This is a genomic window from Nocardia thailandica NBRC 100428 (genome assembly GCF_000308795.1).
GTDB classification, from domain to species: domain Bacteria; phylum Actinomycetota; class Actinomycetes; order Mycobacteriales; family Mycobacteriaceae; genus Nocardia; species Nocardia thailandica.
Window position 1 is genome coordinate 1 of record NZ_BAGK01000211.1, and the last position, 56207, is coordinate 56207.

Genomic DNA, 56207 nt, shown 5'->3' on the forward strand with positions numbered 1-56207 from the left:
GGCCATGAGCGTCAGGGCGATGGCCATGTTCCCGCCGACCGAGTCACCGGCCAGGGCGATCCGCGCCGGGTCGAGGCCCTCGCCCGCGCCGTCGGTGCTCACCCACTGCGCGACCCGATAGGACTGCTCGTTGGCCACCGGGTAGCGGACCTCGGGGGAGCGGTCGTACTCGGGGAAGACGACGGCGGCGTTCGCGCCGACGGCGAGGTCGCGCACGAGGCGGTCGTGGGTGTGCGCGTCACCGAATACCCAGCCCGCGCCGTGGGTGTAGACGATGACCGGCAGCGGGCCCGCGGCGTCCTTCGGGCGGACGAGGCGTACCCGCACCGACCCGGTGGGGCCGCCGGGGACGGTGAGCCACTTCTCGTCGACCTCGGGCTTGGCGATCGGCGCGTCCTGCACCGAGTCGACCGCCTTGCGGCCCTCCTCCGGCGTGAGCTGGTAGAGGAACGGCGGCGTGGAGGTCGCGTCGACGAAGTCCTGCGCGGCAGGCTCGAGGGAGAGGCCGTGGGGGTTGCCGGACATGATGTCCTTTCCTGGATGCGGCGGAATTGCTGTGCGGCAACCAGTGTCGGTGGCGACCGCCGCGCGGCGCCCCTCCTGAGCGGCCGTGAATACCCCTTATCCGGCCACCGCGCGGGCCGGCCGGTCAGGCGGTGAGGGACCCGGTCGAGCGGAACCGCTGCTGATACTTGCTCGGCGAGATGCCGAGCCGGGCCACGAACGCCCGGCGCAGGGCCTCGCTCGTGCCGTACCCCGCGGCCGTCGCCGCCTCGGTGACGTTGGCCCCGGCGTGCAGCATGTCGCGGGCGAGGCCGAAGCGGATGAACGCGACGTACTCGGCGGGGGAGCGTTCGACCTCGGTCCGGAACAGGCGGGTCAGGTGCCGCACGCTGACCTGGGCGTGGGCGGCCAGGCTCTCCACGGTGTGCGGGTAGGCGGGGTCCGCGCAGATCCGGTCGACGACCGCGCGCACCAGCGGGCTGCGCGGCGGCGGCCCGCTCAGCGACGCCGAGAACTGCGACTGCCCGCCCGCGCGCTGCATGTAGACCACCAGCGACTGGGCGACCCGCCGCGCGACGTCGGCGCCGTGGTCCTCCTCGACCAGCGCCAGCGCCAGATCGATCCCGGCCGCCACCCCCGCCGAGCTGTAGAGGTTGCCGTCGCGGACGAAGATGGCGTCCGGGTCGACCGACACGGCCGGATACTGCCGGGCGAGGTCGGCGGCGAACTTCCAGTGCGTGGTCGCCCGCCTGCCGTCGAGGATGCCCAGTTCCGCCAGGACGAACGCGCCGCTGCAGATCGAGGCGAGGCGCCGGGTGTTCCAGGACAGGTGCCGGGCCGCGTCGAGCAGTCGCGGCGTCACGAACCGTGCGGGCGGCAGTTCGCTGCCGGGCACGATGACGGTGTCGAAGCGGCCCGCGGCGCTCGCGGCGGCGGCGACCTGGATCCGGGCGCCGATGGAGGTGGCGACGTCGGCGCCGTCGGCCGAGACCAGCACCACCTCGTAGGCGTCCACCGACTGGTTGGCCTCCACGAAGACCTCCGCCGGCCCGGCGAAATCGAGCATCTTGACCCCGTCGAACACCAGGATGCCGATGCGGCGGCGCGGCGACGTGCCGGTGGAACCAGAGAGCATACGGACAAGTATGGTCCACCGCTTCCCTCTGCAAGCATCGGCCGCCCGCGACGGTGCCCCGTGCCCGCCCGTCATGGTAGAACCTGTTTCAGAAAAGTGGTGAGGAGCGCGTGGTGGACGTTCATCTGCAATTGGACGGGGACCCCCGGACCGCCGCGGGCCGCGCCCGGGACCTCGCCGCGATCGGCGCCGACGGCGTGTTCACCTTCGAGGGACCGCACGACGTGTTCGTCCCGCTCACCCTGGCCGCCGACAGCGGCCTCCGCCTCATGACCAATGTGGCGATCGCGGGTCCGCGCAGCCCACTGCACCTGGCGCACACGGCCTACGACCTGCACCTCTACAGCGGCGGCCGGTTCCGGCTCGGGCTCGGCTCGCAGATCCGGCCGCACATCGAGAAGCGCTACGGCGCGCCGTGGGGGCGGCCCGCCGCCCGCACCGCGGAGTCGGTCCGGGCGGTCCGGGCCATCCTGGCCGCCTGGCAGGGGCGGCGGCCCCTCGACTTCCGCGGCGAGTTCTTCACCCACACACTGATGCCGCCGACCTTCGACCCCGGTCCCCACCCGTACGGTCCGCCGCCGGTGTACATGGGCGCGCTCGGGCCGATCATGACCCGGACCGCCGCCGAGGTGGCCGACGGGCTGCTCGTCATGCCCTTCAACAGCGCGCGCCACCTCGCGACCCGGACCCTGCCCGCGGTGGCCGAGGGCCTGCGCCGGTCCGGGCGCCAGGCCCGGGATTTCGGCATCGTCGCGCAGGTGATGGTCGCCATGGGCGACACCGACGCGGCGCTGTCCGCCGCGATCGACGGCGTGGCCGCCCTGATCGCCTTCTACGGATCGACTCCGGCCTATCGCCCGGTCCTCGAGGCCGAGGGCTGGGCGGACCTGCACCCCGAGCTGAACCTCCTGTCCAAGGCGGGCCGCTTCGCCGAGATGCGGGCGCTCGTCACCGAGGACATGGTGCGCACCATCGCAGTGGCGGGCACGCCGCGGCAGTGCGCGGACCTCATCCTCGAGCGCTTCGGCGCGATCGCCGGCGAGGTGTGCTGCTATTTCCCGGGCTCCCGGCCCGGGCTCGGCGCGATCGAGGACTTGGTCGCGGCCCTGCACGGGCGGTGAGCGCGTCCGGCGGGTCAGGTCAGCCGCGCGGCCAGCCTACGCGCGTTCATGTGCCCGATGGCCTCGATGGTGACCATCGGGTTCACGCCCGAGGAGGTCGGGAAACAGGACGCGTCGGCCACCACGACATTGGGGACCTCCCAGCACGCGCCGTCGGGGTCGGTGGCCGACATGTCGGCCGAACCACCCATGCGCGCCGAGCCCATGATGTGCAGCGCGCCGAGCGAGCACTGCCCCGGCCCGTAGCCCGCGGCGCGGGCCGCCGCGGCGAAACCGTCCCGGTCGCCGTCGGTGCCCGGCGTGTAGCCGACCCCCGCCTGGTGGCCCGAGAAGATCCGGCGCGCCCCGGCGGCTTCGAGGATGTCGGCGGCGCCGACGACGCCGGTGTGCAGGTGCTCGGCGTCGCGTCTCGACAGGCGATACTTCACGATCGGCTCGCCCGCCTTGTCGACGCCGACGGTGCCGGAGTCGCGGTCGCGGGTGATGATGCCGACGGCGTTCGTCCGCGCGAAGTCCAGCATGGACGACAGGTGCGCCCCGGCGCCGCGCCAGCCGAGGAAGCCCGTCGCCAGGCCGGGATTCAGCGGGCCGGTCTCGTAGATCACGCCGTAGCCGTCGCCGTCGAGATCGGCGTGCTCCCGGCAGATCCGGGTCTGCAGGCCGCCCTCCCAGCCGCGGATCTCCTCGTCGAAGACGCCGAACACGGCGGCGGCCGGGTGCAGGCGCAGGTGCCGCCCGATGTTCTTGTTGGACAGGCCGGATCGCCGCAGCAGCGCCGGTGTTTGGATCGCGCCCGCGGCGACGACGACGGCCCGCGCCCGCACCGTCAGCTCGGCACCCTCGGCGTTGCGGGCGACGACCCGCTCGGCGCGGCCGTTGCGGACGGTGATCTCGCGGACATCGGCCCCCACGTAGAGCCGCGCGCCGTGCCCGGCGGCGTCGGCCAGCCAGGTCTTGGTCACCGACTGCTTGGCCCCGAGCCGGCAGCCGTACCCGCAGCGCCCGCACTCCACCCCCGCGTCGCAGGCGTCGGACACGTTGCGCGGCAGGGTGTCCACGGCCCAGCCGAGTTTCTCCGCGCCGCGCACGAGGACGTCGTCGCGGCGGGACGAGGAGGATCGCCGCTCGGTGACGCCGATCCGGGTCAGGACCGCGGCCAGCGATTCGCCGAACTCGTCCTCGCCGAACTGCCGTGCGCCCAGCGCGGCCCACTCCGCGCGCACCCGGTCCGGGGTCGCCAGCGAGGTGCTCCAGTTGACCACCGTCCCGCCGCCGAGGCAGCTGCCCGCGACCAGCGTCAGCTGGCCCTCGGCGGTGGCCGACGGTCCGGCGGTGTAGAGCTGCCGCAGCGCCGCCCACTCGCCCGCGCCGAAATCCTGGTCGTCGTAGTACTCGCCGCGCTCGAGCACGATCACGTCGAGCCCCGCCTCGGCCAGTACCGCCGCGGCCGCGCCGCCGCCCGCGCCCGAACCGACGACGACCACGTCGCACGACAGCTCGGTCGGCTCGGTCCAGCGCCGCACCGCGAGCGGGGGCGCGGGGGCCGTCGACAGGGGGCCGGTGGGTGCCGGATAGCCGATCCGCTCCCACAGCGGGTTGGTGCCCGTCGGCCCCGGCGTGACGTTGTAGGCCAGCAGGGTCGCCTGCTTGAGCGCCTGGAACACCGTGCGCACCGGGGCGAGCCGCGAGTCGCCCAGCCGCAACAGCGCCGCCTCGCGCCGGGCCTGGGGCAGCGCCGAGAACCGGGTGAAACCGCGCCCGGCGAGCACCCCGAAGAACGGCGAGTCCCACAGGGAGAGCAGCGTGGCCAGCTGATCGCGTTCGGCGGCGCGGGGATTGCGGCCGACCAGCTCCTCGATGGTCGCGACCGCCCCGAGGGAGGACGCGGAGGGTAGCCCCTTGCCGTCCCCGGGTACGAACGTGTCACAGATCGTCGCCAGCGCGGCACGCTGGTCGGCACTCAAACCCATGGAACCAACCTCTCGACCGCCGATTTCTATCACAGAGAGAGAATGCTCCGTAACAAATTGGTGTGCCCCGGATGGCCCGACCACTCTGTGAGCCGGGTCACTCGACGTTGACCTCAACAAATGTTGAGATTCGATGCTGGGTCGGTGACCGATCCATCTCCCACGAAGCGGGGACCCATGACACCGCAGCGCGTTTCCGCCGACGAGCCGACCACACGGCCGGACGACCCCCTGCGGGTCGCGGTCGTCATCGGCAGCGCCCGGGAGGGCCGCTTCGGCCCGACCGTCGCCGGCTGGTTCGCCGGCCGCGTCGCCGACCGCGCAGGCCTCCGTGCCGACCTCGTCGACGTCCGGGACCGTGCCCCCGGCGAGAAGCTCTCGCGCGCCGACGCTTTCGTCATCGTGACCCCCGAATACAACCACAGCTTCCCCGGCGCGCTGAAGATCCTCATCGACGACCACGTCACCGAGTGGCACGCCAAGCCGGTGGCCTTCGTCTCCTACGGCGGCATCTCCGGCGGACTCCGGGCCGTGGAACAGCTGCGCCCCGTGTTCGCCGAACTGCACGCGGTCACCGTCCGCGACACCGTCAGCTTCGCGCATCCCTGGCACCGATTCGACGACGCGGGCGGCCTGCTCGACCCCGGCGACGCCGAGGCCGCCGCCGCGACGCTGCTCGACCGCCTGACCTGGTGGGGCGCCGCGCTGCGCACCGCCCGCGCCACCCACCCCTACGGGAGGTGATCGCCGTGACCACCCGCAACCCGACGGCCGTCGTGCTCGTCCTCCTGGTCGGCACGATCATGGCCACCCTCGACCAGACCATCGTCAACGTCGCCCTCGACACGCTGTCGCTCGAATTCGGTGTCGGCCTCGGCACCATCCAGTGGGTCGCCACCGGGTACTCGCTGGCGCTGGGCGCCGTCGTCCCTGCCTCGGCGTGGCTGGTCGGGCGCGTCGGCGCCAAACGCCTGTACTCGGTGGCGCTGGCCGCCTTCGCGCTCGGCTCCGTGCTGGCGGGACTGTCCTGGAACATCGAGTCGCTCATCGCCTTTCGCGTACTGCAGGGCGCGAGCGGCGGGCTGCTGATGCCCGTCGCCATGACGATCCTGCTGCGTGCGGCCGGACCCGACCGGCTCGGCCGGGCGATGAGCACCCTCGGCCTCGCCATCCTGGTCGGCCCGCTGCTCGGGCCGGTGCTCGGCGGCTACCTCATCGACGAGGTGTCCTGGCGCGCGATGTTCTTCGTCAACCTGCCCCTCGGCGTGCTCGCGCTGGCGCTGACGGCCCGCGTCATCCCCGCCGACGCGCCCGAGCCGCCGCGCGCGCCCGACGTGCGCGGACTGCTGCTCCTGTCACCAGGGCTCGCGCTGCTCATCTACGGGGTCACCGCCGCCGGGGAGCACGCCGGGTTCGCCGCGCCGGCCGTCTGGGGTCCGATGCTGACCGGCGCGCTGCTGATCGCCGCCTTCGTCCGGCACTCGCTGATCACGCGGGCGCCCCTGGTCGACCTGCGGATCCTCGCCAACCGCACCACGGGCATCGCCGCGACCGCGCTCGCGTTGTTCGCCACCGGCTACTTCGGTTCGATGCTGCTGCTGCCCCTGTACTTCCAGATCGTGCGGGGCGACAGCGCGCTGGCGGCGGGCGCGCTCGGCATTCCCTTCGCCCTCGCCTCCGGGACGACGATGCAGGTGGCGGGCAGGCTCATCGACCGCGTCCCGCCGGGCCGCTACCTGCCGTTCTCGATCACGGTGGCGCTCACCGGTTTCACGCTCTTCGCCGTCCTCCTCGACACCGACGCCCCCTACGGTGCGCTCGCCGCGGCGATGCTCCTGATGGGCGCGGGCGGCGGCGGCACCATGATGCCGCTGCTGACCACCGCGACCCGGCCCCTGCGCCGCGAGCAGCAACCGGCGGGCTCCACCGTCCTGAACATGATCAGTACCACCGCCACCGTCCTCGGCACCGCGATCACCTCCGTCACCCTGGGCGCCCTGCTCCCCGTCGACGGCGGCCTCCAGGAACTGCACGCCCTGCCCCCGGCGGACCGCGCCGCCCTGACCCCCGCCCTGGCCGACGCGTTCCAGCACACCTATCTGATCGCCCCGCTCCTGATCGCCCTGGCCGCCGTCCCCGCCCTGCTGCTACCCCGCCGCCCGGCCCCGGAATCCCTGCCGCGGAGGACGGAGCGACTTCCGGAGCCGGCGTGACGGAGGCCCCGCCCGGAGACCTCTCCGGGCGGGGCCTCGTGGGAGACCGCGTCTCAGGCGCCGGTGTCGGCGGCGGAGGTGGACGGGACGTCCGGCGGCGTCGCCTCGACGGAGGGCTCGGTGGGGACCTTCTTCTCGCGCGCGGCGGCGGTGCGGGCCAGCAGGACCCGCATGACCGGCTCGACGACGCGCGCCGCGATGGGGCCGAGGACCGCCATGATCAGGACGTAGGTGGTGGCCAGGGCGGCGAATTCGTTCGGTACCGCGCCCGCGGCGACCGCGAGGCCCGCGATGACGATGGAGAATTCGCCGCGGGCGACCAGGGCGGTGCCCGCGCGGGCGCGGCCGAGCGGGGAGGCGCCCGCGCGTTTCGCGGCCCACCAGCCGGTGGCGACCTTGGTGGCGGTGGTGACCACGGCGAGCAGGATCGCCCAGCCGAGCACGGGCGGGATGCTGGCCGGGTCGGTGCTGAGGCCGAAGAGCACGAAGAACATGGCCGCGAACAGGTCTCGCAGGGGCTCGAGGATCTTGGTCGCGTTGTGGGCGGTCGAATCGGAGATCGCGATACCGAGCAGGAAGGCGCCGACCGCGGCCGAGACCTGCAGGGCGGAGGCGAGACCGGCGACCAGCAGCGCCGAGCCGAGCAGCTTGAGCAGGAAGACCTCCCGGTCGTCGCTGTTCACGATCGCCGAGACGTAGCGGCCGTAGCGCAGGGCGACGACCAGGACAACGGTCACCGCGGCCAGCGCGATGCCCACGGTGGTCAACCCGGCCAGGAAGCCGACGCCGGCCAGCACCGCGGTGAGCACCGGCAGGTACAGCGCCATCGCCAGGTCCTCGAACACCAGGATCGACAGGATGACCGGCGTCTCGCGGTTGCCGAGGCGGCCCAGGTCGTTGAGCACCTTGGCGACGATGCCGGAGGAGGAGATGTAGGTGACGCCGGCCATGGCGATCGCGCCGGTGGGTCCGAGGCCGAGCATGAGCGCGACGATGACACCCGGTGTCGCGTTCAGGACGAGATCGAGCATGCCCGCTGTCCAGGATTTCCGCATTCCGGTGACCAGTTCACCGGCCGTGTATTCCAGGCCGAGCAACAGCAGCAGCAGAACCACGCCGATCTCACTGGCGAGATGGATGAAATCCTCGACCTCGTGCAGTTCGATCAGGCCCCCGGTCCCGAAGACCAACCCCCCGAGCAGATACAGCGGAATAGGTGACAGGCCGATGCGCGCGGCGATGCGTCCCAGCACACCGAGCCCGAAGAAGACAGCCCCCAGCTGGATCAAGGCCAGCGTCGTCGGAGTCAGATTCATCGGCTCACCCGCCACTCAGGATCGACGCGGCGGCGTCGAGCCCGGCGCTGGTGCCCACGACGACGACCATGTCGCCCGCCTCGAACACGAGCTCCGGGCCCGGCGAGGGCAGGATCTTGCCCGCGCGCAGGACGGCGACGACGGAGGCACGGGTGCGGGTGCGCAGCTCGGTGTCGCCCAGGGGGCGCAGCACGAACGGCGAGCCGGGGACCAGCGGGATCGAGCGGGTGCTCACGCCCTCGAGGTCGCGGTGCTCCTCCCGCAGCTGCGCCACCAGCCGCGGGGCGCCGAGCAGGCCGGCCAGGGTCCGGGCCTCGTCGTCGGACAGCGGCACCTGGACGGTGGAATCGGGATCGCCCGCCGCGGTGAATATCAGATCCGTTCCGCCGTCGCGGTGGTCGATCACACCGATTCTGCGGTCCACTTTCGTCAGTGAAAAGTCTTTGCGGATACCGATTCCCGGCAGCGAAGTCACATCTACGTTCATTGCATCACCTAACCTGAGTCAGGCAATACCTTACCGGTTCTTTACTATCGCTATGGCTGCGCCGGAGAATGCCGCGTCACGTGCGGAGTCGTCACCCGGTGGCGAGAAGCCGCCGCGCTTTCTTCAAACCGTCGGGCGTGCCGACCACGACGACCAGATCGCCGGCGACGAAGGTGAAATCGGTGGTGGGGGAGGCGGTCACCTCGCCCCCGCGCACCACGGCCACGATCGAGGCCTTGGTGCGGGTGCGCAGGGCGGTGTCCGCCAGGGTGCGGCCGTCGAACGGGCCGCCGCGATCGATGGCGAACTGGCCCGTCGAGAGCCCGCCGACCTGCCCCGGCGCCTCGGCGGTCTCCACCAGCTGCGGCGCGCCGAGCAGCCCGGCGAGCACGCCGACCTCGCTGCCCGACAACGGAATCGACTCGGTGGCGTCGATGTCGTCGACCCGCGAGACGATCAGGTCGATCGTGCCGTCGCGGTGCTCGACCACCCCGATCCGGCGTCGCGCCTGCGCCAACCGGAAGTCCTTGCATACGCCGATCCCGGGTAGCGGTGTCACATCGATGTCCACTCGCTCACAGTACGACCAGTACACGTCCGTCCGTCAAGCCACCCGAGGAACCCCGGGTCACGGCCCGCGGCGCGTGAGCGACGGCACGAGGTCGCGGGCGCGGGCGATGGCATCGGGGGTGTGCTCGAACAGGTGCGCCCGCCCTCCGGCGGGCAGGGCGCCGACGGTGGCGAGCCTGCGCCGGTGCTCGGGACGCAGGCCCGACATCAGGACCACGATGTGTCGATGCTCGAGTTTGCGCACGGCGTCGCGGAGCACCAGGGCGCCGGTCGTGTCCAGCACGGTCACGTGCGACATGCGCAACACCACGACGTGGACCCCGGACACTTCGGCCAGCTCGAGCAGGAACCGGTGCGCCGCACCGAAGAACAGCGGGCCGTCGAGCCGGTAGGCGACGATGCGGTCGTGCAGCAGCCGGTGTTCCTCGCCGACGTGCGCGGTGTCCGGGTCGTCCCGCCCGAGGGGGATCTGCCGCAGCCGGGCCTCTTCGGCGACGGCCCGCAGGGCCAGCAGCACCGCGATGCCGACCCCCACCGCGACGGCGGAGACCAGGTCGAGGGCCACGGTGACCGCGAAGGTGACGATCATGATCGCGGCGTCGCCCCGGGAGGACCGGGCGATCGCCGACAGCGACGCGGTCTCCACCATGCGCACCGTGGTGGCCAGCAGCACGCCGGCCAGCGCGGCCGTCGGGATGCCCGCGACCAGCGGGGCGGCCAGGAAGACGATCGCGGCCAGCACGACGGCGTGGGTGAGCGCGGCCAGCCGCGTCCGCGCCCCGGACCGCACGTTGACCGCGGTGCGCGCGATGGCGCCGGTGGCCGGGACGCCGCCGAACAGGGGAGCGGCGATGTTGGCCAGGCCCTGCCCGAGCAGCTCCCGATCGGGATCGTGGCGGGTCCCGACGGCCATGGCATCGGCGGCGGTGGCCGACAACAGCGATTCCAGGGCGGCCAGCGCGGCGACGGCCAGCGCGGGCGCCAGCAGGCCGCCCACCGCGCCGGGATCGAGGAAATCCAGGCTGGGCGTGGGTAATCCGGCGGGGATGGCGCCGATCGTCGCGAGGTCGACGTGGGGCAGTCGCGCGGCCACCGTGGCCGCGATGACCGCGAGCAGGGCGAACGGCAGCCGGGGCGCGAAGCGGCCGCCCGCGAGGACCACCGCGGCCACCGCGGCCGCCGTCACCACGGGCGCCGGGCGCGGGTCGGCCGCGAACTGCCGCGCCGCGTCGGCGGCGGACTGCCACACCTTCTCGCCGCCGGCGTGGGCGATGCCGAGGGCCGCGGGCACCTGCTGGAGGGCGATGACCGCGGCGATGCCCGCGGTGAAGCCCTCGATCACCGGGGCGGGCATGTAGCGCACGGCGCGCCCGACCCCGGCGATCGCGAGCGCCACCAGCACGATGCCGGCCAGCAGCCCCACGGCCAGCACCCCGCTCGCGCCGTGCTGATGGACGATCGGCACCAGGACCACGGTCATGGCCCCGGTCGGTCCCGACACCTGGAAGCGGGAGCCGCCGAACACCGCCGCCACCGCCCCCGCCACGACCGCGGTCGCCAGGCCCGCGGCGGCGCCGAGACCCGAGGAGATCCCGAAGCCGAGCGCTAGCGGCAGGGCGACCAGCGCCACGACCAGCCCGGCGAGCAGGTCGGCGCCCGGCGCGGTCACCGCGGGTTTCCAGTCCTGGACGGACGGGAGCAGGGCGCGCGCGTTCACAGCGCGCGGGCGACGCGGATCTTCAAGGCGGCCAGCTGTTCCCGCAGCTGCGCGGGGAACCGGTCGTCGGCGATGGAGGCGTACCACTCGTCGATGGCGGCCGTCTCGGCGACCCACTCGTCGAGGTCGACCTCGAGCGCGGCCTTCACCCGGGCACGGGCGGTCTCGCCGAACCCGGACAGGTCGAGCGCGTCGGCGGCCGGGACGACGCCGATCGGCGTCTCGACCCCCTCGGCGCCCCCGTCGAGCCTGCCGAGCGCCCAGGCCAGCACCCGCACGTTCTCCCCGAACCCGGGCCAGAGGAACTCGCCGGCCGGGCCGCGGCGGAACCAGTTGACCTGGAAGATCTTCGGCAGCTTCGCCGGATCGGCGGTGGCGCCGAGGCGCAGCCAGTGCGCGAAGTAGTCACCGACGTGATAGCCGAGGAACGGCAGCATGGCCATCGGGTCGCGCCGGACCACCCCGACCGTACCCGCGGCGGCCGCGGTGGTCTCCGACGAGAGCACCGAGGCGGTGAAGACGCCGTGTGCCCAGTCGAAGGACTCGGCCACCAGGGGCACGGTGTTCGCGCGGCGCCCGCCGAAGAAGATCGCCGACAGCGGGACGCCCGTGGGATCGTTCCATTCCGGCGCCACCGACGGGCACTGCTCGATCGGCGTGCAGTACCGCGAATTCGGGTGCGCGGCGGGGGTTCCCGAGGCCGGCGTCCAGGGCTGATTCCGCCAGTCGACGAGCCGCGCGGGCGGGGTGTCGGTCAGGCCCTCCCACCAGACGTCGCCCTCGGGCGTGCGGGCGGTGTTGGTGAACACGGAGTGGCCCGCCTCGATGGTGGCGATCGCGTTCGGGTTCGTCCGGGCGCCGGTGCCCGGGGCGACCCCGAAGAAGCCGGCCTCGGGATTGACCGCGTACAGCCGCCCGTCGGCGCCGAAGCGCAGCCACGCGATGTCGTCACCGATGGTCTCGGCCCGCCAGCCGGGCAGCGCCGGTTCGAGCATCGCGAGGTTGGTCTTGCCGCAGGCCGAGGGGAAGGCCGCGGCGACGTAGTGGCGCGCGCCCTGGGGCGAGGTGAGCTTGAGGATGAGCATGTGCTCGGCGAGCCAGCCCTCGTCGCGGCCGAGCACCGAGGCGATCCGCAGCGCGAAGCACTTCTTCCCCAGCAGCGCGTTGCCGCCGTAGCCGGAACCGTAGGACCAGATCTCGCGCCGCTCGGGGAAGTGCGAGATGTACTTGGTGCTGTCGCACGGCCAGGCCACGTCCGCCTGACCCGGCGCCAGCGGCGCGCCGACCGAGTGCAGGCAGCGGACGAACGCGGCGTCCTCGCCCAGCGCGTCCCACACCGCGCTTCCGGAGCGGGTCATGATCTGCATGGAGGCCGCGACGTAGGCCGAGTCGGTGATCTGCACACCGTATTTCGGGTCCTCGGCGTCCAGCGGGCCCATGCAGAACGCGATGACGTACATCGTGCGCCCCGCCATGGCGCCGCGGTAGTGCTCGGTCATCACGGTGCGCATGTCGACCGGGTCGACCCAGTTGTTGGTCGGGCCCGCGTCGGCGCGGTCCTCCGAGCAGACGAAGGTCCGGTCCTCGACCCGGGCGACGTCGTCGGGATCGGAGGCGCACCAGAACGAATCGGGCTTGGCGGTGAGCGGGACGAAGGTGCCCGCCTCGACGAGCAGTCCGGTCAGCCGCTCCCATTCCGCCCGCGACCCGTCGCAGTAGACGACCTCGGCGGGCGTGGTCAGCTCGGCGACCTCGGCCACCCAGTCCGCGACAGCACTCACGACTTCCTCCTTCGAAGACAACTACATAGCTACTTTAGAAAACATGCAATCAGTGTGTGGCGGCGGGGGTACGCAGGGGGCGGGCGGGATCAGGCGGTCTGCTGCTCCAGGGCCTCGGCCTGGCCGGCGACGACGCCGGTCAGGATCGCGCGCGCGGTCGCGAGCAGGTCGGCGACCTGGGGCGAAGCCAGCTCGTAGATGACCGACAGGCCTTCGCGCCGGGCGGTGACCAGGCCCGCGCGGCGGAGGATCGCCAGCTGCTGGGACAGGTTGGCGGCCTCGATCTCGATCTCGCCCAGCATCTCCGATACGGCGTGCTCGTGCTCGTTGAGCAGTTCGAGCACGCGGATGCGGACCGGGTGGCCGAGGGTTTTGAAGAAGTCGGCCTTCATCTGATACAGCGGGCGCTGCGCTCCGGACAGGGGCATGGGTTCCTCCTTCCCGGCGGCGCCGAGGCGACGGTGGCGCGTTCCGTGATTGCAGAGTTTAGCAAACAGCGAAAGCGCCGCCGGGCAAGGAGGCCTCCGCGCCCCGGCAGGCGCCGTATCCGTCACGGGCCGCGCGGTATCCGTTGCGGCTCAGTGCGTTCCGGCCCGCAGCGCGGCGATGCGCAGGTCGAGGTAGTCGGCCATCATGGTGCGTGCGTCGCCGCCAAGCAGGGCCAGGCGCTTGGTGTGGGCGAGCAGCAGCAGGCCGGAGATGTGGGCGAGGACGTCCGCCGTGGCGACCCGCGCCTGCTCGTCCGAGGCGCCCAGCGCGGCGGCCGCGGAGAGGATCGGGTTCAGGCACTCCAGCAGCGCGGCGTTGAGGTCGGCGTTGAGGTCCGCGGTCAGGCCGTGCGGGCGGATGCCGCCGCGGAACAGGTAGAAGCCCAGATCGAGGTCGCCGGGATTGCCGTCGTAGAAGTCGAAGAACGCCAGTCCGGCGGCCCGGAACCGGTCGGCGGGTTCGCGCAGGTGCCGCACGTCCTCGATCGCGGCGGCCAGGCGGTCCAGCGCCTCCGACAGCAGCGCGGCGTAGATGTGTTCCTTGCTGGGGAAGTAGCCGTAGAGCGCGCCCGGGGTGTACCCGGCGGCGGTGGCGATCGCCCGGATGCTCGCCGCCTCGACGCCGTTCTGCTCGAAGATCGTGCGGGCCGCGCGCAGGATGATCGCCCGCTTGGCCTCGGTGATCTCGTCGCGGCGCCCGGCCCGGCTCGATTCGCCCACGGCATCCCCCTTCCCTCTGGTCGGAGATGACGCTACATTCTGAACATTGTTCAGCATAGTGAACGTCGTTTAGGAGATGTCGTGACCGACTCCCCGGAATCGCTGGAACCCACGGTCGTGCGCCTGCGCGGCACGGACGGGCTCACCCTGGTCGCCGACAGCTTCGGCCCGCCCGACGGTCCCCTGGTGGTGATGCTGCACGGCGGCGGCCAGAACCGGCACTCGTGGAAGCGCACCGGCGCCGCCCTGGCGGCCACCGGGATGCGCGTGGTCGCCCTCGACGCGCGCGGGCACGGCGACAGCGACTGGGCGCCGGACGCGAACTACCGGCGCGAGGCCCTGGTCGGCGACCTGCTCGCGGTGCTCGACCAGCTCGGCGCCACTCCGGACGCGGGCGCGGTCGTCGTCGGCGCGAGCCTGGGCGGCATCACCGCGCTGCTGGCCACCACGGAGCCCGGCGGCGCGGCCATCCGCGCACTCGTCCTGGTCGACATCGTGCCCCGCCCGGAGACCGCCGGTGTCGAGCGGGTGCTGGAGTTCCTCGGCAAGCATCGCGACGGTTTCGACAGCCTCGACGAGGTCGCCGACGCGGTGGCCGCCTATCTGCCGCACCGCGCGCGCCCCGACAACGCCGACGGGCTGCTGCGGAATCTGCGCAGGCGCGACGGCCGCTGGTACTGGCACTGGGACCCCGATCTGCTCAGCGGCCCCGCCGACGATCCCACGGCGCGCGCCGAGGAGCTCGAGGCCGCGCTCGAGGCGCTGACCATCCCGGTCCTGCTGGTCCGCGGCGGCAAGTCCGATGTCGTCAGCGACGAGGGCGCGGCCGCCTTCCTCGCCCTGGCGCCGCACGCCCGGCTCGCCGAGATCGACTCCGCGGCGCACACCGCGGCGAGCGACGACAACGACGCCTTCACCGACGCCGTCGCGGGATTCGTCGCCACCGCCTGAGCGGGGCTCAGGACGACAGCGCCGCCGGGCGCAGTGAGTCGGCGGCCTCGCGGGCGGCGTCGGCCGCGTCCGCGGGCGGCATGCCCTGCGCGATCAGGCAGGCGCGGGCGGCGGCCTCGGCGGCGTGCTCGTCGGGCCAGTCGCCGTCCGCGTGCGCCTGGAGCATGGCGATCACCATCTCGGGCAGTACCCGGGCCAGGATCGGCGTCGGCAGGTGATCGCTGAACACCCCCTGTCGCTTGCCCGCCTCGATGAGCTTCTCGGCGACCTCGCGCACCGGGGCGAGGCGCTCGATGACGCGCGGTCGGATGTCGTCGCCCATGAGCCGGAACAGCAGGCAGAACTCGTCGCCGACGGCCCAGAGCCTGATCGTCGTCGCCGCGGAGGCCACGGCGGGCGGCCGCGTGAGATCGACCTCGGTGAGCGCCGATTCGATCTGGACGAACGCCTGATCCAGGATGCCCTCCACCAGGGCCTCGCGGGTGGGGAAGTGTCCGTAGAGCGTCCGGCGCACGATGCCCGCCGCGGCGGCGATGTCCTCCATGCTCGCGCCGGGGTTGCGCAGCAGTTCCACCCCGGCCTGCTCGAGGATGCGGCGGCGGTTGGCCAGCGCGCGCGGTCCGGCCGGAGGCGTCGTTGCCTCGTTCATGTGAGTCCCTTCACGTCACACCCCGCAGATATTGCACAGCCTTGTGCATCTATCTATTCTACACATCAGCGTGCAATTGCACGAAGGTGTGCAAATTGGATGCCGCACCTGTTCACCTGCGATTTTCGACCTCCGTGAGGGAGAAGCGATGACCACTCGAGCTCTGTACCTGGACGCGGCCGCCGTACGTACCCGCCCCCGGACCCCCGCCTTCCGCACCACCGTCGCCGTCTCCGCGGCGAGCGTGCTGTTCGGCGTCGTGGCGGCGGTCCTGCCCGCCACCTCCTTCGACGTCGGGACCGGCCTCGCGGCCGCCCTGCTCGTCCTCTTCGCCGCCGGCTTCCTCGTCAACGGCGTGCTGGCGCTCGTACGCACCCGCAGGCCCGAGGAACTCGTGCCCGCGACGCTGACCGCCCTGCTGGCCGACGGCGTCCTCGCCGCAGCCGGCGTCGTGCTGCTGCTGGCGGCCTGGGGCCAGTTCAGCGCGGGCGCGGGCGCGGTCGTGCTGGCCGGGATCGCCGTCGCGACCGTGTCGGCGACGGTGCTCGCGTTCACCCTGCCCGCCGACTGAACTGAACGCACGACGCCCCCCGGGATCCGTGATCCCGGGGGGCGTCGTCGTGCGCGGGCGTCAGGGCTTCAGGATCACCGGCAGGTGGCGGTGCCCGTTGGAGATGAAGCTGGGCACGGTGCCCAGCTCGGCGTCGTCGGCCAGACGCATCTCCGGGAAGCGGGCGAACAGCGCGGGCAGCGCGATCGCCGCCTCGAGGCGCGCGAGCGGGGCGCCGAGGCAGTGGTGCACGCCGTAGCCGAAGGCCAAGTGCTCCTTGGACTCCCGGTGCAGATCGAACTCGCCCGCGGTGTCGCCGTGCAGGCCGGGGTCGCGGTTGGCCGCGGCGTAGGAGGCAAGGATCGGGTCACCCGCGGCGATGCGCACGCCGCCGACCTCGAGGTCCTCCACCGCGAAACGCAGCGGCAGATGCGCCACCGGCGCCTCGAAACGCAGTGTCTCCTCGACCATCTCGTTCCACGGCACGGCGCCCGACGCCACCTCGGCGCGGACCTCGGGCCGGGTGAGCAGCAGGTGGATCGCCTGATCGAGCAGGTTCACCGTGGTCTCGTGACCGGCGCTGATCACCAGCAGCAGGGTGTCGATGAGTTCCTGCTCGGCCAGCTGGGCGCCGTCCTCCTCGTCGCGGTAGGAGATCAGCAGGCTGGTCATGTCGTCGCCCGGCTGCTCGCGCCGCACCGCGACGAGTTCGCCCAGGATCCGGTACATCTCCATGTAGTTGGCCTGCGACTGCTCGGGCGTGAGCGAGGTGTCGAAGATGCCGTCGACGCAGGTGCGCAGGCCCGGGTTCAGCGACTCCGGCACGCCCATGAGCTCCGAGATCACCTGGATCGGTAGCGGGTAGGCGTACTCCTCCCGCAGATCCACCGGCTCCCCCGCGGGCCGCGCGGCCAGGCCGTCGAGCAGCCCGGTCGCGATGGCCTCCACCGACGCCCGCATCGCCTCGGTCCGCCGGTGGGTGAACGCGGGCGCGACCAGCTTGCGCAGGCGGCGATGGTCGGCGCCGTAGGCGGTGAACATGTTGTTCACCGCGACCCAGAGGAAAAGTGGCCAGTCCTGCGGGATCTCACCGTTGGCGAACGCGGGCCAATGCTGGCGGGCGTCCTTGGACACCCGGGCATCGACCAGCAACTTCTTCAGCAGGTCGGCATCGGTCACCGACCACGCGCGCACTCCGCCGGGCAGCTCAACCAGGGTGACCGGTCCGCCTTCGCGGATCCGCGCGGACTCGCCGTGGATGTCGGCGCCGGCCGGGTCGAGAACAACAGGCTGGATGCCCATGGGTAACTCCTTAGAACACAAACAACGGTGGTGATTTGGGGAAGGTGACCGGAAGGGACACCAGAGCTCGGTGGAAGGGCCCGGGCCGCCAGGACAGCTGCTCGGCAGGAACCGCCAGTTGCATCTCGGGCAGTGCGTCGAGCAGCTGGTCGATCGCGTCCTGCGCGATCAGGTAGGCCGCGGACTTCGCGGGGCAGGAGTGCGGGCCGGCGCTCCACGCCAGATGCGAACGGTTGTCAGTGTATTCGCCGGCATCGATCGCCGGGTCGTTGTTGCACGCGGACATACTGATCACCACCGGCTGATTGGCGGGCAGCCACACGTCGTCGATGAGGATCGGCTGGCGCGGGTAGGACACGCAGTAGTTGGCCATCGGCGGGTCGGTGAAGAGCACCTCGTCGAGGGCGTCGCGCGTGGACAGGCTGCCGCCCAGCAGATTTCCCGCGAAGCGCGCGTCGGTGAGCATCAGCAGCAGGGTGTTGGCGATCAGGTTCTGTTCGGGCTCGATGCCCGCGCCGTAGAGGGTGACCAGCTGGTGGATCATCTCCACGTCGTCGAGGCCGGCCGGGTGGCGGATCAGGCGCGAGGTGATGTCGTCGGCGGGCTCGTTCCGCTTGCGGGTCGACAGCTCCAGCAGCGCGTCGGTGAGCATGGCGTTGCCCTTGTCCGCGTTGACGCCCTCGAAGATCGCGGCCATGCCGGTGGCGACCTGCTGGCCGATATCGGCCGGGCAGCCGAGCATCTCGTTGAGCACGGCGAAAGCGAGCGGGAAGGCGTACTGGCTGATCAGGTCGGCCGCGCCGTCCTCGCAGAAGGCGTTGATCAGCGGGACCGCGACGCGCTCGATGGTGGCGTGCATCGCGTGCAGGTCGACCTCGGTGATGGCCGCGAGATTGGCCTGCCGATACCGCGCGTGCTCGATCCCGCTGCTGCGCAGCGCGTTCGGCCGCCATTCCAGCATGGGCAGGATCGGGCACTCGCCGGGGACGTTGCGCTGCCAGGAGCGCGGGTCGGCGGGGAAATGCTCGGGATCGTTGAGGATCCGCAGCGCGGTGTAGTAACCGATGACCAGCGTCGCGGGCACGCCGGGCGACAGTTCGACCGGCACGAGCGGGCCGAACTCGTGCCGCATCCGCGCGTAGGCGCCGTGCGGGTCGGCGGCGAACTCCTCGGTGTAGAGGGGCACGCGCGGACCGTCGAGGTCGCGCAGCGGGGAGTTGATCACGTGACGGCCGGTGGTCGTGGGCGGGTACGGCTGTGCGGTCAAGGTAGGGGCTCCAGTGGACAGTGTGGATCGGCGAAAAGGTGTGCGCGAGCGGTACCGACGCTCGCCTGCGGGCACCGTTGCCCGCTCAGCCCGACAGGGCGCGCAGCCCGGTGAGGACCTCCTCGAGCAGGGCGAGCTGCGGCACCTCACGGGCCGGGGCGGGGGAGGACAGGTGGCCGCTGTCGAGCAGGTCGGCGACGACGATCTTGGCGACCGAGGGCGGCAGGTCCAGATGCGCGGCGACCTCGGCGACCGACAGCACGCCGCTGCCGCGGCAGATCGACAGCACCCGGCGCGCGTCCGGTCCGAGTTCCGGGCCGGCGGGCAGCGCCGCGGTGACCAGCATGATCAGGTCGACGGCGCGGCTGGGCCGGTGTCTGCCGCCGGTGCGCACGTAGGCGCGCACCAGGTCGGTGTCACGACGCGGCGGGCGGGTCATGACCGTCCGTGGTCGAACCTCTGCCCCGACAGGCTGCCGAGCTCGTGGCCGACCCGCCGGGCCAGCTCGTTCATCCGGTGCGCGACCAGGGCGACGTCGACCTCGGTGGTCGCCGACAGCCCGAGCAGCGCGCCGCGGCCCGCGGCGGTCACGAAGATCATGCCGTGGTCGTATTCGGTGATGTTCTGCAGCAGGTCGGTGCCGGGCCCGCCACAGAACTCGCCGAGCGCCTTGCCGAGGGAGCGCAGCCCGGAGGCCGCGGCGGCGAAGCGCTCGGCGTCGTCGCGAACGATGCTGCGGGAGTGGGCGATCCGGAGTCCGTCCTCGGACAGCAGGACCACGAAGCGCACGCCGGGTAGCTCGAGCTCCTCGAGGAGCCAGCCTAGTTTGTTGCCGCTGTCGGCCTGGATGCCGGCGGGAGTACTCATCGTCGGGTCGTCCCTTCGGTGTGGTCGGCGGCCGCGCGGCCGCTGCGGGAACCGCTGTGCCACGCGGCGGCGATGTCGGTCCGTACGGGCACCGGTTCGTCGTCGGTGGTCGACGCGGGTGGAACGGCGGGCGCGACGGCACGGCGCCGTCGCCGGGGCAGCCCGCTGCCGGTGAGCTCGTGGATCACCGCGGACCCGGACTCGGGTTCGGGCGCCGCGCCGACGGGCACCGGCTCCCGGGCCGGGGACGGTGGTTCCGGCGCGGGCGTGGGCGCAGGCGCGGCGGGCGCCTCGTCCGGGGTGTCCAGCGGCGCGAGCAGGGCGTCGGGCAGGAACACCATGGCGCGCATGCCGCCGTAGGCGTTGGGCCCGTCGATGAAGACGGTGAAGCCGTAGCGGCGGGCCAGCGCCGCGGCGCCGGGGAAACCGACCTTGGGGGAGGGGCCGAGCTGGTGGATGTCGATCTCGCGCTCGCCCGCGAGGATCTGGCGCGCCTCCTCCATCTGCTCCTGGCTCATCCGCACGCCGGCGTCGTCGACGATCACCGTGACGCCGTGATGGCCCTCCTGGAAGGTGATGTCCACGAACGAGGTCGGCGGTGAGTAGCGCAGGGCGTTGTCGAGCAGGGAGGCGAGGGTGTGCACGACCGGTTCGACCACGCGGCTGACCACGACCCGGTCGGACTGGGCGGCCCGCACCCGCTGGTAGTCGCGGACCCGGCCCACCGCGCCGCCGACCACGTCGGTGAGCGTCTGCGCGGGCCACCGCCTGCCGGGCAGGCCGCCGCAGACGATCACATAGGACTGGGCCTGGCGGATCATCTGCTGCACCGTGTGGTCGATGCGGGTGAGGGTCGCGTAGACCTCCTCGTCGCGGTGCTCGCGCAGGGCGACGCTGACGACCTGGCTGATGTCGGCGCCCAGGCTCACCACCGAGGTGCCGAAGGAGCGCACCGCGCCGCTGGTCGTGTCGCGGGCCAGCGAGGAGATCTCTTCCCGCGCGGCGCGATCGGCGGCGTGCACGGCGTCGTAGGTGCGCCGCTCGGCCTCCTCGGCGACCAGATCGGCCGTGTCGGCGCGGATGGTCAGCAGGCTGTCGGCGCAGCTGTCGGCGAGGTGGCCCAGCGCGACCGCGACCCGCGAGTGCTCGAGGCCCGACGGCACCTCGACCAGGGGGGCGACGCGCTCGCCGCGGCGCACGGTGTCGGTGATCGCGGGCAGCGTGTGCGCGGCGAAATAGTCGAGGGCCTCGGCGCTCTCGTCGAGACGGGTGGCCAGCGCGTCGGCGCGGGCGCGTTCGCGGCGCACGGAGTGCGCGGCGACGAACGCCACCGAGAGCACCAGGACGGCGGCGAGTATCCAGCAGGTCAGTGCGGCGGTATCCAAGTTCCTCTGTTCCTCGTGGTCGACGGGACCGAGCTCAGCCTCGTTCTCCGCCGCTCGTCACGGCCCCAGCGCGAACCCACACATCGCAACCACCAGATCTTCCGTCAGTCCACACACAGACTTCCGGTCGGTGACGCATGACCGGAACCGAACTGTCGCCGGTTCCCCCGCCCGGGCGGCCCACCGCACGCCGCACCCGGTGATAGGGGCAGATGATCGATCGATAAGCCGTGCCGATCGCCACCACCGACCCCCGGCGACCCGGATACCCTAGCAACATTTCCGGATGGGTGGACCGTATCCGGTTGAACCAGACAGCCTTTCGGAACCCTCTCCAGGGCCTGCCGAGTAGGTCGCCGCGGAGCCCTATCGGGCCGGTTTCGTGAGGTCGGGCGCCGTCGGGGAACGCGCACGCGCGCGGCACCCGTGCCGGGGTGCCGCCAGGACGCCCGCGCCGATCCCGCATCGAGGCGATCATCACGTTTGGGCGACGCGCTCGGTGGGAATGGCGTGAACCCACCACGGGGAAGGCGGCTTTCACCGGTCCGGCAGCGGCGAGCGGACCCGGTTGACCAGCCACCGCCCGCCCTCGCGTTCGAGGGACAGGGTCACCGTCAGCCTGCCCTGCCGTGGCGTCCCGCCGGTGCCCGCGCCGGCGATCGTCTGATCGATGACGACGATGGCGGTCGCGCTGTCGCGGTCGCCCTCGCCGACGGCACACTCGACGGCGCCCGCGCGGGAGACGACCCGGCCCTGGGTCAGCACGTCGCGCAGGTCGCGGCTGGTCGCGTCGAACTCGGTGCGCCAGTCGCCGGTCGCCCGGTCGAGGACCGCCGCGAAATACGCGTCGAGGCGGTCGGCGTCGTAATCGGCCAGCACGGCGCCGTAGGCGCAGGCGGCCGAGCGGGCCTCCTCGCGGGCGCCGCGATCGGCGTCCAGGTCGCGGTAGCGCAGACCGAACCAGGTCGCGGTGCCCGCGGCGGCGACGGCGGCCGCCGCGGTCAGCGCCGCGGCGCGACGGGCACGCGACGGCCGCGCGGCGGCGGGTGCGTGGCCGGGCTCGGTGTCGGAAGTGGTGGTGGGCACGGGTCGTCCTTCGCTGGTCAGTTCGGTGGGAGCGGGTCGGACAGGGCATCGGGGTCGGCACCGGGCGGTGGCGCGGTCGCGGCGCCCGCACCCGCGGGGCGGGGCGCGGCGGCGCTGCCCCGCACCTGCAGGCCGGGATCGGAGGTGACGCAGTAGTTGTAGAGGCGCACCCGGCCGTCGGTGACCGTGCTCGGCGCGACCGGAATGGTCTCGTACTCGCAGGTCGGGCGCGGCCAGATGTCCATCAACGTGAAAAAGGCGTTGTCGTGCAGGGGGATGCCCATCGCGGCGGTGCCGGTGACCACCGCGGGGAACAGCGCGCGCAGCGCCTCGGTGCGCAACCGGGCCGACCGCAGCACCGCGCCCAGATCGGTCACCAGCGCCGTGACCGGGTCGGCCGTCTCGGTCACCACGCCCTCGAGCGTGCGCAACCGCGCGGGGCCGGTGGTGAGCAGGCCGCGGATCTCGGCGTCGGCGTCGCCGAACGCGGTGAACAGCGCGCCGGACCCGCGCACCAGGGTGGCGAGGTCGGGCTGGGCGTGCGCGGTGGTCGCGGCGATGACCCGCAGGTGCTCCAGCAGGCCGAGCGTCTGCGGCAAGAGGGCGGTCAGCCCGGCGGTGGCCTGGCTGAGTCCGGCGATGACCGCGCGCAGCTGCCCCGGCCCGTCGGCGAGGGCCCGGTCCAGCTCGCCGATGATCGCGTCGAGGCGACGGGGGTTCAGCCCCGAGACGAGAGCTCCGGTGTCGACAAGGAACTCGTTGATCGTGACCGGCGTGCTGGTGCGGTCGGCCTCGACGACCGAGCCCTCGCGCAGGAACGGGGGCGCCTCGGTGTCGGGCCGGAAGTCCAGGTACTGTTCCCCGGCCGCGGACAGGCGCGCCACCGCGACCGCGCCGTCGGCGGGAATGCGCACCCCGTCGTCGATCTCGGCCACCGCGACCACCCCGGTCGCGGTGACCTCGACCGCCCGCACCGTGCCGACCCGCACGCCGCGGAAGGTCACGTCCTGGCGGGCCAGCAGGCCGCCGGAGTCGGCGAGCCGCACCCGGACGACGTAACCGCCGCGCAGCGGATCGATCCCGGCGACCCCGACGGCCAGGTAGCCGCCGCCGATCGGCAGCAGCGCGACCAGCGCGGCGGTCCCGATCCCCACCACGTGCGCGCGGGCGAACGCGCCGCACCGCACGGCGACGGTCGCGGCGCGGGCGGTCAGGACGTCGGCCAGGTCCAGGCCCCGCCCGGCCAGGCGGGTGGCCCGTTCGGCGAACCGCGTCATCGCTGCCCTCCCCGGAGCCGGGCCAGCACCCGCAGCAGGATCTCGGCCAGGCTGCCGGTGAAGGCGCGCGCGTCGCCCCCGTCGGGCAGCTCGCCGACGTCCGGATCCGTGAGGGCGCCGACGCTCAGATACGAGATGGTCGCGCCGACCGCGAGCGTGGTGCCCCGCGTCGTGGCGACGAGCCCCGGTTCGACGGCGCGCAGCGCGTCCAGCGCCCCGGACAGGTCGTCACCCATCCGGGTGAAGCCGTCCATCAGCTGCTGGACGCTGTCGAACAGATGCGTGAAGCGCGGGCCGGTGGTGGTGGCGAAGTCGCCGAGGGCGGCGGTGGCCGTGGCGACCCGGGTGGTCAGTTCGGTGATGGCCCGGTTGTTCTCGGCGATCACCCCGATCAGCGGCGGGAAGGTCTCCGCGGCCCGGCCCAGGTCGTCCCTGCTGCGGGCCAGCGTGCCCGCCAGGCCGTCGAGCCCGTGCAGCAGGCCGTCGATCTGCCCCGTGCGGGCGGTGAGCGCGGACAGCGTCGCGGTCAGCTCGGTGATCAGGTGGGCCAGCACCGGCCCCCGGCCGCCGACGATCGCGTCGAGTTCGCGCGTGATCCGGGCGACCTGCTCGAGGGCGCCGCCGCCGAGCAGCATCGACAGCGACATCATCAGGTCCTCGACCGAGGCGCCCGCGGAGGTGTGCTCGCGGTCGATGAGGTCGCCGTCGCCGAGCATCGGTGTGCCCGGCGCGGTCTCGGGGAGCACGACGGCCACGAACAGGTCGCCCAGCGGCGCGGGCTGGCGCAGCTCGGCCCTCGTGCCGCGCGGGAGCGCGACGGCCCGGCGGATGTCGAGGTCGACCTCGGCGAGGAAGGCGGTGGTGTCGATGCCTGCGACGACCCCGATGTCGGTGCCGCCGATGCGGACCCGCGCCTGCTCGGGCAGGTTGAGCGCGTTGTCGAAGACGGCGCGGAGCCGGTAGGTCGGCCCGTCCACGCCGGGCCGGGGCAGCGGCACCGTGTCCACGGTGACCGCGCAGCCCGACAGCGCCGTGACGGCCGTGACGGCCGCGGTGACGAGCAGCGCGCCCACGCGTCGCCGCGTCATCGCAGCAGTCCCAGCAGCGCGCCCAGGACCCCGAGATCGGGTCCGAGATCGGTGATCCGGCCGGTCCGGCAGCCGTCGGCGCGCAGCTGCACGCGCTCGCAGAACACCGCGAGCGCCTCGCCGTCGAGCAGGGACTTGTCGGTGAGCAGGTGCAGCCGCGCGGTGCGGGTGCCGGGATCGACGGCCGCGGCGAAATTCTCGAAGAACAGCGGAGCGACGTCGACGATCTCGGTGAGTTCCCCGCCGTGGCCGCGCATCTGGGCGAGGACGGTGGTCAGGCGGGTGAGGGCGGCGATGAGCGGTTGCCGGTTCTCCGCGACCAGGGCGGAGACGTCGGTGACGAAGCCGTCGAGCTGGGCCAGCACGGCGCGCAGGCCCGGGGCCTGCTCCCGCATCAGGGTGACCAGCTCGGTCAGCCGGGCGCTGAAATCACGGACCGTGCGGTCGTTCTCGGCGAACACGGCGGTGAGGTCGTTGAGCCGGACGATCGCGTCGGAGATCTGGTCCTTGTTGCCCAGTGTGGTCCGGAAGGCGGTGGCCAGGGCGCCCAGGGTCGCCCGGATCCGGTCGCCGTTGCCGTCGAGGACGGGGAAGAGCACCCGGCTGGACAGGGGCCCGGCCGTGGCGTCACCGGCCAGGGTCCTGCCGAGTTCGTCGAAGGTGCGCAGGATGCGGTCGAGCTCGACGGGGGTGCGGGTGCGGGCGAGGGGCAGGTGCGCCCCGTCGGCGAGGACCGGGCCGTCCCCGGCGTGGCCGGGATACAGCTCGATGTGCCGGTTGGTGATGAACTGCGGGGAGACCAGCGCGGCGACGGCCTCGGCGGACACCGCCGTGCCGGGATCGAGGGTCATGGCCACCTCGACGAAGCGGCCCTTGGGCGTCACGGCGTCGACCGACCCCACCGGCACCCCGAGGACGGCGACCTCGTTGCCCGGATACAGGCCCGCCGCGCTCGCGAAATCGGCGGTCAGGTGGATCCGGCCGCCGAGCAGCCGGTCGGGGAGCGAGGAGATCTGGCGGGGGAGGGTGCAGCCCGCCAGGAACAGGGCCGCGGCCAGCAGCGCGCCCAGGCGCGCGCCGGTGGTCATCGCGCGCACCCCGCGACGACCTGGGCGGTGCACAGCCAGTTGTCGGGGAACAGGCCCCACGGCAGATAGACCTCGCCGTAGGGGCCGTTGCCGAAGGCGTTGTTCAGCTGGCGCAGCGCGACCGGCATGCTCTGGTAGAGCCGGTCGAGATTCTCCCGGTTACGGGTCAGCCCCTGGGTCATGGTGTCGAGGTCGCGGATCAGCGGCGCGAGCCGGCCGTCGTTGTCGACGCCCATGTCGCGCAGGCTCTTCGAGACCGTGGCGATGTCGTCGAGCAGCCCGCGCAGCAGGGTCTGGCGCTGGGCGACCGCGTCGCCGACGGCCTGTCCCCGGGTGATCAGCAGCAGGATGCCGTTGCGGTTGTCGTCGACGAGACGGGCCACGGCGTCGATGTTCTTCAGCAGCGCGTCGACCTCGGCGTGCCGGTCGGCGATCACCCCGGCCAGGACCCCGACCGAGTCGAGGGCCTGCGCGGTGAGCGCGGGGGAGTCGCCCAGCTGGTGGGCGACGGTGTCCAGGGCGGTGCGCAGGCCCGCGGTGTCGAGGCGCTCCACGCGCTCGAAGGCGTTGGTGTAGGCCGGGTCGTCGACGACCTTGGCCAGGTTGTAGGGCACCCGGGTGCGGTCGAGGCCGATGAGCGCGCCGGGCAGGCCGCCGCCGTCGCCCGGATCGAGCTCGACGTGCATCTTGCCCAGGATGGTCGACATCTCGACCGCGGCGGTCGCGTCGGGGCCGAGGCGCACGTCGTCCCGCACCGCGAGGGTGGCCACGACGCGGTCGCCGGCCAGCCGGATGCCCGTGACGGAACCGACCTCGATCCCGGCCACGTCGACGGTGTCGCCTGCGCGCAGCCCGGCGGTCTGGGCGAATTCCGCGCGGACCGTGCGATGCCCGAGATCCAGGCTCGCGGCCACGCTCGCCCCGGCCAGCAGGAGCAGGACGGCCGCACCCGCGGCCAGGCCGAGCCAGAACTGCCGGTTGCGGCGGTAGCCGGGGATCGCCGCCCACATCTCCGACAGCGTCGGCATGTCGAAGCGGGTGGGCAAGGCGTTCGCCCGGATGAGGCGTTCGTGGAACGGGGAAGTCATCGGCACACCTCCGAGTGCGCGTCGCCGCCGGTCGCCGCGACGGTCCCCGGGGGGAGGAGGACTCCCCACAGCGACACGTCGAGACCGCAGATGTAGGACGTGATGTAGGTGCCGTTGCCGCTGACCCGGGCCAGCCCGGTCAGCAGCACGGGCAGGGCGATCGCGGCGTGGTCGAGCCGCGATCCGCTGTCGAGCAACAGCCGGACCCCGGCGCTCGCCGAGGCCTGGGCGAGGGCAAGGCCGGGGGCTACGTCGCCGAGCAGGCCGGTCAGCGCCGCGGTTGACCCGGCCGCCTGCCCGACCGCGGACTTCAGCACCTCGCCCTGGTCGTAGAGCCCGGTGACCAGGGTGCGGGTCTGGGTCAGCAGCGTCTCCAGCTCGGTGCCGCGACGGGCGAGGCCGTCGACGACGCTCGCCAGGTTCGTGACGACCCGGCCGAGGATCTCGTCGCGGTCGCGGAACGTGCCCGCCAGCGCGGCGGCCTGGGTCACCAGCGCGCTGAGGGAGACCCCGTCGCCCTGGAGCGCCTGGATCAGGGTGCTGGACAGCGAGTTGACCTCGGCGGGTTCGAGGACCCGGAACAGGGGCTCGAAGCCCGACAGCACCGTGGACACGTCGAAGGACGGCTCGGTGCGGTCCAGCGGGATCGTGCCGCCCGGTGGGAGCGGTTCGCCCGCACCGTCTCCCGGGGCGAGCGCCACGTAGCGCTGCCCGATGAGGTTCTGGTAGCGGATGAGCGCCTCGGTGGCCGTGGTCAGATGCTGCCTGGCGCGGATGCGCAGCACCACGCGGGCGTGGCGGCCGTCGAGGGCGATGTCGTCCACCCGGCCGACGCGGACCCCGGCCACCCGGACGTCGTCACCCTCGCGCAACCCGAGCACGTCGGTGAAGGTCGCGGTGTAGGTGGCCGTGTCGCCGGGGACCGACCGCCGCAGCGTGGAGTAGATCGTCGCGGTCGCGCCGAGGGAGAGTGCGACGAAGAGGGCGAGACCCGCGGCGGCTCGGCGTGTTCCGGTCATGTCAGCGTCCTCCGAGGGTGGGCGGGGTGGGCGTGGTGAGCGTGGTCGTCACGGTGGCGTCCGCCAGCACCGGGCCGAGCAGCAGCAGCTGGGCCGTGGTCGGGCGGGAGCCGAGGAGCGCCTCGATCGCGGCGGCGCCGGTGTGCGCGCCCGGCGTCGTGCCGGTCCGCGCCGCGGGGGCGGTGATGCCGGGGATCGCCGGAAGACCGGGGATCTCCGGGAGACCGGGGATCGCGGAGGGTGCGGGCGGGTCCGCCGCGCCCGCCCGGCCGGGCGCGGACGACGGCGGGACGTCCTGCGTCATGCCGACGGCGGGCGCCGTCGCGCAGCTGGGGCCGGTCAGGGCGCCGTAGCGCGGGCAATCGGCGGCGGTGTAGGTGCGGAACGGGGTGACGCTGACGTCGACGTTCCACTGCATCTGCCGGCTCGGTCCCCAGGCGAACACGGTGGCCAACCGGCCCAGCGCCGCCTCGAGATTCGCGACGGCGGTGGCAGGCGCCGACGGGTCCGCGGCCAGCGCGCCGAAGACGTCGTCGAGGCCGGGCACGATCTCCTCGGCCGCGTCCGGGTTGCGGGCGAACAGCTCGTTCACCGCGCCGACCGCGCCGTCGGCCCCGGCGATCAGCGCGATCAGCTCGGCGCGGTGTTCGGTCAGGGTCCGGGCCGAGGTGATCGAAGAGGTGAGCGCCCCGACGAGGTCGGGGGCGGACTGGTTCACCGCGGCGGCGGCCGCGCCGAGATCGCCCAGCAGCGTGCCGATCCCGGGGAGGGCGCGGACCTCGGTGGTCCACGTGTCGAGGCGTTCGAGGGTGGAGCCGGGCAGCCGCGCGGCGGGGTCGAGGGCGTCGGCGAGCGTGCCGAGCACCCGGGCCAGCCGCAGCGGCTGCACCGCGTCGAGGACGGTCCGCAGGGTGGTGAGCGTCGCCTGGAGCTGGGCGGTACCCCCGCCGGTGTCCTCGGCCACGACCGCGCCGCGGCGCAGTCCCGTCGCGGCGGGACCGTGGTCGACCAGTTCGAGGGCGGTGACGCCGAAGAGGTTGGCCGGGACGACGCGCGCCGTGACCGACGACGGGATCGCCTCGGCGAGTGCGGGATCCAGTTCCAGGCGCACCACCTGGCGGTCTCCCTTGGCGGCGATGTCGACACCCGCGACCGCGCCGACGACCACGCCGCGGAACTTCACGTCCGCGCGCGGCGGCATGCCGTCGCCGGTGCTGGTCAGCGCGGCGGTGACGTCGACGGTGTCGGCGAACGCGCCGGTGTAGCGCAGCCCGAGCAGATACATCCCGGCGGCGACCGCGGCGGTCAGCACGATGCCCGCCCCGCACAGGGTGCTCGCGCGTGGCCCGCGGCCACGGGGATCGATGATCATGGCGTGACTCCTCATCCGGAGATCCGGATACCGGGGTCGATGCCCCAGATGGACAGGGTGAGAACGAGATTGACGAAGACGACGACGATGATGGTCACCTTGATCGCGCGGCCCGCGGCCACGCCGACGCCCTCCGGCCCCCCGGCGGCGACGTAGCCGTAGTAGCACTGGATGAAGGTCGCGAGCATGACGAAGACGACCACCTTGGCGATCGAGTAGCCGATGTCGAACGGGTCGAGGAACTGGCGGAAGTAGTGGTCGTAGGTGCCCAGCGAGGTACCGCCGAGGAACAGCACCGACAGCCGGGTGGCGGCGTAGGCGACGGCGAGGCCGACGCTGTAGAGCGGGACGATGGCCAGGGCGGCGGCCAGCACGCGGGTGGTGATCAGGTAGGGCAGCGGCCGGATCGCGAGGGACTCGAGCGCGTCGATCTCCTCCGAGATCCGCATCGCGCCGAGCTGGGCGGTGAACCGGCAGCCCGCCTGCGCGCCGAAGGCGATGGTCGCCAGCAGCGGCGCGAGTTCCCGCGTGGTGGCGAAGCCGGAGATCGCGCCGGTGAGCGGGCCCATGGTGAGCAGGTCGAGCGCGGTGTGGGCCTCCATGCCGACGGTGATCCCGCCGAACCCGCACAGGATCATGATCACTCCGATGGTGCCGCCGCCGACCACCGGCGAGCCGTTTCCCCAGGTGACGTCGACGACCAGGCGCGCGACCTCGGCGCGATAGTGCCGCAGCGCGAAGGGGATCGCGGCGAGGGCCTGCCCCAGCACCATCGCCTGGTGGCCCAGCCGGGTGAACGCGTCGGCGGGCGCGCGCAGGCTCCGCAGTGGTCGCAGCGCCCGTGGCGTATGGGTCGCCATCACAGGGCCTTCGCGGGCAGCACGGTGTTGTAGATCTGCGTGATGAGGATGTTCGCGCCGAACAGGACGATGGCCGAGTTCACCACCGCCGAGTTCACCGCCGTGGCCACCCCCGCCGGGCCGCCGCGCGCGTGTAACCCGGTGTCGCAGGCGATGATCGCGGCCAGCGCGCCGAACACCGCCGCCTTGAGCATGGCGACGACGAGATCGGCCGCGACCGCGAACGAGGCGAAGGTGCGGATGTAGGAGCCCGGCGTCCCGGACTGGAGGTAGACGTTGAACGCGTAGCCGGTCGCGAAGCCGACGAACACCACGAGGCCGCACAGCAGGGTGCTGATCAGCACCGCCGCCGCCAGGCGCGGCGCGACCAGGCGGCGCACCGGATCGACGCCCATGACGGTCATGGCGTCGATCTCCTCGCGGATGGTGCGCGAGCCGAGGTCGGCGCAGATCGAGGAGCCGACGGCGCCGGCGATCATCAGCGAGGTGACCAGCGGGGCGCCCTGGCGGATGATGCCGAGCCCGTTGACCGCGCCGATGAACGTGGTCGCGCCGACCTGGCTGACGAGCGAGCCGATCTGGATCGACACGACCACGGCGATGGGTACCGCGACCAGCAGCGTCGGGCTGGCGGCGACGCCTGCCATGAAGGAGCACTGGCGGGTGAACTCCTGCCACGGGAACCGCCGCCTGCGCAGCGCCCTGCCGAGTTCGGTGGTCGCGCGGCCGGTCATCAGGACCTGCCTGCCCGCGGTCTCGACCGCGCGCTGCGGGTGGTCGCGCCAGAGGCGGGCGGCGAAGTCGACGACCCGGCGCCGGTCGGAGCGGGGCGGTGGCGCGCCCGCCGGTGGTCCGGTCGTGGGCGACGACATCGCGGTCATCTGGAGATCCCCTCGCGTGAACGGCGCCCATGGCGGACGCCGTGCCGATAAATCTACGTGCGCGTAGTTGTATTTCTACGCACGCGTAGTTTCGAGCTGCGACGGTAGCAGGGGTGCTCGCACCCGCGCCGGGCATTTGAGAGGATTCGCAGGTGAGTGTCGAGAAGGAGTCCCCGGGAGTCTGGCGTGTCTCGCCCTCGGCGGGTGGTCGCAAGACCGGCAGGCGCAACGGTCCGCGGCTGCCGCTGGACGAGCGCCGGGAGCAACTGCTCGACGCCGCGTTCGACGTCGTGGCCGCCGAGGGGCTGGCCGGGCTGACCATGCAGGCCGTCGCCAAGCGGGCCGGCGTGGCCAAGCCGGTGCTGTACGCGGTGTACCGCACCGCGCCGGAGCTGGTGGCCGCGCTGCTGCAGCGCGAGCACGCGCGCGGTATGGGCCAGGTGTTCGACTCGCTGCCCGCCGACCTGGGCGGGTCGGATCCCGACGCCGAGTACGCCGCGTCGGTGATGGCGTTCCTGCGTGCGGTGCAACGGGATCCGGTGCGGTGGCGGCTCATCCTCACCCACGCGGACGGGGCGCCCGTCGACTACAAGGAGCTGCTGTACGCCGCGAGGGAGAACATCGCCGGGCGGCTGATCGAGCTGCTGGACGCGGGCATCGCGCTGCGTGGCGGGCCGGAGAACGCCGACGTCGAGCTCATCGGCTACGTGATGCTCGGCTTCGTCGAGGTGCTGGCGCGCCTGGTCATCGGTGACCCCGAGCGCTTCCCGCCCGAGCGGCTGGAGACGACCGTGCGGGCCCTGGTCCGGACGCTACCCAAGAATTCCGGGGCCGCGCCCGCCTGACCGTCCCCGCTCGCCGCGCCCTTGACGAGGGGGGATCGGCGTCACATACTTTTCTACGCACGCGTAGAAATAGAACTACGCTCAAGTAGATTCAGGGGAGCGGTCATGGGCGTGATACGGGACTGGCTGGCGGTACCGGAGGCCGAACCGGCGGAGGACTACGGCTTCTTCGGCCCGGACTCGGTGGCCTGGCGGGTGTGGAGCTATCCCACCGGGCTGACCATCGGATTCCAGCGCGCGGTGGTCATCGAGGAACTCGACCCGGCGCTCATCGCGGCGGTCGACCGGACCCAGGCCATCTACACGCGGCCGCGGACCCGCTACGACCGGACCCTGCGCTACTTCGCCATGGTGATGTTCGGTGACAGCCGCTCGACGACCAAGGCCGCCGACGTGCTGGTCAAGATCCACTCCAAGGCCGTCGGCGTCGACGAGGTCACCGGCGTGCAGTACGACGCGAACGACCCGCACTCGCAGCTGTGGATCCACCTCACCGCCTGGCACTCGATCCTGCTGGCCTACGAGAAGTTCGGGCCGGGACGGTTGAGCGCCGCCGACGAGGCCCGGTACTGGGAGGAGTGCGCGCGCGCCGCCGAACTGCAGACCTGCGATCCCGCCGACGTGCCCCGCAGCCGCGAGGGCGTGCGCGCCTACTTCGAGGCGATGCGCCCCCAGCTGCTCGGGTCCGACATCGCGAAGAAGGCGATGCGGCACCTGCTGCGCGCCGAGGTGATGCTGCCGCCGATGCCGTGGCCGCTGAAGCCGTTCTTCTTCGTGGTCACCGCGTTCCTGCGCCGCGGCACCCTGGCCACCATGCCGCGCTGGATGCGCCGGATGGCGGGACTGCCCACCAATCCTCTGCTCGACCTGCTGGTGACACCCCCGCTGAGCGCGGCCTTCACGGTGGTGAGTTTCAGCGCCCGGCTCGAACTGATCCTGCTGCGGCTGATCTCGCCGACCACCGTCGCCGTCGTCGCGCCGGTACTGCTCGGCGTCGCGCCGGTGCACGCCGAGACCACCACGCCCCGCCGGGCGCAGGCCCGCTTCGGTTACGCCCCGCCCCCGCAGGCCCATCGCGAGTTCCGGCAGCGCCAGCTCGACCGGGTGCTGCGCCAGGGGCAGGCGCCCAGCGACGAGGGCATCGTCGAATCACTGCCCATCCTCGGCGAAACCGCCTGAGCGGCAGGGTGAACCGCATGATCGCACGGATCCTGGACCGCGGGCTGAGCCTGCGTCAGCTCGCGCACCTCGCCGTCGTCGCGGCGGCCGTCCTCGGCGTGCCCTATCTGGCCGTCGGCCTGCTGTGGTCGGCCACCCACGGCGATCACCTCGCCGAGGCACACGGCGCGGACAAGGCGTTCTCCGTCGTGGGGGAGGTCGTCGCCTGGCCGGTGCTGGTCGTGGCCGATCTCGACCTGCGCTGACCGGCCCCTGTCGGGCCGAGCTCGTGACGTGCGTCACAGCGTGTCAGGTTCCGGGCGGGCCCGGTGTCCAGTCTTCGAACCATCCGAGGTGAGGAGACATCATGAACGACACCATCGACGTCGTGATCGTCGGCGGCGGCTACGCCGGGGTCATGGCCGCCAACCGGCTGACGGCCCGGCCCGGCACCAGGATCACCCTGATCAACCCGCGGCCGGTCTTCGTCCCGCGCCTGCGCCTGCACCAGCTGGTGGCAGGCACCCACGACGCGCGGGTCGGCTACGAGGAGATCCTCGCCGACGGCGTCGCGCTGATCACCGACAGCGTCACCCGCATCGACGCCGGCGCCCGCCGGGTCGAGCGGGCGGGCGGGGCCGACCTCGGCTACGACTACCTGGTGTACGCGGCCGGTAGCGCCGCCGCCGCGCCGCGGGTACCCGGCGCCGCCGAGTTCGCCTACCCGGTCGCCACCTTCGAGGCCGCGCACCGGCTGCGGGAGGTCCTCGACGGCACGCCCCGCACGGCGCCGGTGACCGTCGTCGGCGGCGGCCCCACCGGCGTCGAGACCGCCGCCGAACTGGCCGAACGTGGGCGCGCGGTCACCCTGGTGACCGGCGGGGCGCTGCTGCCCTACCTGCACCGGCGGGCCCGCCGCACCGCGGGCCGCTACCTGGCGGAACTCGGTGTCACGGTCCTCGACGGTCCGGGCACCCGGGTCACCGCCGTCGCCCGCGCGGCCGTGACCCTGGCCGACGGACGCGAGGTGCCCACCGAGATCACCGTGTGGACGGCCGGTTTCGGCGTGGCGGACCTCGCGGCGCGCAGCGGGCTGCGCACCGACGCCGAGGGCCGCCTGCTCACCGACGAGACCCTCACCGCGCTCGACGACGACCGCATCGTCGCCGCGGGCGACGCCGCGGCGCCCTCGGATCTGCCGTTCCGCATGAGCGCCTACGCGGCGGGTTGCCTGGGGGCGCACGCCGCCGACACGGTCCTGCGCCGGATCGCGGGCGAGGCGCCCGCGCCGATCGACCTCGCCTTCCCCGCGATGTGCGTCAGCTTCGGGCGCGGCGCGGGCATCTTCCAGCTCGGCCGCAAGAACGACACCGCCCTGCCGCTGTACTTCAGCGGATTCGCGGGCCGCAGGCTCAAGGAGTTCGCCTGCGCGTCGAGCGTCGCGCACCTCGCGAAGGAGGCGCGCGAACCCGGCGCGCACCGGTGGCCCGGCGACGGCGCGCACCGGCCCGCGCTGCTGGCGGCCCGCCGGGACGAATCGGCGCTGCCGGTACGGTGAGCCGCGGCGGGCGAGAGGAGACGGCGACGATGGCGGAGGCACCCGGTGCCGGGGACCGCGCGGGTCGCGACGGCGCGACGGTCGAGGCGACGGAAACCTTTCTGGCGCATCGCAAGCTGTTGTTCGCCGTCGCCTACGAGATGCTCGGCTCGGTGGCCGACGCCGACGACGTGCTGCAGGAGACCTGGCTGCGCTGGAGCGAGGTCGACGCCGCAGGCGTCGGCGAGCCCCGCGCCTACCTGGTCCGCATCGCCACCCGCCAGGCCCTCAACCGGTTGCGGTCGGTGCGTCGTCGCCGCGAGGCGTATGTCGGCCCCTGGCTGCCCGAACCGCTGGTCACCGCGCCGGACGTGGCCGAGGACGCCGAACTGGCCGAGAGCGTCTCGATGGCGCTGATGCTGGTGCTGGAAACGCTGACACCCGTGGAGCGGGCGGTGTTCGTGCTGCACGAGGCCTTCGGCTTCGGGTACGGCGAGATCGCGGCGGCCGTGGACCGGACCCCGGCGGCCGTGCACCAGATCGCCCATCGCGCGCGCCGCCACGTCGAGGCGCGGCGGCCGCGCGGCACGGTCACCGCCGCCGAGGCCGAGGCCGTCGTCGCCGCGTTCCGGCGCGCGCTCGAGACCGCGGACCTGCGCGGGCTCCTCGACGTGCTGGCGCCGGATGTGGTCGCCCTCAGCGACGGGGGCGGGATCAAGCAGGCGAGCCCGCGGCCGATCGTCGGCGCGGACCGCGTGGCGCGCTTCATCGTCGGCGGTCTCACCAGGCACGCCGTGGTCGTCGAGGTCGACCGCGTCGCCCTCAACGGCGGGCCCGCGCTGGCGCTGCGCATCGACGGCGCGCTCGACGGGGTGATGGCGGTCCGGGTCGAGGGCGCCCGCATCGCCGACGTGTACTACGTCCGCAACCCGAGGAAGCTGGCGCACCTGGCGACGCGGGAACCGTTCACCGCGGGCTGAACGCCGGAATGGACGCGGGCCCGGTGGGCAGCACCGGGCCCGCGTCGCGGGGAACTGGTTCTCCGGAGATCCGGATCAGGGCAGAGGGACCCAGGTGCCGAAGAACCAGAAGCCGTGCTGCGGGGTGTCGCGATCGCGGTGCTCGCCCCTCGGCTGGTCGGGGCGGTGCTGCTGCTCGGATTCGGGCCGCGGCTGGTCGTGACCGCCCGGGTCGGCGCTCGCGACGCCCGCCGCCGCGCCGACGACACCGAGGGCGAGCGTGCCCGCGACGGCGGTCTTCGCCAGGGTGGACTTCATCCTCATGCGGAACCTCCTTCGGTTCGGTCCCGGAACCGGGACCGCGGCCGGCGCCGTGCCGAACCGTGGCCCCGATACTGGTTCCCGAAGCTGGGGGACCGGTGCGCCGGAGCTGGGAGTTCGCTGGGGGCGGTCGCTCAGTCCCGGATGCCGAACTCGGCGCGGTAGTGCTCGGCGAGGGCGGGGAAGTAGGTGTCGAAGTCGACGGCCGCCGGATCCCCGCCGGCCTCGGCGGCGACCAGGCGGTCGAGGTAGTAGTCCCAGCCCGGTCCGACGCCCTCGGCCATGGCCGGGTCGGGGACGTTCTGGGCGAAGACCAGCGTCGTCAGGCCGTCGCTCTCCGACAGGTCGAGGCGCAACTGCCAGTGCTCGGGGTTCTCGCCGTCGTAGGGCGTGGACGTGGTGACCCGCAGCAGTCGCGGCGCGTCGCATTCGTCGATGCGGAACAGCTCGGCCGGGGTCTCGCCCTCGAACAGCATCTGGAACTTCACCTCGCCGGTGGCCGGGTCGCCGGTCCAGGTGCCGAGCCAGCGGGCGAGCCGCCGGGGCTCGGTCACCGCGGCCCACACATCCTCGATCGGGGCGCGGAAGGTACGGGTCCATTCGCAGTAGGTGCCGTCGGCGTACTCGCGGCGGTGGCCGGTGGCGGTGGGGGTGCTCATGCGGTGTCCTCCTTGTCGATGTCCACGCCCGTGGCGCGGCGTTCGCGGGTGGTGCGGCGGACCTCGAGATCGAGGCCGTCGAGCGCGTGCTCGGGGATCGGCGGGCGGGCCGGGCGCACCCGGTCCAGGTAGTCGAGCAGCGGGACGAGCCCGGCCGGCTCGATCGTGTAATGCCGTTCGCGCCCGTGGTTCTCGGCGCGGACCAGGCCCGCCTCGGTGAGCAACCGCAGGTGCTTGCTGATCGCCGGCCTGCTGATCGGATGTTCGGCGGCGAGGTCGACGACGCGGGCCGCCCCGCCGGTCAGCCGCGCCAGCAGGTCGCGGCGTACGGGGTCGGCCAGCGCTTCGAACACGTCCACTCCTAATTGGTAACCGATGGGTTACCAATAGTCAAGAACGCCGCTTCCGGGTAAGACGCCGCCGTCCGGCGACACGAACAGGTATGACCGTTCCACCCGCCCTGGGGTCCGACCCCGAAATCCGCGGCTGGCGCAGGCGCCGGCTCCTCGCCGCGGGGTTCTCCGGCCCCCTGGCGGACGCCGTCCTCGCCCAACCGGGTTTCGATCTGCACGAACTGCTCCAGCTCGTCGACCGGGGCTGCCCACCCCGGCTCGCCGTCGGGATCCTGGCGCCGCTGCCCGGCCGGGAGGCGATACGGTGAGCACCGTGCGTCCCACGATCCCGGACGTGGTCCGTCCCGAACCCGACGAACAGTGGTGGACCGACCTGACCGACGACGGTCCGGCGGGCAGGCACGCCGTGGGCCGCCTGCGCGAGCTGCTCGTGCGGGCCTGCCGCCACCAGGTCTGGCGGCTGCGCGACGCGCTGCCCGGCGCGGGCGCGGGCGAACTCGAGGACCTCGCGCAGCAGTGCGCGAACGATGCCGTGGTCGCGGTCCTGCGTCAGCTGCCGACCTTCCAGGGGCGCAGCCGGTTCACCACCTGGGCCTACAAGTTCGGCGTGCACCACGCCGGCGTCGCGGTGCGCAGGCAGGCGTGGCGGCACCGCGAGGTCCCGCTCCCGGACACGCTGAGCGCCGTGGCCGACCGCGCGCCCGGCCCCGAATCCGTGGTCGGCGCGGGCGAACTGGCGCGCGCCGTGGCGGCCGCCGTCGACACCGCGCTCACCGCGCACCAGCGGCGCATCCTGCTCGCCCTCGTCGTCGAGCAGGTGCCGATCGACGTCCTCGCCGACCGGCTGGGCAGCACACGCAACGCCCTCTACAAGACCCTGCACGACGCCCGCGCCCGGTTGCGCGGCGCCCTCATCGACAGCGGGCAGCTCGAGGCCCGCCACCGGAGCCTGCCATGACCGAGCCGACACCGGCGCTCAGCGCCGAGACCATCGCCGGGCTGCTGGCCGACACCAGCCCGTACCTGTCCTGCGACGACTGCTTCGACCGTCTCGACGCCTACGTCGAACGGCGGCTCGCCGACCCCGGCCACGACGATCCGGCCCTGCGCGTGCACCTGGCCGGGTGCGGTGCCTGCGCCGAGGAGGCCGCGGCGCTGCGCGACCTGCTGATCGAGGACGCCTGGTAAGACCGCCGCCGGTCCGGACACCAACAGTGTGAGCCGGTGCGATCCGCCATCGGCTCCCCCCCGCCGAAGGAGACAGCGATGACCGTCCGGACCGCAACGCCCACCGAACCGACCCTCGACGATCCGGGCTACCAGGCCTTCTGGGCGCTGCGGCTCGGATTCGGCGTCCTGCCCGTCCTGTTCGGGCTCGACAAATTCGCCCACGTCCTGACCGACGACTGGACCCGCTACCTGGCCGGCTTCCTCGGCGATCTCGCCCCCGGCGGTGCGGACACGGCGATGCACCTCGTCGGTGTCGTCGAGATCGTCGCGGGCATCGCCGTTCTCGTGTTCCCACGCGTCGGCGCGCCGCTGGTGGCGGCGTGGCTGGCCGGCATCGTGGTCGACCTGCTGATCGTCGGCGGGTACGGCGACATCGCGCTGCGCGACGTCGGGCTGCTGGCCGCGGCGCTCGTGCTGACCCGCCTGGCCTGGGCCTACCCCGCCGGCGTGCCGCGCCGGTCCTGACCGGAGGCGGGCGGGGCGTCGCGGTCCCGCCCGTCACCCGGTCAGGCCGTGGCCTGCAGGTAGGCGTCGACGATCTCGGCCGAGACCCGGCCTCTGCTGGACACGTCGATCCCTTGTGTGCGTGCCCATTCCCGGATCTGCCGCACGTTGCGTGGCGCCGGCGACCGGCCCGCGGCCTGCTTGGCGCCCGTGGAGGCCGTCCGGCCGACCTTGCGGGCCTTGGCGATCCACGGCGCGAACGCCTCCCGCAGCGCGGCGGCGTTGGCCGCGGACAGATCGATCTCGTAGCTCGCGCCGTCGAGGGCGAAGGTGACGGTTTCCGCGGCGACGGAGATGCCGTCGCAGTCGTCGATCAGTTCGATTGTGACCTTGCGCGCCATGGGATTTCACCTTCGGTAGCGAGACGATGACGATCCGAGAGCCTAGGCGCACGGATCGGGGCGGGTCGGCCGCAAAGTGGTGTTTCTGGCGGCGGTGGGGCAGCACCGCGGCGGGTTCGGGCCGGGGCGAGCCCCGTCCCCCGCTCAGCGCCCGGACAGCGCGCGCGGCAAGAGGTCCCAGACGTGGCCGTTCTCGTTCACCGTCGCCACCGTGCGGCGCCCCGTGCGGGAGAACAGGATCCGGGTGATCGAGCAGTAGTCGATCGGGAAGGTCAGCGGGCGCGCGAGGGCGAGCATCTCCTGCAGCAGGACGTTCACCACCCCACCGTGCGCGAACGCGACGACCGTGTCGGCCGGGTCTGCGGTCGCGACGAGGTCGTCCACCGCCGCGAGGACCCGGGCCACGAACGACGGCCCGTCGATCTGCTCGGGCAGATGCCCGGCCTTGATCCGCTCGTAGGCGTCGCGGAACTCGGTCGCGGCATCCTCGATGGGGATGTAGGCGGGCAGGTCGCGATCGTATTCGGCCAGATCCTCGACGATGTCGACGGGCAGGCCGAGCTTGGCGGCGGTCGGGGCCGCGGTCTCTCGCGCGCGCCGCTGCGGGCTGCTGACCAGGCGGGCGATCCGGTGCTGAGCCAGGGCGGCTGGTACCCGCTCGGCCTGCTCCAGTCCCGTCGGGGACAGGGCGGGATCGGCCGGGCTGTCGGAGGCCGCGATCCGGACCGGCTGCGCGTGGCGGACGAGAATCAGCTGCATGACCTCACTCTGCCACCCGGTCCGCGACGGGTGACGCCCCGGCACCGCCGCGGCCCGGGCGCCGCCCGGGATCAGGCCGGGGCGACGAACCGCCCGAGCTGGGGGACCGCCTCGCCCGGGTGCCGGGCCTGGAACCCGTCGCCGAGCGCCTCCAGCTTCCATTCCGCGCCGACCCGGAACACGGTGGCCATGGCCAGCGCGGTGAACGGCATCCCGCCGGCCAGCGAGTAGCGGGCGAGCTCGGCGTCGGTGGTGGCGTCGACCAGGCGGCAGAAGGCGTTCGCGATCTGCTCGAAGGACTGGCCCTGATAGGAGGTGACCACGAACAGCAGCGTGCCGACGTGGGCGGGCACGCGGGTGAGGTCGACCAGGATCACCTCGTCGTCGCCGTCGCCCTCGCCGGTGAGGTTGTCGCCCTGGTGGCGGATCGAGCCGTCCCGCGAGGCCAGCTGCCCGTAGTAGACGACGTCGACGAGGGTCTGATCGGCGAACATCGCCACCCAGGCATCGAGGTCGATGTCGGGGGTGCGGCGCCCGAAGAAGCCGCGCGTGCGGACCGGGTCCCAGCCGAGGCCCATGCGGATGTAGGTCAGGGGCACCCCGCCGTCCTTGCGGAGGGTGACCCGCTGACCCTTGGCGAGGCTGACCGGCCGACCCTTCGCGAGCGTCACCTCCGCAGGCCGGGGCGGCGGGACAGGCGCGGGCGGCGCCGGCGGCACGGTCCGGACGGGCGGCGCGGTGGAGACGGGCGGCGCGGTCCGGACGGGCGGCGCGGTCGGGACTGGTGGCGCGGTCGGGACGGGCGGCGGCGCGGTCGGGACCGGTGGCGTGGATGGCGCGGGTGGCGAAGTCGGGACGGGCGGCGCGGTCGGGACGGGCGGCGCGGGCGGCGGCGGTGAGGGCCGGGCGTCGTCCACCGACACCCCGTGATCGGTGACCAGGTCGGCGAAACCGCCGGCGTAGCCCTGCCCGACGGCCCGGATCTTCCAGGCGCCCGCCCGGCGGTAGAACTCGACCGCGATCACCACCGACTCGCTCGACAGGGCATCGATCCGGTAGTCGAACAGGGGATTTCCCGCCGCGTCGGCGACCCGCACGACCGGCGCGGGTCCGGCGCCGAACGGCCGCGTGGGGTCGTCGAGGGTGAGCACCACCCGCACCTGCGCGATGTCGGCGGGCACGTGGGCGAAGGACACCGCGACGGGCCCCGGGGCGCCCGGCAGCAGCCGGACACCGGGACCGCTCGGCTGGTTGTAGAACACGAAATCCGCGTCGGAGCGGACCTTTCCGTGTTCGGTGACCAACAGCGCCGACACGTCGACCGCGGCGGCGACCTGCGCGGTCACCGTCACCTCGGGTACCGGCACCGGGGCGTTCTGTCCCTTGACCAGACTCGCGGACATCCCGGCTCCCCCCTCACACGACAACTGCGTCCCACTCTAGGAGACGCGCGCGGCGCTCAGGTGAATTCCGCGCACCAGGTGAGGTCCGCGGGCCACGGCGCCGCGACCGCCTCCGCGCCGGGGACGAGGACAAGACCCGCGGGCCGCCTGCCCACGCGGGCCTCGATGACGTAGGCGACGACCTCCCCCGAGACGAGGTCGCGGTCGATGCCGGTGACCGGCCCGGTCAGCTCCAGGAGCGTGCCCCACTCGACTCCGTCGGCACCGCGGTGCGAGGTGGTCCAGCAGATGTCGTCTCCGATCGAGAACTCCGGCATCAGCACACTCTAGGGACCGCCGGGCCGGGCGCCGGGGCGCCGCGCCGCGCTCACCCGGCTCCGGGACGGTCGGGGACGGGCAGGCGGGGGACCGAGGCGACCAGCCTGCGGGTGTAGTCGTGCCGGGGCGCGCGCAGGACCTCGTCGGCGGCGCCGGATTCCACGACGCGGCCGTCCTTCATCACCAGCACCCGGTCCGCGACATGGTGGACCACCCCGAGATCGTGCGAGATGAGCAGCAGGGCGGTACCGAACTCGGCCTGCAGGTCGGCGAGCAGGTCGAGGATCTGGGCCTGCACCGACACGTCGAGGGCGGAGACCGGTTCGTCGGCGACCAGCAGCGCGGGTTCGGGCGCCAGGGCCCGGGCGATGGCGACGCGCTGACGTTGCCCGCCGGACAGGGTGCGCGGATGCCGGTCGAGCAACCCGGCGGGCAGGCCGACCGCGTCGAGGATCTCGCGCACCCGGCGGGCCCGCGCCGCGCCGTGGACGCCGACGGTGTCCAGGCTCTCCCCGATGACCCGGGCCACCGTGTAGCGCGGGTCGAACGAGCTCAGGGGATCCTGGGCGATCCACTGCGCCACCCGCCGCAGCGGCCGCGCCCGGCGGTCGGAGTACTCGCTCCACGGGTGCCCGTCGACGATCACCCGTCCCGACGTCGGCGCGACGAGGCGCAGCGCCAGCCGCGCGGTCGTGGTCTTGCCCGAGCCGGATTCGCCGACGATGCCCAGCGTCTCGCCCGCGAACAGGTCGAAGTCGACCCCGTCGACCACCGTGCGCGCGTCGGCGCCGACGCCGTAGGTCTTACGCAGTTCGCGCACCGACAGCACGACGCGGGTCTCGTCGACGGTCCGCGCGGGCAGCGCGGGCCGGTGACCCGACCCGTCCGCGGCGACCGAGAGCCGGGCGCCCCGGGAGGCGGCCGACGGGATCGCCGCGAGCAGCGTGCGCGTGTAGGGGTGGGTCGGCGCGGCCAGGACGCGCCCCGTCGGGCCCTGCTCGACCACCTCCCCGTCGCGCAGGACGAGGACCCGGTCGGCCACCTCGGCGACCACCGCGAGGTCGTGGCTGATCAGCAGCAGGGCCGTGCCCGCCGCCTTGCGTTCGCGCAGCAGCTCCAGGATCTGTTGCTGCACGGTCACATCCAGCGCCGTGGTCGGCTCGTCGGCGATGATCAGTCGCGGGTCGCCCGCGAGCGCCGTCGCGATGAGCACCCGCTGGCGCAGGCCGCCGGACAGTTCGTGCGGGTACTGCCGCAGGCGCCTGCCCGGCTCGGGCACACCGACGTCGGTGAGCAGGCCGAGGCTGCGTTCGGTGAGCGCGCGGCCGCGCAGGCCGGTGCGGGCGCGTTGCGCCCGGGCCAGCTGCGCGCCCACCGAACACAGCGGGTCGAGCGAGACCAGGGCGTCCTGCAGGACGAAACCGACGTCGTGGCCCCGGATCCGGCGCCAGTGCCGCTCCCGGTGTCCGCGCGCGTCCTGCCCGAAGACCTCGAACCGGTCCGCGCGCACGGTCGCGCCGGGGCCGGTCAGGCCGGCCAGCGCCCGCGCGGTCACCGACTTGCCCGATCCGGATTCCCCGACGAGCGCCACCGCCTCGCCCGGTTCGATCCGCAGATCGATGCCGCGCACCACCTCGCGGGCCCCGGTGCCGGAGAAGCCGATCCGGAGATTCGTGACGTCGATCAGGCTCATCCGACCGGCCTTCCGTCGTAGTACCGCTGCCAGCGCCTGCCCAGCGCGCTCACCGCGACGACCGTGGCGGTGACCGCCACGCCCGGCAGCACGGCGATCCACCAGGCGTTGCGCAGATAGTTGCGTCCCTCGGCGAGCATCGCGCCCCATTCCGGTTCCGGCGGTTGCGGTCCCATCCCCAGGAAGCTGAGTCCCGCGGCGCCGAGCACGGCCGTGCCCAGCCCGATGGTGGCCAGGATGGGAACCTGGGCCACCGCGTGCGGCAGTACGTGCCGCCCGACCAGGCGGGCCCGGGAGAGCCCGAAGGTGCGGGCCTGCTCGACGTAGCCGGATTCCTGCACGACCAGGGTCTGCGCCCGCACGACGCGGGCGAACCGGGGGATCGAGGCGACGCCGAGCGCGCAGACCAGATTGGTGGTGCCGGGCCCGGTGAACGAGATCAGCACCAGCGCCAGCAGCAGGTCGGGGAACGCCGAGACCACGTCGAGGAACCGGGTGACCACCTCGTCGACGGGGCCGCGCGCCAACCCGGACAGCACCCCGAGTGCGGTCCCCGCCACCACCGCGATGGCGACCGAGCAGACGCCGATCGACAGCGAGTAGCGGGCGCCGTGCACCACGCGGGTGAACACGTCGCGCCCCAGATGATCGGTGCCGAACCAGTGCCGCGGGCTGGGCGGCAGCTGGGCGGCGAGCGGGTCGGCGGCCAGCGGATCGGCGCCGGCCAGGACCGCCGGGGAGATCACCGCGACCGCGACGAGGACGACGACCGGCGCCGCGAGGGCCACTCCCGGTGACGGCGCGGAGACCCGCGCGGTGGACAGCGCCCGGCCCACCCGGGTGTCGAGGGCGATCATCGCGCCCCGTCCCGGGCCGCGCGCCGCAGTCGTGGATCCAGCCAGAGGTACAGCAGGTCGACCGCGGTGCTGATCACCACGTAGACGAAGGCCGACAGGATCGCCACGGCCAGCACCACCGGAAGGTCCTGGGCGAGGACGGCGTCCACCGTGACCCGGCCGAGCCCCGGCCGGCCGAACACCTCCTCGATGATCACCGCGCCGCCGAGCAGCCCGCCGACCAACCAGCCGGTGAGGGTGACCGCGGGCAGCGCCGCGTGCCGCAGCCCGTGCCGCAGCCGCAGCTCGGTCTCGCCGACCGACCAGGACCGCACCGTCACCGCGAACGGCTCGTCCAGCGCCCGCTCCAGCCCGTCGCGCAGGACCTGGGACACGACCGCGCCGAGCGAGAGGCCGAGCGCCAGCGCGGGGAGCACCAGCGCCGCCGGTCCCTTGTTCGCCGCCACCGGGAAGAGCCGCCAGCCGAAACTGAACGCCGACAGCAGCACGATGCCCAGCCAGAACGCCGGCGTCGAGACCAGGGTCAGCTCGACGGCGCCCGCCACCGCCCTGGCCCGGGGGCGGCCCGCCGTGAGGGTCGCGACCGTCACGGCGAACGCGAGCGCCACCAGCAGCGCGGCGCCGGTCAGCGCCAGCGTCGGCCCGGCCTGCGAGCCGACGACCTCCGACACCGGCCGCTGCAGCACATAGGAGCGCCCGAAATCCCCGTGCGCCACCTGCCACAGGTAGCGCCCGTACTGGACCACCGCCGGGCTGTCGAGCCCCCACTCGGCGCGGATGGCCGCCTCGACCTCGGGGGTGCGCGGCTGTTCCCCGATCAGCACGTCGACCGTGTCGCCGGGCGCCAGCCGCACGCCGAGGAACGACAGGGTCGCCGCACCCCACAACACCACGAGGCCCGAGACGATCCGCAGCGCGGCGCGGCGGGCCGTGGCCGCCCGGCGTCCGGTGACCGCCTCGGCGGCCGACGGCACCGCGGGTACGACGGCCGGACCGGCGGTCACAGGGCACCCTCCGGCCCGGCGCTCCCGGGATCAGCCACGGTCGACCCAGACGTCGTAGGCGTTCTCGGGCAGCTGCTTGTAGGGGCGGAAGCCCGCACCGTGCACGTGCGCGCCCGCCGCGATCTGGTTCTCGGGGATGTAGAGCGGGAGCGCGTAGGCCTTGTCGACCAGGGCGAAACGCTGTAGCTGCGCGTACTGCTTCGCTCGCGCCGCGATGTCGGTCGTCGCGGCGGCGGCCTGCAACCAGCTCGACAGCTCCGGGTCGCCCGCGCGGCTGTAGTTCAGCGTGCCCTTGGACGAGGCCGGGTACCAGTGGTTCTCGATGTCGATGCCGCCGGTGATGGTGTCGCTGTTGGCGATCGAGCCGAAGGTGTTGTTCTTGCGCAGCTCGGCGTAGGTGCCCAGGTCGACGTAGGACAGCTTCAGATCGATCCCGGCGTTCTGCTTGACCTGTGCCTGCACCGCCTGCAACAGCACTTCGCGCTGGTCGCGCACGGTCGACTGGGCCTGCACCAGATCGATGGTCAGCCGCTTGCCGTCCCTGGTGCGGAATCCGTCGGAATCCCGCGCGGTCCAGCCGGCCTCGTCCAGCAGCCGGTTGGCCGTCGCCTTGTCGGCGCCGTAGGCGCGCTCGATGCTCTTGTCGTAGAACGGGGTGTCGACGGTGGAGGTGATGCCCCAGCCGCGGGTGCGCTGCCCGCGGTAGATGGAGGCCAGGATCGCGTCCACGTCGACCGCGCTGTTCAGCGCCCGTCGCACCCTCTCGTCGGTGGCCGGGCCGAAGGTGGCGTTCCAGTACAGCGAGTACGGGCTGCCGTTGTTGAGCGCGTGCACGTAGGTGTAGTCGGGGTTGCCGTCGAACAGCGTGGCGTCGTTGCCGGAGACGCCCTCGATGAGGTCGACCTGGCCGGAGGTGAGGGCGCCGGTGCGCACCGAGGACTCGGGCAGGAACCGGTAGGTGACCTCGTCCAGGTAGGCAGGTCCCTGGTGGGCGGCGTTCGCCGGCGCCCAGTCGTAGTCCGGGTTCTTGCGGAAGTGCAGCTCCTGTCCCTTGACGTAGCGGTCGAGGATGAACGGCCCGGTGCCCGCGATCTCGGGCCCGCCGGACTTGAGCTGCGGCTTGTCGAAGGCGGCGGGGGAGATGATGTCGAATCCGGAGGCGAAGTCCAGGAACGGCGCGTACGGGTTCTTCAGGGTGAAGACCACCGTGCGGTCGTCCCGGGCCGCCACCGAGGCGAGGTTGGACAGCGGGCCCGAGGAGAACCCGCCGGAGTAGGACAGGTCCTGCATGGTGGTGAAGTTGCGGGCCACCCCGGCGGCGGTGAGCGGGGTGCCGTCGGTGAACTTCACGCCCTCGCGCAGGGTGAAGGTGTAGGTGAGCCCGTCGGGGGAGATCTCGTGTCCGGTGGCGAGCCACGGCACGTAGCCGCCGTCGGCGGTGCGCGCCAGCAGGGTCTCGTAGGTGTTGCGCAACAGCATCTTGGTGTTGCTCTGGCCGTTGAGGTGCGGGTTGAGGGTGGTCGGCTCGGTCTCCACGCCCCAGGTCAGCGATCCGCCGGTGCGTGGCGGGCCGGATTCGCCCGCGGCGGGGTCGGTTCCGCCGCACGCGGAGACCAGGACGGCCGTGGCCGCTATCAGAGCTGTCGCAAGTCGGCGAGTCCGCATCACAGCGCGGCGCCCCTCTCCTCGATGAGAAACAGTGATTCGTCCGTGGTGACCACCGCGCCTTCGGCGGCGGTCACCGTGACCACTCCGGCGTGGGTCGCCGCGAGTTCGTGTTCGAGCTTCATGGCCTCCACCACGCCGAGCAGCTGGCCCTGCTCGACCTGCTCGCCCGACGAGACGTGCAGGCGCACCAGCGTTCCCGGCATGGGCGATCGGATGGCCGGGCCCGCCGCGGCCGCGCCGCTGCCCCGGTACTCGGCGCGGGCGACCTCCCGGACGACGCCGTCGACCCGGCACGTCCAGCCCGCGCCGCTGCGCCGCACCGACACCGGCGCCGCGTCCACCGTGACGACGTCGCCGTCGCCCCGCACGACCGGAACCGCCTCCGCGGCGTCGCCGGGCCGCAGCAGCACCGTGTCGCCGTCGTAGCCGCGCACCCGGACCGTGAACGGGCGGCCGTCCACGGTCAGGTCGAGCCCGCCCAGTTCACCCGCGTCCGGGTCGAGCCAGGCACGGTCGCCCGGCGCCGCCCCCGGCGACCATGGTGTGGCCCGGTCGGGGGCGGTGAGCGTGGCCGCGACGGCCAGGGCCGCGCGCCGGTCGGGGTCGCCGAACTCGGCGACCGGGTCGAGCAGATCCAGATAGGTCGTGTCGTGCGCGGCCCCGGCGACCGTCGGCGCCGCCAGCACGCGCGCGGCGAAGCCCAGATTGGTCGAGATGCCCGTCCAGCGCAGCTCGTTCGCGGCCCGGCGCGCGGCCTCGAGTGCGGCGGCCCGGTCCGGCCCGTGGGTCACCAGCTTGGCCACCATCGGATCGAAACCGCCGGTGACCCGCAGGGTGCGGGTGAAGGCCCGCTCGACCCGCACCGCGGGCCAGCGGGTGACCTCCCACTCGCCCGGGCACGGCAGGAAGGACCGGAACGGGTCCTCGGCGTACACCCGCACCTGCACCGCGGCGCCGGCGGCGGTGATGTCGTCCTGGGCGGCGGGCAACGGTTCGCCCGCCGCGACCCGGAGCTGCCACTCGACCAGGTCGACGCCGGTGATCTCCTCGGTGACGGTGTGCTCGACCTGCAGCCGGGTGTTCATCTCGATGAAGAAGTACTCCTCGCCCGCCAGCAGGAACTCGAAGGTGCCCGCCCCGACGTACTGCAACGCGCGGGTGCCCTGCACGGCGGCGGCCAGCATCGCCGCGCGCACGGGCGCCGGGATGCGCGGTGCGGGCGCCTCCTCGATGACCTTCTGGTGGCGCCGCTGCAGCGAGCAGTCGCGGTCGAAGAGATGGACGGCGCCGCCGAATTCGTCCCCGAAGACCTGCACCTCGATGTGCCGGGCCCGCTCGGCGTAGCGCTCCAGGTGCAGGCGCCCGTCGGCGAAGGCCGCGCTCGCGGTGCGCGACGCCGAGGCCAGCGCCTCGCGCAGCCCGGCGGCCGAGCGCAGCACCGACATCCCCTTGCCGCCACCGCCGCCCGCCGGCTTGACGATCAGCGGATAGCCGATGTCCGCCGCGGCCTCGGCCAGCGCGTCGATGTCCTCGCTCGCCCGCTCGGTCCCCGGCAGGACCGGGACCCCGGCCGCGGCCATCACGCGTCGGGCCGCGGACTTGTCGGCCATGGTCTCGATCACCCGGGAGCTCGGCCCGACGAACACGAGCCCGGCCGCGCGCACCGCCTGCGCGAAGCCGGCGTGCTCGGACAGGAAGCCGTAGCCGGGATGCACGGCGTCGCAGCCGGTCTCGACCGCCGCGCGCACCAGCGCGGCCGCGTCCAGATGTCCGCCCGCCCGCAGGGCGACCGTGGCCGCCGCGCCCGCGTGGTAGGTCAGGTCCCGGTCCTCGTCGACGCTCACCGTCACGTACTCGACGCCGAGCCGGTCGCAGGTGCGCGCGATCCGGGCGGCGACCTCGCCCCGGTTCGCGATGAGCAGCCGGGCGATCACAGGCGGAACACTCCGAAGCTCGCGGCCGCCGGTTCGGGCCGGTCCCAGCGTTCGTGGGCCAGCGACAGGCACTGCGCCAGCCACGAGCGCGTGTCCTCGGGCTCGACCACCGCGTCGATCCACATGCGGGCGGCGATGTAGGCGGGCAGCGACTGGCGTTCGAAGCTGTCGATGATCGGCTGCTTGATCGCCGCCTCGGTGGCGGCATCGAGCTCCTTGCCCTCGCGGCGGAGCCGGTCGCGCTTGAGGATGGCCATCACCGCGGCGGCCTGTTCGCCGCCGACCCCGGTGGAGCGGGCGTTGGGCCACATGGCCATGAACTGCCCGCCCATCGACCGCCCCGACATGGCGAAGTTCGCGGCGCCGAAGCTGCCACCGATCACCAGCGAGATCTTCGGCACCGTCGCGCAGGAGACCGCGTTGACCATCTTGGCGCCGTGCTTGGCGATCCCGGCGCGCTCGTACTCCTCGCCGACCATGAACCCGCTCACGTTGTGCACGAACAGCAGCGGGATCCGCCGCTGGTTGCAGATCTGGATGAACATGGTCGCCTTGAGCGCGCTGTCGGGGAAGATGACGCCCTGGTTGGCGATCACGCCGACCTCGTATCCGGCGATCCGCGCCGTCGCGCAGACGATGGTGATCCCGTAGTCGCGGCGGTACTCCACCCAGGAACCGGCGTCGACCACGCGGCGCAGGACGGCCCGGACGTCCATCTCCTTCTTGGTGCTGGCCGGGATGAGATCCGGCAGGCCCGCGGGATCGTCGGCGGGTTCGACCGGCTCGAACGCCGGCGGCCGCACCCGGTCACCCGGTGTGCGCGAGACGATGTCGCGCACGATGGCCAGCGCCTCCTGCTCGTCGGCGGCGAGGTGGTCGGCCACCGCCGTGCGCCGCACGTGCAGGTCGGCGCCGCCGAGTGTCTGCGCGTCGACAACCACGCCGGTCGCGGCCTCCACCAGCTGCGGGCCGCCGAGGAAGACGGTGCTCAGGTCCTGCACCATCACCGTCTCGTCGCTCATCGCCGGGATGTAGGCGCCGCCCGCGGTGCAGATGCCGAGCACCGCCGAGATCTGCGGCAGGCCCATGGCCGACATCTCGGCGATGTTGCGGAACATCTTCCCGAGGTGTTCCTCGTCGGGGAAGATGTCCTCCTGCAACGGCAGGAAGATGCCGCCCGAGTCGGCCAGGTAGATGCAGGGCAGCCGGTACTCCCTGGCGAGTTTCTGGCCGCGCAGCTGCTTCTTGACGGTCAGCGGGTAGTAGGTGCCGCCCTTGACGTGCGGATCGTTGGCGAAGATCATGCACGGCCTGCCGTGTACGGTGCCGATGCCGACGACCAGCGCGGCGGCGGGCAGGTCGGTGTCGTACACCTCGTGCGCGGCCAGCCGCCCGATCTCGAGGAAGGGCGTGCCCGGATCGAGGATCCGGTCGACCCGGTCGCGCACGGCCAGTTTCGCATCGCCCGCGCGCCGCCGCGGCGCGACGATCTCGGCGGAGTGTTCGCGCAGCAGCGCGCGCTGGGCTTCGAAGCCGAGGGTGTTCTCGACGGTGACGGTCATGCGGGCTGCTCCGCTCCCCGCCGGTGCGCGGCCAGGCTCGCGGTGAGCGTGTCGGCGAAGCGGTGGATGGTCTCGGGTGCCAGATCGGCGCGCAGCATGAGCCGCAGCCCGGCGCTGCCGCGCCGGATGATCGGGAAGAAGATCGGGGAGGTGTAGAAGCCGGCCTCCAGCATGTCGCGCGCCACCGCCACGGTGACGTCCTCGCGGCCGATGTCGACGAACCGGATCGGCAGCCCGTCACCGCTCAGGTCGGTCTCGACCAGGGAGTCGAAAAGGTCGACCCGCGCCCGCAGCGCCCGCTGCAGGGTGTCGACGGTGCCGTCGTCGTGCAGGTCGCACGCGGCGACGATCGCGCCGAGCCCGGCGGTGTTGGTGCGCTGCGACCACATCAGCGGCCCGCTCGTGCGCAGCAGGGTCGGCGTGCGGGAGTGGTCGCCGGGCGGACCGTAGAAGATGACCCCGCCGCTCGCGCCGAAACCCTTGTTGAGCGAGGCGATCACCAGCGTGCGGTCCCGCCAGCCCGGCGTGGCGTCGAGCACGTAGCCGCGCCCGCCCGCGCCGACGGTCGAGATGCCGTGCGCCTCGTCGAAATACAGGAAAAGGCCGTAGCGGTCCTGCAGCCGGTGCAGCTCGGCGAGGGGTGCCCCGCCGCCGGTGCTGTACACCCCGTCGGCCACGTAGGCGACCGTGTCGTGGGTGCGGCACAACTCCTCGAGGGCCTCGACGTCGTTGTGCCCGATGGTGACCAGCTCGGTCTCCTCGGCCACCAGCGGTTTCATGGCGTTGAGGCAGAAGTGCGCGTTCTTGTCGAACACGACGAGCGGCGGTGTGCCGTCGGTGAGTTCGCCCGAGGCCAGCAGCGGCAGGGTGGCCCACGCGGCCGCCGCGCAGGAGGACACCGTCACCGCCTGGGCGCCGAAGGTGGCGGTCAGGCGCTGCTCGGCCTCCTCGAGCAGCGCGAGCCGGATCCGCATGCGCGAGATGGAGGAATTGACGGTGGCGGTCTCGTCCAGGCCGCGGTGCGCCCCGGCCAGGATGCGCGGGTCGCTGTCGAGGCCGAGGTAGGAGTAGGAGGAGAAGTTGACGATGGACCGGCCGTCGCGGTCGTGCACGATGCCGTCGCGCATGTCCGTGGCGACGATGTCGACGAGGCCGTGGGCGGTGCTGTCGTCCCAGAACGTGTTGCTCGTGTGCAGCTGCCGGCGGATGTCGGCGAATCGGTGTGTGACCATTCGGGCATTCCTTCGTGAGCGGTGGAGCGTCGATCAGGAGTTCTGCGTCAGGTACGGGTGCGGGATTCGGGCAGGGCGACGAGCGCCACGTTGGCGGCGGCGAGCAGGGTGAGCACGAGCGACCAGGGGAGCAGCCCGTGCAGGGCCGGGCCGGCCAGGGAGGCGATGCCCGCCAGGCCCTGCTGGACCAGCGCGCACCACGACACGGCGATCGCGGCGCCCGCGGTGAGATGGCTGACCGCGTGCGCGGCACTGTTGGGGAACAGGGTCGCCTGGCCGAAGGTGGTCGCGACGTACCCCGCGAGGAAGAGGGCGAGCGCGAGCAGCCCCGGCAGGTCGACCACCCAGACGGCGGTGACGAGCGCGCAGCCGGCGAGCATGATCCCCGCGCCGCGGCGCATCATCCCGCGCGCGCCCAGCCGCAGCACCGCGCGGCGCACGTAGGTCGCGCCGGACAGGTAGGCCGCGCCGTAGAGCACGCCGAAGAGCCCGAAGACCCACGGAGGCAGGGCGAATCGGTCGGTGAAGATGAACGCCGACTTCTGCTGGATCATCACCACGATCGCGAAGCCGACGCCGCCCGCGACCGCGCTGCCGACGAAGACCCGGTCGGTGAACAGGCGCCGCGCCACCCCGCGCCCGCCCGCGGAGGGCGGGGGAACGGGCAGCGAGATCCGCAGCGCGCAGGCGACCGGGATCGCGGCGAGCACGGCCAGCACGACGAATCCGTAGCGCCACCCGACCGTGGAGGTGACGATGCCGCCGATCACCTGCCCGCCGCCGAGCGCCACCACGAACGCCATCGACAGCAGTGCGAGCTGGCGCGCCAGGTCGGCGCCGGTGAACAGGTCCTTGACCATCATCCGGCCGATGACCGCGATCCCGCCCGCGCCGATCGCCTGGATCACCCGCAGCACGAGCAGCTGCGGCGTGTCGGTGACGAGGGCGAGTCCCGCGCTGGCGAGCACGAAGCATCCCCCGGCGGCGACGAACGCGGGCACCCGCCCGAAGCGTTCGGCCGCGCGCCCCCAGGCGACGACCGGCAGGGCGGCGAAGACCACGAAGACCGCCACCGAGAGCTGGAGCACGCCGTCGCTCGCGCCGATGTCGGCGCCGAGATCGGGCATGCCGGGAAGGTAGATCGTGGTGGCCATCTGGGCCACCGTCACCGCCCCGCAGGCGGTGGCCACCACGGCCCGCTGTGACGTCCGCGTGGTCGCGACGCCGGTGTCCTCACGCGCGAACAAGTGCCGCCCCCTCGTGCCGTACGGAAAACCGTTGCGGGACTCAGATATACGGCGTCGATCGGGGGGCGGCCAGGGTTGTGCTCGGCGTGATTCCCGGTGTCCGTCGCCGGGGTCGCTCCGCGCGGAGGCCGGAGACGGCGAGGAACGGAGACCGCGACATGACGCGCCGGTGCCCCGGCGCGTGCCCGGGTCAGGCCAGGGCGAGGAAGAGTTTCTCCAGTTCGTCCTGGGTCATGGGGGTCTGTTCGGCGCCGGTGCCGGTGAGGCATTCGCGCAGGCCGGTGGCGACGATCTTGAAGCCGGCGCGATCGAGTGCCTTGGAGACGGCGGCGAGCTGGGTGACCACGTCCTTGCAGTCGCGGCCGTCCTCGATCATGGCGATGACGCCGGCCAGCTGGCCCTGGGCGCGGCGCAGCCGGTTGAGTACCTGGGCGATCGCCTCATCGTCGCCGACCATGCTGTGTGTCCTTTCCGTCCGCCCCCGTCCCGTCAATATACCCGGAGGGGTATGTGGGTGCCGGGGGCGGACCGCGGTGTTCAGTGGGAGAAGCGGATGTCCGGGAGCGCGCGGCGCAGCCAGGCGGGACTCCACCAGGCGGCCCGGCCGGTGAGCCGCAGCGCGACCGGGAGCAGAACCAGCCGGACCAGGGCGGCGTCGAGCAGGACCGCGACGCCGAGGATGATCCCCATCTCCTTGGGCGGCAGCGGCTCGGCCAGCGCGAAGGTGAAGAACACCGCCACCATGACCGCCGCCGCGGCGAAGATCACCCGGCCGGAGTGGGCCAGACCGTCGATCTGCGCGGTGACCGGGTCGCCGGTGCGCTCGTAGTGCTCCTTCGCGGTGGCCAGCAGGAACACCGTGTAGTCCATGGCGATGGCGAAGATCATGGCGAAGAAGAACACCGGTCCCCAGCCGTCGAGGAAGCCCTGCGGGGTGAAGCCGAGCAGCCCGGCGCCGTGCCCGTCCTGGAAGATCAGCTTCGCGACGCCGAAGGCGGCCGCGGTCGACAGCAGGCTGACCACCGTGCCGATCAGCGCGATCACCGGCGCCCGCAACGCGACCAGCAGCAGCAGGAAACCCAGCACCAGGATCACCGCGACCACGACGGGCAGGTAGGCGTCGAGCGTGCGCTGGAGATCGAGGTTCTCCGCGGCCGCCCCACCGACCAGCGCGTCGGCGGGCAGCGCCGCCCGCAGCTCGTCGAGGATCCCGGCCATCCCGGCCGCGGACGGGTCGACGGCGGGCAGGGCCTTGACCAGCACCAGTCCGCTGTCGTCGGTGGCGGCGACCGGGGGGAACACCGCCGCGACATCGGCCACCGATCCGGCCACCCGCGTGACGGCTTCGGCCTCGGCGGCGGGCGCGACGATCGACAGCGTGCCCGGCGCGCCCGCGCCCAGCTCCGCCGCGATCAGCTCGTAGCCCTGGCGCACGGGCGCCTCGGCCGGGACCACCGCGATCGAGGGCATGGCCGTCGACAGCCCGGTGACCGGGAGGGCGAGGGCGACCAGAACGGTCAGCGCGCCCGCCGCGAAGGGCCACGGATGGTCGTGGAGCAGCCTGCCCCAGCGGGCGAACCGGGGCGAGCGGTGCTCGCGGTGCCGGGCGAAGGGCAGTGCGGCGGCGTCGATCCGGGCGCCGAGCGCGCCGAGGGCGGCGGGCAGCAGCGTCAGGGTCGCCGCCAGGACGAACACCACCGCGGTCATGATGCCCACCGCCATCGTCCGGACGGCGGGCGCGGGGACGAGCAGCACCGCCGACAGGCTCACCAGCACGGTCAGGCCCGACAGCAGCACCGCCTTGCCCGCGGTGCCCAGCGTCTCGGCGACCGCCGCCCGCGGCGTGGCGGCGCGGGCGAGCGCGTCACGGAACCGGGCCACGAGGAAGAGGGCGTAGTCGATGCCGAGCGCCAGCGCGAACATCATCGCGAAGTTCATGGCCCACACCGAGATCGGGGTCACCTGGTTCAGCAGCACCAGCCCGCCCGCGGAGGCGACGAGCCCCGCGATGGTGAGCAGCAGCGGCAGGCCCGCCGCGACCAGGGAACCGAAGGCCAGCACCATGATCGCCAGCGTCAGCGGCCAGGAGAACAACTCCGCTCGGATCATCGCTTCGTGATTGGCCTCGTTGAAGTCGCTCCACAGCGCGGACGCGCCGGTCGGATACACCGCGATCCCGTCGCCGGACAACCCGGTCAGCGCGGCCTTGTGCTGGTCGACGGCGCGGACCATGTCGTCGGGGGAGGCGGCGGCGCCCGCGACGACGATGCCGGTGTGGCCGTCGGGTGCGACGGTGAATCCCGGGCGGGGCGCGAGCACCCGGCCGAACCGGTCGTCGCCGGCGAAGACGGCGGTGACCCGCTCGATCACCTGCCGCACGGCCGGGTCGTCCAGCGTGCGGTCCTCGGCGTGGATCACGACCTGCACCGCGGCCGAGGAGTCGCCGCCGAAGTGTTCCTGGGCCAGCTCGCGGACCCGGACCGACTCCGAGCCGTCGGCCTGCCAGCCCGCGCCCGCCAGGGAGGAGAACACGCTCGGCGCGGCGGCGCCGAGCGCGACGAGGACCAGGACCCACACGCCCACGATCGCGCGGGCGTGCCCGGCCGCGAACGCTCCCCATCGGGCCAGGGCGCCGAGGGGCCGTTCGACCGCCGCCCCGCGCGCCGGATCGTCGAGGTTCGTGCTCATGAGGTGCCTTCCGGTATATACCCCCAGGGGTATTGCTGAACGGACGCGACGATACCCCAGGGGGTATTTTCCGGCAAACGGCGGGCAGCCGGGAGCGGCTCGTCGACGGCGGGCCCGCTCCCCGACGGCCGCCGGGGCGGGCCTCCTCGGGCCGTGTTCCGGCGCCGCCTCGCCTCGGCGACCGGCGCGGGATGGGGGCGGCGCGCCACGCCGGGGACGCGGCGCGGGCGCGCGCTCACGCGGCGGCCGCCCCTCCGCGAACCCACAGCCCGGTGACGTCGTCGCGGGGCCGTGCTCGCAAGGCGGCGGCCCCGGGATGTCCCCGCTGTCGGGTCACTGCGGATGTGCTGTGGACCCCCGGGACCGCCGGATCGGGGCCGGTTCCGGGAGGCTTCCGGCGGAAGTCCTCGCGCGTGAGGGCCGAAGGCCCTGATGGCAAGGGACCAAGGTCCTCGGTTCCGTCGAGTTGCGAGAAGTGTGCTGTGTGCGAAATAGTCTGCGCGAGTGTGGGTCCGGTGTCGCGGGTGACCGTCGGGTACGGTTCCGTCCGGAAACGGTCGTTGGAGACCGAGCCGGGCGATGTGTCATCCTCGGCGCAGGCCCGTGCACCCGGACAGTGAGCTCGCGGATGGGATCGAGGTAGGCGTTGACGACGAGCGAGGCGGACCCCGGACATATCCCGCCGGTCACCTTCACCGTGACCGGCGGTGCCGACCTGCCGCGCGCGCAGGCCTTCGAGCAGTGGGAGGCGGTGCTGAGCGAGTGCTACTTCCCGCTGGCCGCCCAACCCGACGACAGCCCGGGCTTCCACGGAAGCATCGAACGCGGGAAGCTCGGCGGGGTGTGGCTGTCCACCGTGGACACCTCCCGGCAGTCGGTCCTGCGCACCCGCTCCGGGATCGCCCACACCGACGACGAGTACCTCATCGCCAGCGTCTACACCGAGGGACGCGCGCGGCTGCACCAGGACGATCGCGTCGCGGAGCTCACCCCGGGCGACATGGTGTTCTACGAGTCCACCCGCCCGTACCGGTGGGACATCGACGGGCCCGGCGCGCAGGTCATCGTGCAGGTGCCCACCGCGCTGCTGCGCGCCGAGCTCGGGGTCTCGCACGTGTCGCTGCCCACCGCGACGACCGTGCGGCCCGACACCGCCGCGGGCGTGGTGGCGCGCTTCTTCCTC

Annotated in this window: 57 protein-coding genes (1 of these 57 running past the window's edge); 15 read left to right on the top strand and 42 right to left on the bottom strand. The window is 73.1% G+C overall.

All coding sequences use genetic code 11. The annotated features are described in order from the left end of the window. Together ON36_RS23665 and ON36_RS23670 are read right to left on the bottom strand one after the other, a co-directional pair. On the bottom strand, window positions 1-525 hold a 525-nt coding region (locus ON36_RS23665; protein WP_043657813.1), incomplete at its 3' end, for an alpha/beta hydrolase. A gap of 124 nt (window positions 526-649) precedes the next feature. Continuing rightward, a complete protein-coding gene (locus ON36_RS23670) occupies window positions 650-1639 on the bottom strand; it encodes a GlxA family transcriptional regulator (RefSeq protein WP_043657816.1) in 990 nt (329 codons plus the stop codon). Between the two features lie 113 nt (window positions 1640-1752). Here ON36_RS23670 and ON36_RS23675 point away from each other — a divergent pair, with 113 nt between their 5' ends. After that, a complete protein-coding gene (locus ON36_RS23675; protein WP_043657915.1) occupies window positions 1753-2760 on the top strand; it encodes a TIGR03617 family F420-dependent LLM class oxidoreductase in 1008 nt (335 codons plus the stop codon). Window positions 2761-2774: 14 nt separating this feature from the next. Here ON36_RS23675 and ON36_RS23680 read toward each other — a convergent pair whose 3' ends face one another. Continuing rightward, a complete protein-coding gene (locus tag ON36_RS23680) occupies window positions 2775-4730 on the bottom strand; it encodes a GMC family oxidoreductase (protein WP_043657819.1) in 1956 nt (651 codons plus the stop codon). Window positions 4731-4907: 177 nt separating this feature from the next. Between ON36_RS23680 and ON36_RS23685 the strand changes: the two genes are divergently transcribed. Both ON36_RS23685 and ON36_RS23690 read left to right on the top strand, forming a co-directional pair. Next, window positions 4908-5474 (top strand): NADPH-dependent FMN reductase, encoded by a 567-nt coding sequence (locus tag ON36_RS23685; protein ID WP_043657822.1) that lies wholly within the window; start codon window positions 4908-4910, stop codon window positions 5472-5474. A 5-nt stretch (window positions 5475-5479) separates the two neighbouring features. Continuing rightward, window positions 5480-6943: a DHA2 family efflux MFS transporter permease subunit gene (locus ON36_RS23690; RefSeq protein WP_245558179.1), complete on the top strand. Its 1464-nt coding sequence runs from the start codon at window positions 5480-5482 to the stop codon at window positions 6941-6943. 53 nt (window positions 6944-6996) lie between these two features. Here the strand turns inward: ON36_RS23690 and ON36_RS23695 are convergent, their stop codons facing one another. The 7 genes from ON36_RS23695 to ON36_RS23725 all read right to left on the bottom strand — a co-directional run bounded on the left by ON36_RS23695 (window position 6997) and on the right by ON36_RS23725 (window position 14022). Next, complete coding sequence (locus tag ON36_RS23695) at window positions 6997-8253, bottom strand: cation:proton antiporter (RefSeq protein ID WP_169334732.1); 1257 nt, start codon at window positions 8251-8253, stop codon at window positions 6997-6999. Between the two features lie 10 nt (window positions 8254-8263). Then, window positions 8264-8746: a cation:proton antiporter regulatory subunit gene (locus tag ON36_RS23700; protein ID WP_043657828.1), complete on the bottom strand. Its 483-nt coding sequence runs from the start codon at window positions 8744-8746 to the stop codon at window positions 8264-8266. A gap of 91 nt (window positions 8747-8837) precedes the next feature. Beyond that, window positions 8838-9317, bottom strand: coding sequence for a cation:proton antiporter regulatory subunit (locus tag ON36_RS23705; RefSeq protein ID WP_043657830.1), 480 nt, complete (start codon window positions 9315-9317; stop codon window positions 8838-8840). Between the two features lie 57 nt (window positions 9318-9374). Next, a complete protein-coding gene (locus tag ON36_RS23710) occupies window positions 9375-11033 on the bottom strand; it encodes a SulP family inorganic anion transporter (RefSeq protein ID WP_169334730.1) in 1659 nt (552 codons plus the stop codon). Next, on the bottom strand, window positions 11030-12814 hold the full coding sequence (locus ON36_RS23715) for a phosphoenolpyruvate carboxykinase (GTP) (RefSeq protein ID WP_245558180.1): 1785 nt from the start codon (window positions 12812-12814) through the stop codon (window positions 11030-11032). The genes ON36_RS23710 and ON36_RS23715 overlap by 4 nt, the downstream gene beginning before the upstream one ends. A gap of 89 nt (window positions 12815-12903) precedes the next feature. Then, a complete protein-coding gene (locus tag ON36_RS23720) occupies window positions 12904-13242 on the bottom strand; it encodes an ArsR/SmtB family transcription factor (protein WP_043657835.1) in 339 nt (112 codons plus the stop codon). 150 nt (window positions 13243-13392) lie between these two features. Then, window positions 13393-14022 carry a TetR/AcrR family transcriptional regulator gene (locus tag ON36_RS23725; protein WP_043657837.1) on the bottom strand — a complete coding sequence of 210 codons (630 nt, stop codon included), beginning with the start codon at window positions 14020-14022 and terminating at the stop codon, window positions 13393-13395. 81 nt (window positions 14023-14103) lie between these two features. On the opposite strand from ON36_RS23725, the gene ON36_RS23730 reads away from it, so the two are divergent. Next, a complete protein-coding gene (locus ON36_RS23730; protein ID WP_052314286.1) occupies window positions 14104-14973 on the top strand; it encodes an alpha/beta fold hydrolase in 870 nt (289 codons plus the stop codon). A gap of 7 nt (window positions 14974-14980) precedes the next feature. Here the strand turns inward: ON36_RS23730 and ON36_RS23735 are convergent, their stop codons facing one another. Beyond that, on the bottom strand, window positions 14981-15622 hold the full coding sequence (locus ON36_RS23735) for a TetR/AcrR family transcriptional regulator (RefSeq protein ID WP_043657840.1): 642 nt from the start codon (window positions 15620-15622) through the stop codon (window positions 14981-14983). A gap of 148 nt (window positions 15623-15770) precedes the next feature. On the opposite strand from ON36_RS23735, the gene ON36_RS23740 reads away from it, so the two are divergent. Then, window positions 15771-16193 (top strand): hypothetical protein, encoded by a 423-nt coding sequence (locus ON36_RS23740; protein ID WP_043657842.1) that lies wholly within the window; start codon window positions 15771-15773, stop codon window positions 16191-16193. A gap of 60 nt (window positions 16194-16253) precedes the next feature. On the opposite strand, the gene ON36_RS23745 is transcribed toward ON36_RS23740, so the two are convergent. The 14 genes from ON36_RS23745 to ON36_RS23810 form a co-directional block, all read right to left on the bottom strand. After that, complete coding sequence (locus tag ON36_RS23745; protein WP_043657845.1) at window positions 16254-17474, bottom strand: cytochrome P450 family protein; 1221 nt, start codon at window positions 17472-17474, stop codon at window positions 16254-16256. A gap of 10 nt (window positions 17475-17484) precedes the next feature. Continuing rightward, window positions 17485-18741: a cytochrome P450 gene (locus tag ON36_RS23750; protein WP_052314287.1), complete on the bottom strand. Its 1257-nt coding sequence runs from the start codon at window positions 18739-18741 to the stop codon at window positions 17485-17487. 85 nt (window positions 18742-18826) lie between these two features. Beyond that, window positions 18827-19180, bottom strand: coding sequence for a DUF742 domain-containing protein (locus ON36_RS23755; RefSeq protein WP_085999686.1), 354 nt, complete (start codon window positions 19178-19180; stop codon window positions 18827-18829). Beyond that, entirely contained in the window at window positions 19177-19608 is a 432-nt protein-coding gene (locus ON36_RS23760) for a roadblock/LC7 domain-containing protein (protein ID WP_043657848.1), read from the bottom strand. The genes ON36_RS23755 and ON36_RS23760 overlap by 4 nt, the downstream gene beginning before the upstream one ends. Continuing rightward, a complete protein-coding gene (locus ON36_RS23765; RefSeq protein WP_043657850.1) occupies window positions 19605-20993 on the bottom strand; it encodes an ATP-binding protein in 1389 nt (462 codons plus the stop codon). Before ON36_RS23765 ends, ON36_RS23760 begins: the two co-directional genes overlap by 4 nt. Before the next feature lie 537 nt (window positions 20994-21530). Then, window positions 21531-22079 carry an Rv1363c family protein gene (locus ON36_RS23770; protein WP_052314288.1) on the bottom strand — a complete coding sequence of 183 codons (549 nt, stop codon included), beginning with the start codon at window positions 22077-22079 and terminating at the stop codon, window positions 21531-21533. 17 nt (window positions 22080-22096) lie between these two features. Next, a complete protein-coding gene (locus tag ON36_RS23775; protein WP_083885343.1) occupies window positions 22097-23356 on the bottom strand; it encodes an MlaD family protein in 1260 nt (419 codons plus the stop codon). Beyond that, complete coding sequence (locus tag ON36_RS23780) at window positions 23353-24444, bottom strand: MCE family protein (RefSeq protein WP_043657853.1); 1092 nt, start codon at window positions 24442-24444, stop codon at window positions 23353-23355. The genes ON36_RS23775 and ON36_RS23780 overlap by 4 nt, the downstream gene beginning before the upstream one ends. Further along, window positions 24441-25532, bottom strand: a complete 1092-nt coding sequence (locus ON36_RS23785) for an MCE family protein (protein WP_043657931.1) — start codon at window positions 25530-25532, stop codon at window positions 24441-24443. The genes ON36_RS23780 and ON36_RS23785 overlap by 4 nt, the downstream gene beginning before the upstream one ends. Further along, complete coding sequence (locus ON36_RS23790) at window positions 25529-26620, bottom strand: MlaD family protein (RefSeq protein WP_245558181.1); 1092 nt, start codon at window positions 26618-26620, stop codon at window positions 25529-25531. Before ON36_RS23790 ends, ON36_RS23785 begins: the two co-directional genes overlap by 4 nt. Then, window positions 26617-27639 (bottom strand): MCE family protein, encoded by a 1023-nt coding sequence (locus ON36_RS23795; protein ID WP_043657856.1) that lies wholly within the window; start codon window positions 27637-27639, stop codon window positions 26617-26619. The genes ON36_RS23790 and ON36_RS23795 overlap by 4 nt, the downstream gene beginning before the upstream one ends. Before the next feature lies 1 nt (window position 27640). Continuing rightward, window positions 27641-29011 carry an MCE family protein gene (locus ON36_RS23800; RefSeq protein ID WP_043657858.1) on the bottom strand — a complete coding sequence of 457 codons (1371 nt, stop codon included), beginning with the start codon at window positions 29009-29011 and terminating at the stop codon, window positions 27641-27643. A gap of 11 nt (window positions 29012-29022) precedes the next feature. After that, entirely contained in the window at window positions 29023-29871 is an 849-nt protein-coding gene (locus ON36_RS23805) for an ABC transporter permease (RefSeq protein WP_043657860.1), read from the bottom strand. Next, window positions 29871-30752 (bottom strand): MlaE family ABC transporter permease, encoded by an 882-nt coding sequence (locus tag ON36_RS23810; protein ID WP_052314289.1) that lies wholly within the window; start codon window positions 30750-30752, stop codon window positions 29871-29873. Before ON36_RS23810 ends, ON36_RS23805 begins: the two co-directional genes overlap by 1 nt. A 152-nt stretch (window positions 30753-30904) precedes the next feature. On the opposite strand from ON36_RS23810, the gene ON36_RS23815 reads away from it, so the two are divergent. From ON36_RS23815 to ON36_RS23835, 5 genes are all read left to right on the top strand, one after another. After that, window positions 30905-31597 (top strand): TetR/AcrR family transcriptional regulator, encoded by a 693-nt coding sequence (locus ON36_RS23815; RefSeq protein ID WP_083885345.1) that lies wholly within the window; start codon window positions 30905-30907, stop codon window positions 31595-31597. A 105-nt stretch (window positions 31598-31702) separates the two neighbouring features. Continuing rightward, window positions 31703-32776, top strand: a complete 1074-nt coding sequence (locus ON36_RS23820) for an oxygenase MpaB family protein (protein ID WP_043657862.1) — start codon at window positions 31703-31705, stop codon at window positions 32774-32776. Between the two features lie 17 nt (window positions 32777-32793). Further along, on the top strand, window positions 32794-33021 hold the full coding sequence (locus tag ON36_RS23825; RefSeq protein WP_043657864.1) for a hypothetical protein: 228 nt from the start codon (window positions 32794-32796) through the stop codon (window positions 33019-33021). A gap of 101 nt (window positions 33022-33122) precedes the next feature. Beyond that, window positions 33123-34313, top strand: coding sequence for an NAD(P)/FAD-dependent oxidoreductase (locus tag ON36_RS23830; RefSeq protein ID WP_043657866.1), 1191 nt, complete (start codon window positions 33123-33125; stop codon window positions 34311-34313). 29 nt (window positions 34314-34342) lie between these two features. Next, complete coding sequence (locus tag ON36_RS23835; protein WP_043657868.1) at window positions 34343-35272, top strand: RNA polymerase sigma-70 factor; 930 nt, start codon at window positions 34343-34345, stop codon at window positions 35270-35272. Between the two features lie 75 nt (window positions 35273-35347). Here ON36_RS23835 and ON36_RS23840 read toward each other — a convergent pair whose 3' ends face one another. From ON36_RS23840 to ON36_RS23850, 3 genes are all read right to left on the bottom strand, one after another. Next, window positions 35348-35575, bottom strand: a complete 228-nt coding sequence (locus tag ON36_RS23840; RefSeq protein WP_306306913.1) for a hypothetical protein — start codon at window positions 35573-35575, stop codon at window positions 35348-35350. Between the two features lie 131 nt (window positions 35576-35706). Continuing rightward, window positions 35707-36231: an SRPBCC family protein gene (locus tag ON36_RS23845; protein ID WP_043657874.1), complete on the bottom strand. Its 525-nt coding sequence runs from the start codon at window positions 36229-36231 to the stop codon at window positions 35707-35709. Next, window positions 36228-36590, bottom strand: coding sequence for an ArsR/SmtB family transcription factor (locus ON36_RS23850; RefSeq protein ID WP_043657877.1), 363 nt, complete (start codon window positions 36588-36590; stop codon window positions 36228-36230). The genes ON36_RS23845 and ON36_RS23850 overlap by 4 nt, the downstream gene beginning before the upstream one ends. Window positions 36591-36673: 83 nt before the next feature. Here ON36_RS23850 and ON36_RS23855 point away from each other — a divergent pair, with 83 nt between their 5' ends. From ON36_RS23855 to ON36_RS23870, 4 genes are all read left to right on the top strand, one after another. After that, entirely contained in the window at window positions 36674-36892 is a 219-nt protein-coding gene (locus tag ON36_RS23855) for a hypothetical protein (RefSeq protein ID WP_043657879.1), read from the top strand. 5 nt (window positions 36893-36897) lie between these two features. Next, entirely contained in the window at window positions 36898-37542 is a 645-nt protein-coding gene (locus ON36_RS23860; RefSeq protein ID WP_245558182.1) for an RNA polymerase sigma factor, read from the top strand. After that, complete coding sequence (locus tag ON36_RS23865; protein ID WP_043657883.1) at window positions 37539-37772, top strand: hypothetical protein; 234 nt, start codon at window positions 37539-37541, stop codon at window positions 37770-37772. The genes ON36_RS23860 and ON36_RS23865 overlap by 4 nt, the downstream gene beginning before the upstream one ends. A gap of 78 nt (window positions 37773-37850) precedes the next feature. After that, entirely contained in the window at window positions 37851-38279 is a 429-nt protein-coding gene (locus ON36_RS23870; protein ID WP_043657885.1) for a DoxX family membrane protein, read from the top strand. A gap of 41 nt (window positions 38280-38320) precedes the next feature. Here ON36_RS23870 and ON36_RS23875 read toward each other — a convergent pair whose 3' ends face one another. The 14 genes from ON36_RS23875 to ON36_RS23940 form a co-directional block, all read right to left on the bottom strand. Continuing rightward, entirely contained in the window at window positions 38321-38659 is a 339-nt protein-coding gene (locus ON36_RS23875; RefSeq protein WP_043657886.1) for a histone-like nucleoid-structuring protein Lsr2, read from the bottom strand. 144 nt (window positions 38660-38803) lie between these two features. Next, on the bottom strand, window positions 38804-39418 hold the full coding sequence (locus ON36_RS23880; RefSeq protein ID WP_043657888.1) for a histidine phosphatase family protein: 615 nt from the start codon (window positions 39416-39418) through the stop codon (window positions 38804-38806). A 71-nt stretch (window positions 39419-39489) separates the two neighbouring features. Then, window positions 39490-40821 (bottom strand): TerD family protein, encoded by a 1332-nt coding sequence (locus ON36_RS23885; protein WP_043657890.1) that lies wholly within the window; start codon window positions 40819-40821, stop codon window positions 39490-39492. 56 nt (window positions 40822-40877) lie between these two features. Beyond that, a complete protein-coding gene (locus tag ON36_RS23890) occupies window positions 40878-41138 on the bottom strand; it encodes a hypothetical protein (RefSeq protein WP_157224990.1) in 261 nt (86 codons plus the stop codon). 50 nt (window positions 41139-41188) lie between these two features. Then, the gene (locus ON36_RS23895; protein ID WP_043657896.1) at window positions 41189-42832 is read right to left on the bottom strand and encodes a dipeptide ABC transporter ATP-binding protein; all 1644 of its coding nucleotides are present in this window, start codon (window positions 42830-42832) and stop codon (window positions 41189-41191) included. Next, the gene (locus tag ON36_RS23900; RefSeq protein ID WP_043657898.1) at window positions 42829-43689 is read right to left on the bottom strand and encodes an ABC transporter permease; all 861 of its coding nucleotides are present in this window, start codon (window positions 43687-43689) and stop codon (window positions 42829-42831) included. Before ON36_RS23900 ends, ON36_RS23895 begins: the two co-directional genes overlap by 4 nt. Beyond that, on the bottom strand, window positions 43686-44693 hold the full coding sequence (locus ON36_RS23905) for an ABC transporter permease (RefSeq protein WP_043657900.1): 1008 nt from the start codon (window positions 44691-44693) through the stop codon (window positions 43686-43688). Before ON36_RS23905 ends, ON36_RS23900 begins: the two co-directional genes overlap by 4 nt. A 30-nt stretch (window positions 44694-44723) precedes the next feature. Then, a complete protein-coding gene (locus tag ON36_RS23910; RefSeq protein WP_043657901.1) occupies window positions 44724-46358 on the bottom strand; it encodes an ABC transporter substrate-binding protein in 1635 nt (544 codons plus the stop codon). Beyond that, window positions 46358-48295 (bottom strand): ATP-binding protein, encoded by a 1938-nt coding sequence (locus tag ON36_RS23915; protein ID WP_043657904.1) that lies wholly within the window; start codon window positions 48293-48295, stop codon window positions 46358-46360. Before ON36_RS23915 ends, ON36_RS23910 begins: the two co-directional genes overlap by 1 nt. Next, on the bottom strand, window positions 48292-49857 hold the full coding sequence (locus tag ON36_RS23920; RefSeq protein WP_043657906.1) for an acyl-CoA carboxylase subunit beta: 1566 nt from the start codon (window positions 49855-49857) through the stop codon (window positions 48292-48294). Before ON36_RS23920 ends, ON36_RS23915 begins: the two co-directional genes overlap by 4 nt. After that, complete coding sequence (locus tag ON36_RS23925; RefSeq protein ID WP_052314291.1) at window positions 49854-51089, bottom strand: aminotransferase class I/II-fold pyridoxal phosphate-dependent enzyme; 1236 nt, start codon at window positions 51087-51089, stop codon at window positions 49854-49856. The genes ON36_RS23920 and ON36_RS23925 overlap by 4 nt, the downstream gene beginning before the upstream one ends. A gap of 47 nt (window positions 51090-51136) precedes the next feature. Further along, a complete protein-coding gene (locus tag ON36_RS23930; protein ID WP_052314292.1) occupies window positions 51137-52336 on the bottom strand; it encodes an MFS transporter in 1200 nt (399 codons plus the stop codon). A 190-nt stretch (window positions 52337-52526) separates the two neighbouring features. Further along, a complete protein-coding gene (locus ON36_RS23935; protein ID WP_043657911.1) occupies window positions 52527-52793 on the bottom strand; it encodes a metal-sensitive transcriptional regulator in 267 nt (88 codons plus the stop codon). 80 nt (window positions 52794-52873) lie between these two features. Continuing rightward, window positions 52874-55024 carry an MMPL family transporter gene (locus ON36_RS23940; protein WP_043657912.1) on the bottom strand — a complete coding sequence of 717 codons (2151 nt, stop codon included), beginning with the start codon at window positions 55022-55024 and terminating at the stop codon, window positions 52874-52876. A gap of 646 nt (window positions 55025-55670) precedes the next feature. Between ON36_RS23940 and ON36_RS23945 the strand changes: the two genes are divergently transcribed. Further along, window positions 55671-56207: part of a helix-turn-helix domain-containing protein coding region (locus ON36_RS23945; RefSeq protein ID WP_052314293.1), annotated on the top strand (this coding region is incomplete at its 3' end). The annotated region continues 433 nt past the right edge of the window; the window shows 537 of its 970 annotated nt.

Coding starts and splice junctions, on each gene's coding strand:
- ON36_RS23685 (WP_043657822.1), top strand. CDS start 4,908: ATGACACCGCAGCGCGTTTCCGCCGACGAGCCGACCACACGGCCGGAC.
- ON36_RS23835 (WP_043657868.1), top strand. CDS start 34,343: ATGGCGGAGGCACCCGGTGCCGGGGACCGCGCGGGTCGCGACGGCGCG.
- ON36_RS23870 (WP_043657885.1), top strand. CDS start 37,851: ATGACCGTCCGGACCGCAACGCCCACCGAACCGACCCTCGACGATCCG.
- ON36_RS23800 (WP_043657858.1), bottom strand. CDS start 29,011: ATGATCATCGATCCCCGTGGCCGCGGGCCACGCGCGAGCACCCTGTGC.
- ON36_RS23825 (WP_043657864.1), top strand. CDS start 32,794: ATGATCGCACGGATCCTGGACCGCGGGCTGAGCCTGCGTCAGCTCGCG.
- ON36_RS23680 (WP_043657819.1), bottom strand. CDS start 4,730: ATGGGTTTGAGTGCCGACCAGCGTGCCGCGCTGGCGACGATCTGTGAC.
- ON36_RS23940 (WP_043657912.1), bottom strand. CDS start 55,024: ATGAGCACGAACCTCGACGATCCGGCGCGCGGGGCGGCGGTCGAACGG.
- ON36_RS23895 (WP_043657896.1), bottom strand. CDS start 42,832: ATGAGCCTGATCGACGTCACGAATCTCCGGATCGGCTTCTCCGGCACC.
- ON36_RS23935 (WP_043657911.1), bottom strand. CDS start 52,793: ATGGTCGGCGACGATGAGGCGATCGCCCAGGTACTCAACCGGCTGCGC.
- ON36_RS23920 (WP_043657906.1), bottom strand. CDS start 49,857: ATGACCGTCACCGTCGAGAACACCCTCGGCTTCGAAGCCCAGCGCGCG.
- ON36_RS23720 (WP_043657835.1), bottom strand. CDS start 13,242: ATGCCCCTGTCCGGAGCGCAGCGCCCGCTGTATCAGATGAAGGCCGAC.
- ON36_RS23830 (WP_043657866.1), top strand. CDS start 33,123: ATGAACGACACCATCGACGTCGTGATCGTCGGCGGCGGCTACGCCGGG.
- ON36_RS23820 (WP_043657862.1), top strand. CDS start 31,703: ATGGGCGTGATACGGGACTGGCTGGCGGTACCGGAGGCCGAACCGGCG.
- ON36_RS23670 (WP_043657816.1), bottom strand. CDS start 1,639: ATGCTCTCTGGTTCCACCGGCACGTCGCCGCGCCGCCGCATCGGCATC.
- ON36_RS23845 (WP_043657874.1), bottom strand. CDS start 36,231: ATGAGCACCCCCACCGCCACCGGCCACCGCCGCGAGTACGCCGACGGC.
- ON36_RS23865 (WP_043657883.1), top strand. CDS start 37,539: ATGACCGAGCCGACACCGGCGCTCAGCGCCGAGACCATCGCCGGGCTG.
- ON36_RS23840 (WP_306306913.1), bottom strand. CDS start 35,575: ATGAGGATGAAGTCCACCCTGGCGAAGACCGCCGTCGCGGGCACGCTC.
- ON36_RS23760 (WP_043657848.1), bottom strand. CDS start 19,608: ATGAGTACTCCCGCCGGCATCCAGGCCGACAGCGGCAACAAACTAGGC.
- ON36_RS23925 (WP_052314291.1), bottom strand. CDS start 51,089: ATGGTCACACACCGATTCGCCGACATCCGCCGGCAGCTGCACACGAGC.
- ON36_RS23880 (WP_043657888.1), bottom strand. CDS start 39,418: ATGCAGCTGATTCTCGTCCGCCACGCGCAGCCGGTCCGGATCGCGGCC.
- ON36_RS23745 (WP_043657845.1), bottom strand. CDS start 17,474: ATGGGCATCCAGCCTGTTGTTCTCGACCCGGCCGGCGCCGACATCCAC.
- ON36_RS23875 (WP_043657886.1), bottom strand. CDS start 38,659: ATGGCGCGCAAGGTCACAATCGAACTGATCGACGACTGCGACGGCATC.
- ON36_RS23795 (WP_043657856.1), bottom strand. CDS start 27,639: ATGACCGGAACACGCCGAGCCGCCGCGGGTCTCGCCCTCTTCGTCGCA.
- ON36_RS23740 (WP_043657842.1), top strand. CDS start 15,771: ATGACCACTCGAGCTCTGTACCTGGACGCGGCCGCCGTACGTACCCGC.
- ON36_RS23910 (WP_043657901.1), bottom strand. CDS start 46,358: ATGCGGACTCGCCGACTTGCGACAGCTCTGATAGCGGCCACGGCCGTC.
- ON36_RS23890 (WP_157224990.1), bottom strand. CDS start 41,138: ATGCCGGAGTTCTCGATCGGAGACGACATCTGCTGGACCACCTCGCAC.
- ON36_RS23700 (WP_043657828.1), bottom strand. CDS start 8,746: ATGAACGTAGATGTGACTTCGCTGCCGGGAATCGGTATCCGCAAAGAC.
- ON36_RS23790 (WP_245558181.1), bottom strand. CDS start 26,620: ATGACTTCCCCGTTCCACGAACGCCTCATCCGGGCGAACGCCTTGCCC.
- ON36_RS23780 (WP_043657853.1), bottom strand. CDS start 24,444: ATGACGCGGCGACGCGTGGGCGCGCTGCTCGTCACCGCGGCCGTCACG.
- ON36_RS23735 (WP_043657840.1), bottom strand. CDS start 15,622: ATGAACGAGGCAACGACGCCTCCGGCCGGACCGCGCGCGCTGGCCAAC.
- ON36_RS23805 (WP_043657860.1), bottom strand. CDS start 29,871: ATGGCGACCCATACGCCACGGGCGCTGCGACCACTGCGGAGCCTGCGC.
- ON36_RS23810 (WP_052314289.1), bottom strand. CDS start 30,752: ATGACCGCGATGTCGTCGCCCACGACCGGACCACCGGCGGGCGCGCCA.
- ON36_RS23900 (WP_043657898.1), bottom strand. CDS start 43,689: ATGATCGCCCTCGACACCCGGGTGGGCCGGGCGCTGTCCACCGCGCGG.
- ON36_RS23785 (WP_043657931.1), bottom strand. CDS start 25,532: ATGACCACCGGCGCGCGCCTGGGCGCGCTGCTGGCCGCGGCCCTGTTC.
- ON36_RS23755 (WP_085999686.1), bottom strand. CDS start 19,180: ATGACCCGCCCGCCGCGTCGTGACACCGACCTGGTGCGCGCCTACGTG.
- ON36_RS23855 (WP_043657879.1), top strand. CDS start 36,674: ATGACCGTTCCACCCGCCCTGGGGTCCGACCCCGAAATCCGCGGCTGG.
- ON36_RS23775 (WP_083885343.1), bottom strand. CDS start 23,356: ATGACGCGGTTCGCCGAACGGGCCACCCGCCTGGCCGGGCGGGGCCTG.
- ON36_RS23885 (WP_043657890.1), bottom strand. CDS start 40,821: ATGTCCGCGAGTCTGGTCAAGGGACAGAACGCCCCGGTGCCGGTACCC.